This window comes from Bradyrhizobium sp. USDA 376 (assembly GCF_054063675.1).
In genome coordinates this window covers 6837644-6894016 of the sequence record NZ_JBSSGN010000001.1, presented here as the reverse complement: position 1 = coordinate 6894016, position 56373 = coordinate 6837644, and the positions used below count along the sequence as shown (strand labels likewise).

General features: G+C 64.6%; 53 protein-coding genes and 1 pseudogene (2 of these 54 only partly in view). 42 read left to right on the top strand and 12 right to left on the bottom strand.

The window, feature by feature from the left end:
* The 24 genes from ACVJ19_RS32075 to mtnK form a co-directional block, all read left to right on the top strand.
* A protein-coding gene (locus ACVJ19_RS32075; protein ID WP_453953135.1) for a MarR family winged helix-turn-helix transcriptional regulator crosses the window boundary here: on the top strand, positions 1–335 show its 3' portion. Its footprint begins 178 nt before the window's first position; only the last 335 of its 513 coding nucleotides appear in the window; its start codon lies off the left edge, out of view; its stop codon occupies positions 333–335.
* A 177-nt stretch (positions 336–512) separates the two neighbouring features.
* Positions 513–2765, top strand: coding sequence for a TonB-dependent siderophore receptor (locus ACVJ19_RS32070; protein WP_453953134.1), 2253 nt, complete (start codon positions 513–515; stop codon positions 2763–2765).
* Positions 2766–3428: 663 nt separating this feature from the next.
* Positions 3429–3794, top strand: coding sequence for an NADH-quinone oxidoreductase subunit A (locus tag ACVJ19_RS32065; protein WP_018320139.1), 366 nt, complete (start codon positions 3429–3431; stop codon positions 3792–3794).
* A complete protein-coding gene (locus ACVJ19_RS32060) occupies positions 3785–4372 on the top strand; it encodes a NuoB/complex I 20 kDa subunit family protein (RefSeq protein ID WP_453953133.1) in 588 nt (195 codons plus the stop codon). The genes ACVJ19_RS32065 and ACVJ19_RS32060 overlap by 10 nt, the downstream gene beginning before the upstream one ends.
* A gap of 11 nt (positions 4373–4383) precedes the next feature.
* Entirely contained in the window at positions 4384–4998 is a 615-nt protein-coding gene (locus ACVJ19_RS32055) for an NADH-quinone oxidoreductase subunit C (RefSeq protein ID WP_453953132.1), read from the top strand.
* Between the two features lie 2 nt (positions 4999–5000).
* Positions 5001–6197, top strand: coding sequence for an NADH-quinone oxidoreductase subunit D (locus tag ACVJ19_RS32050; RefSeq protein ID WP_453953131.1), 1197 nt, complete (start codon positions 5001–5003; stop codon positions 6195–6197).
* A gap of 310 nt (positions 6198–6507) precedes the next feature.
* Positions 6508–7485 (top strand): FkbM family methyltransferase, encoded by a 978-nt coding sequence (locus ACVJ19_RS32045; protein WP_453953130.1) that lies wholly within the window; start codon positions 6508–6510, stop codon positions 7483–7485.
* 12 nt (positions 7486–7497) lie between these two features.
* Positions 7498–8109 (top strand): NADH-quinone oxidoreductase subunit NuoE, encoded by a 612-nt coding sequence (gene nuoE, locus ACVJ19_RS32040; RefSeq protein WP_453953129.1) that lies wholly within the window; start codon positions 7498–7500, stop codon positions 8107–8109.
* Positions 8109–8315: a hypothetical protein gene (locus tag ACVJ19_RS32035; protein ID WP_092180911.1), complete on the top strand. Its 207-nt coding sequence runs from the start codon at positions 8109–8111 to the stop codon at positions 8313–8315. The genes nuoE and ACVJ19_RS32035 overlap by 1 nt, the downstream gene beginning before the upstream one ends.
* A gap of 15 nt (positions 8316–8330) precedes the next feature.
* Positions 8331–9656, top strand: coding sequence for an NADH-quinone oxidoreductase subunit NuoF (gene nuoF / locus ACVJ19_RS32030; protein ID WP_453953128.1), 1326 nt, complete (start codon positions 8331–8333; stop codon positions 9654–9656).
* A 5-nt stretch (positions 9657–9661) separates the two neighbouring features.
* A complete protein-coding gene (gene nuoG, locus ACVJ19_RS32025) occupies positions 9662–11737 on the top strand; it encodes an NADH-quinone oxidoreductase subunit NuoG (protein ID WP_453953126.1) in 2076 nt (691 codons plus the stop codon).
* 10 nt (positions 11738–11747) lie between these two features.
* Complete coding sequence (gene nuoH / locus ACVJ19_RS32020; protein ID WP_453953124.1) at positions 11748–12815, top strand: NADH-quinone oxidoreductase subunit NuoH; 1068 nt, start codon at positions 11748–11750, stop codon at positions 12813–12815.
* 14 nt (positions 12816–12829) lie between these two features.
* Positions 12830–13318, top strand: coding sequence for an NADH-quinone oxidoreductase subunit NuoI (nuoI, locus tag ACVJ19_RS32015; protein ID WP_026232873.1), 489 nt, complete (start codon positions 12830–12832; stop codon positions 13316–13318).
* Between the two features lie 137 nt (positions 13319–13455).
* Positions 13456–14094, top strand: a complete 639-nt coding sequence (locus ACVJ19_RS32010) for an NADH-quinone oxidoreductase subunit J (protein WP_453953123.1) — start codon at positions 13456–13458, stop codon at positions 14092–14094.
* Entirely contained in the window at positions 14091–14399 is a 309-nt protein-coding gene (gene nuoK / locus ACVJ19_RS32005) for an NADH-quinone oxidoreductase subunit NuoK (protein WP_008547737.1), read from the top strand. The genes ACVJ19_RS32010 and nuoK overlap by 4 nt, the downstream gene beginning before the upstream one ends.
* A gap of 8 nt (positions 14400–14407) precedes the next feature.
* Positions 14408–16471 carry an NADH-quinone oxidoreductase subunit L gene (gene nuoL, locus ACVJ19_RS32000; protein ID WP_453953122.1) on the top strand — a complete coding sequence of 688 codons (2064 nt, stop codon included), beginning with the start codon at positions 14408–14410 and terminating at the stop codon, positions 16469–16471.
* Positions 16472–17980 (top strand): NADH-quinone oxidoreductase subunit M, encoded by a 1509-nt coding sequence (locus ACVJ19_RS31995; RefSeq protein WP_453953121.1) that lies wholly within the window; start codon positions 16472–16474, stop codon positions 17978–17980.
* 22 nt (positions 17981–18002) lie between these two features.
* Positions 18003–19439 carry an NADH-quinone oxidoreductase subunit NuoN gene (nuoN, locus tag ACVJ19_RS31990; RefSeq protein WP_453953120.1) on the top strand — a complete coding sequence of 479 codons (1437 nt, stop codon included), beginning with the start codon at positions 18003–18005 and terminating at the stop codon, positions 19437–19439.
* A gap of 1 nt (position 19440) precedes the next feature.
* Entirely contained in the window at positions 19441–20247 is an 807-nt protein-coding gene (locus ACVJ19_RS31985) for a biotin--[acetyl-CoA-carboxylase] ligase (RefSeq protein ID WP_453953119.1), read from the top strand.
* The gene (locus ACVJ19_RS31980) at positions 20247–21917 is read left to right on the top strand and encodes a ribonuclease J (protein ID WP_453953118.1); all 1671 of its coding nucleotides are present in this window, start codon (positions 20247–20249) and stop codon (positions 21915–21917) included. The genes ACVJ19_RS31985 and ACVJ19_RS31980 overlap by 1 nt, the downstream gene beginning before the upstream one ends.
* Positions 21918–21986: 69 nt before the next feature.
* Positions 21987–22391, top strand: coding sequence for a methylmalonyl-CoA epimerase (gene mce, locus ACVJ19_RS31975; RefSeq protein ID WP_453953117.1), 405 nt, complete (start codon positions 21987–21989; stop codon positions 22389–22391).
* Between the two features lie 9 nt (positions 22392–22400).
* Positions 22401–22676, top strand: coding sequence for a DUF1467 family protein (locus ACVJ19_RS31970; RefSeq protein WP_453953116.1), 276 nt, complete (start codon positions 22401–22403; stop codon positions 22674–22676).
* Between the two features lie 204 nt (positions 22677–22880).
* Positions 22881–23228, top strand: a complete 348-nt coding sequence (locus tag ACVJ19_RS31965; protein ID WP_453953115.1) for a hypothetical protein — start codon at positions 22881–22883, stop codon at positions 23226–23228.
* A 33-nt stretch (positions 23229–23261) separates the two neighbouring features.
* Complete coding sequence (gene mtnK / locus ACVJ19_RS31960; RefSeq protein WP_453953114.1) at positions 23262–24554, top strand: S-methyl-5-thioribose kinase; 1293 nt, start codon at positions 23262–23264, stop codon at positions 24552–24554.
* A gap of 13 nt (positions 24555–24567) precedes the next feature.
* Here the strand turns inward: mtnK and ACVJ19_RS31955 are convergent, their stop codons facing one another.
* Positions 24568–25443, bottom strand: coding sequence for a hypothetical protein (locus ACVJ19_RS31955; RefSeq protein ID WP_453953113.1), 876 nt, complete (start codon positions 25441–25443; stop codon positions 24568–24570).
* Positions 25444–25678: 235 nt separating this feature from the next.
* Between ACVJ19_RS31955 and ACVJ19_RS31950 the strand changes: the two genes are divergently transcribed.
* From ACVJ19_RS31950 to ACVJ19_RS31925, 6 genes are all read left to right on the top strand, one after another.
* Positions 25679–27268 carry an ABC transporter substrate-binding protein gene (locus ACVJ19_RS31950; protein ID WP_453953112.1) on the top strand — a complete coding sequence of 530 codons (1590 nt, stop codon included), beginning with the start codon at positions 25679–25681 and terminating at the stop codon, positions 27266–27268.
* A 54-nt stretch (positions 27269–27322) separates the two neighbouring features.
* Positions 27323–28246, top strand: coding sequence for an ABC transporter permease (locus tag ACVJ19_RS31945; RefSeq protein WP_453953111.1), 924 nt, complete (start codon positions 27323–27325; stop codon positions 28244–28246).
* Complete coding sequence (locus ACVJ19_RS31940) at positions 28243–29064, top strand: ABC transporter permease (protein WP_453953110.1); 822 nt, start codon at positions 28243–28245, stop codon at positions 29062–29064. Before ACVJ19_RS31945 ends, ACVJ19_RS31940 begins: the two co-directional genes overlap by 4 nt.
* On the top strand, positions 29061–30041 hold the full coding sequence (locus tag ACVJ19_RS31935; RefSeq protein ID WP_453953109.1) for an ABC transporter ATP-binding protein: 981 nt from the start codon (positions 29061–29063) through the stop codon (positions 30039–30041). The genes ACVJ19_RS31940 and ACVJ19_RS31935 overlap by 4 nt, the downstream gene beginning before the upstream one ends.
* The gene (locus ACVJ19_RS31930; RefSeq protein ID WP_453953108.1) at positions 30034–31068 is read left to right on the top strand and encodes an ABC transporter ATP-binding protein; all 1035 of its coding nucleotides are present in this window, start codon (positions 30034–30036) and stop codon (positions 31066–31068) included. Before ACVJ19_RS31935 ends, ACVJ19_RS31930 begins: the two co-directional genes overlap by 8 nt.
* Before the next feature lie 209 nt (positions 31069–31277).
* A complete protein-coding gene (locus ACVJ19_RS31925; RefSeq protein WP_453953107.1) occupies positions 31278–31496 on the top strand; it encodes a hypothetical protein in 219 nt (72 codons plus the stop codon).
* Between the two features lie 155 nt (positions 31497–31651).
* Here the strand turns inward: ACVJ19_RS31925 and ACVJ19_RS31920 are convergent.
* From ACVJ19_RS31920 to ACVJ19_RS31900, 5 genes and pseudogenes are all read right to left on the bottom strand, one after another.
* Positions 31652–31843 (bottom strand): annotated as a pseudogene (locus tag ACVJ19_RS31920) (DUF1214 domain-containing protein); the annotation flags it as partial.
* A gap of 598 nt (positions 31844–32441) precedes the next feature.
* Positions 32442–33470 carry an ABC transporter permease gene (locus ACVJ19_RS31915; RefSeq protein ID WP_453953106.1) on the bottom strand — a complete coding sequence of 343 codons (1029 nt, stop codon included), beginning with the start codon at positions 33468–33470 and terminating at the stop codon, positions 32442–32444.
* A 12-nt stretch (positions 33471–33482) separates the two neighbouring features.
* Complete coding sequence (locus ACVJ19_RS31910; RefSeq protein WP_453953105.1) at positions 33483–34985, bottom strand: sugar ABC transporter ATP-binding protein; 1503 nt, start codon at positions 34983–34985, stop codon at positions 33483–33485.
* Positions 34986–35004: 19 nt separating this feature from the next.
* Positions 35005–36027: a sugar ABC transporter substrate-binding protein gene (locus ACVJ19_RS31905; RefSeq protein ID WP_453953104.1), complete on the bottom strand. Its 1023-nt coding sequence runs from the start codon at positions 36025–36027 to the stop codon at positions 35005–35007.
* 152 nt (positions 36028–36179) lie between these two features.
* On the bottom strand, positions 36180–36584 hold the full coding sequence (locus ACVJ19_RS31900; RefSeq protein ID WP_453953103.1) for a globin: 405 nt from the start codon (positions 36582–36584) through the stop codon (positions 36180–36182).
* A gap of 483 nt (positions 36585–37067) precedes the next feature.
* Between ACVJ19_RS31900 and ACVJ19_RS31895 the strand changes: the two genes are divergently transcribed.
* The 11 genes from ACVJ19_RS31895 to ACVJ19_RS31845 all read left to right on the top strand — a co-directional run bounded on the left by ACVJ19_RS31895 (position 37068) and on the right by ACVJ19_RS31845 (position 48277).
* Complete coding sequence (locus tag ACVJ19_RS31895; RefSeq protein WP_453953102.1) at positions 37068–37442, top strand: DUF2946 domain-containing protein; 375 nt, start codon at positions 37068–37070, stop codon at positions 37440–37442.
* An 85-nt stretch (positions 37443–37527) separates the two neighbouring features.
* Complete coding sequence (locus ACVJ19_RS31890) at positions 37528–39936, top strand: TonB-dependent receptor family protein (RefSeq protein WP_453953101.1); 2409 nt, start codon at positions 37528–37530, stop codon at positions 39934–39936.
* A gap of 26 nt (positions 39937–39962) precedes the next feature.
* Positions 39963–41174, top strand: coding sequence for a sialidase family protein (locus ACVJ19_RS31885; protein ID WP_453953099.1), 1212 nt, complete (start codon positions 39963–39965; stop codon positions 41172–41174).
* Entirely contained in the window at positions 41171–41668 is a 498-nt protein-coding gene (locus ACVJ19_RS31880) for a TlpA family protein disulfide reductase (RefSeq protein WP_453955257.1), read from the top strand. The genes ACVJ19_RS31885 and ACVJ19_RS31880 overlap by 4 nt, the downstream gene beginning before the upstream one ends.
* 27 nt (positions 41669–41695) lie before the next feature.
* Complete coding sequence (locus tag ACVJ19_RS31875; RefSeq protein ID WP_453953098.1) at positions 41696–42217, top strand: copper chaperone PCu(A)C; 522 nt, start codon at positions 41696–41698, stop codon at positions 42215–42217.
* The gene (locus ACVJ19_RS31870; protein ID WP_453953097.1) at positions 42217–42651 is read left to right on the top strand and encodes a hypothetical protein; all 435 of its coding nucleotides are present in this window, start codon (positions 42217–42219) and stop codon (positions 42649–42651) included. Before ACVJ19_RS31875 ends, ACVJ19_RS31870 begins: the two co-directional genes overlap by 1 nt.
* Before the next feature lie 20 nt (positions 42652–42671).
* Positions 42672–43190, top strand: a complete 519-nt coding sequence (locus ACVJ19_RS31865; RefSeq protein ID WP_453953096.1) for a YcnI family protein — start codon at positions 42672–42674, stop codon at positions 43188–43190.
* Positions 43190–44749, top strand: a complete 1560-nt coding sequence (locus ACVJ19_RS31860) for a copper resistance CopC/CopD family protein (protein ID WP_453953095.1) — start codon at positions 43190–43192, stop codon at positions 44747–44749. Before ACVJ19_RS31865 ends, ACVJ19_RS31860 begins: the two co-directional genes overlap by 1 nt.
* A gap of 145 nt (positions 44750–44894) precedes the next feature.
* Positions 44895–46214 carry a proline--tRNA ligase gene (proS, locus tag ACVJ19_RS31855; protein WP_453953094.1) on the top strand — a complete coding sequence of 440 codons (1320 nt, stop codon included), beginning with the start codon at positions 44895–44897 and terminating at the stop codon, positions 46212–46214.
* A gap of 73 nt (positions 46215–46287) precedes the next feature.
* Entirely contained in the window at positions 46288–47568 is a 1281-nt protein-coding gene (locus ACVJ19_RS31850) for a lipoprotein-releasing ABC transporter permease subunit (RefSeq protein ID WP_453953093.1), read from the top strand.
* Between the two features lie 7 nt (positions 47569–47575).
* Positions 47576–48277 carry an ABC transporter ATP-binding protein gene (locus ACVJ19_RS31845; RefSeq protein WP_211402104.1) on the top strand — a complete coding sequence of 234 codons (702 nt, stop codon included), beginning with the start codon at positions 47576–47578 and terminating at the stop codon, positions 48275–48277.
* 325 nt (positions 48278–48602) lie between these two features.
* Here the strand turns inward: ACVJ19_RS31845 and ACVJ19_RS31840 are convergent, their stop codons facing one another.
* A complete protein-coding gene (locus ACVJ19_RS31840) occupies positions 48603–49682 on the bottom strand; it encodes a zinc-binding dehydrogenase (protein WP_453953092.1) in 1080 nt (359 codons plus the stop codon).
* Positions 49683–49791: 109 nt separating this feature from the next.
* Here ACVJ19_RS31840 and ACVJ19_RS31835 point away from each other — a divergent pair, with 109 nt between their 5' ends.
* Positions 49792–50565, top strand: a complete 774-nt coding sequence (locus ACVJ19_RS31835; RefSeq protein WP_453953091.1) for a helix-turn-helix transcriptional regulator — start codon at positions 49792–49794, stop codon at positions 50563–50565.
* Positions 50566–50608: 43 nt separating this feature from the next.
* Here ACVJ19_RS31835 and ACVJ19_RS31830 read toward each other — a convergent pair whose 3' ends face one another.
* The 5 genes from ACVJ19_RS31830 to ACVJ19_RS31810 form a co-directional block, all read right to left on the bottom strand.
* The gene (locus ACVJ19_RS31830; protein WP_453953090.1) at positions 50609–50857 is read right to left on the bottom strand and encodes a DUF6894 family protein; all 249 of its coding nucleotides are present in this window, start codon (positions 50855–50857) and stop codon (positions 50609–50611) included.
* A 368-nt stretch (positions 50858–51225) separates the two neighbouring features.
* Positions 51226–51975: a Crp/Fnr family transcriptional regulator gene (locus ACVJ19_RS31825; protein WP_453953089.1), complete on the bottom strand. Its 750-nt coding sequence runs from the start codon at positions 51973–51975 to the stop codon at positions 51226–51228.
* A complete protein-coding gene (locus ACVJ19_RS31820) occupies positions 51972–55142 on the bottom strand; it encodes a CheR family methyltransferase (protein ID WP_453953088.1) in 3171 nt (1056 codons plus the stop codon). Before ACVJ19_RS31820 ends, ACVJ19_RS31825 begins: the two co-directional genes overlap by 4 nt.
* A gap of 169 nt (positions 55143–55311) precedes the next feature.
* Positions 55312–55593: a hypothetical protein gene (locus ACVJ19_RS31815; RefSeq protein WP_453953087.1), complete on the bottom strand. Its 282-nt coding sequence runs from the start codon at positions 55591–55593 to the stop codon at positions 55312–55314.
* An 11-nt stretch (positions 55594–55604) separates the two neighbouring features.
* On the bottom strand, positions 55605–56373 hold the 3' portion of the coding sequence (locus ACVJ19_RS31810; RefSeq protein WP_453953086.1) for a chemotaxis protein CheB. The gene runs 236 nt beyond the window's last position; the window shows 769 of its 1005 coding nt (coding positions 237–1005); the start codon falls outside the window, past its right edge; its stop codon occupies positions 55605–55607.

Genomic DNA, 56373 nt, shown 5'->3' with positions numbered 1-56373 from the left:
TCGCCTCGCTCGGCCGGCGCCCGCCGATGAGCGTGGCGCGGCTCGCCGAAGCCGTCGGCCAGGACAAGGGGCAGATCAGCCGCGCGCTGGCCAATCTGGTGTCGCGCAAGCTGATCGCGAAATCGGCAAATCCGAAGGATAGCCGCGAGGTGCTGATCTCGCTCACCCCGGCCGGCCTCGCCGCCCATGATGCGATCGTCGAAGGCGCGCAGGAGCGCAACCGCCGCCTCCTGGAGCATCTGAGCGCCGCCGAATTCGACATGCTGCTGCAAAAGATCGATCAGCTCACGGCGATTGCCGCCGAGATGCTGGAGAGCGAGAAGAATTCGCGCTGACGTCCGATCGTGTCCGGGAACAATGGATCAATTCTAAGAGCCGCTCTAAGAAGCTTTCAATTAGGGAAATCGCGCGCCCTCACATAAGCGTCACCATCAGGCGCATGCCGTGTGGGGACACGGCGGCATGACGCATCAAACATGCAGCTTTGGGGTGGCGCGTTGAACAGTCTTGGAATGCTGCGGTCGGCCGTATTGGCGACCGCATCCGCTTGGGTCTTGGTGCCGCAGGCATCGTTTGCACAATCATCCGCGCAGAGCGGGGCGCAGAACCTGCCGTCGGTGACCGTCACCGCTCCGGAAGCGCGCCGCCGCGCACCCGCCTCCGCCGCGCGGAGTGCGCCGCGGCGTTCGGTGCAGACCGCGAACAGAAGCAAGCCTCAGCCGCAGCGCAATGCCGGTTTCGTCGAAACGCCGCGCGGCCCGGTGCGCGGCTACGTCGCCGGCCGCAGCTCGTCCGGCACCAAGACCGACACGCCGATCATGGAGACGCCGCAATCGGTGTCCGTCATCGGCGCGGAGCAGATCCGCGACCAGAAGCCGAACAAGCTCGACGAGGTCCTGCGCTATACCGCCGGCGTGCGGGCAGGGACCTTTGGTGCGGATACGCGCAACGACTGGTGGCTGATCCGCGGCTTCAAGTCCGACGACGTCGGATTGTTCCTCGACGGCATGCAGCTGTTCTACACGTCCTATGCGAGCTGGAAGCTCCAGCCGTTCAACATGGAGCGCGTCGAGGTGCTGCGCGGACCTTCGGCGGTGCTCTATGGCGGATCGAGCCCGAGCGGCATCGTCAACGTCATCAGCAAGATGCCGCCCGCCGAGCCGATCCGCTACGTCGAGACCGGCGTCAACAATTTCGGCAACGCCTATGTCGGGTTTGATTTCGGCGGGCCGGTCGCGACACAGCCCCAGGATGGCAAGCTGTTCTACCGCGTCGTCGGCCAGGCCCAGAACGGCCCGACGCAGGTCAACTTCACGCCCGACAACAACTACTTCATCGCGCCGTCGTTCACCTGGAAGCCGGATGCCGACACCACCTTCACGGTGCTGGCCTCGGCCTCCAGGCTGGACACGCGCGGCATCAACTTCTTGCCCTATCAGGGCACGGTGACCAGCGCGCCGTTCGGCAAGATCCCGACCAGCTTCTTCGTCGGCGATCCCAGCGTCGACAAGTTCACGCGCGAGCAGGAGATGCTGGGTTACCAGTTCGAGCGCAATCTGACTGACGATCTCACGTTCCGCCAGAATGCCCGCTTTGCACATGTCGATGTGACCTATCGCGGCTATGTCGGCAACGGCTGGGACAACATCAACACGGCCACGCTCAATCGCTACAATTGGTATGCGAAGGACACCGCCAATCAGGGCAACCTCGACAACCAGCTAGAATACCGCTTCGGCACAGGTCCGGTGAAGCACACGATGCTGTTCGGGGTCGACCTGCGGGGCTATCAGATCGACGACTATCAGGCCTTCAACTTCACCGGGGTGCCGTCGATCAACGTGTTCAATCCGGCTTATGGCGTGAACGTTCCGATTACCGGGGCGCCGTTCCGCAACTTCCTGATCACGCAGAAGCAGGCCGGTACCTACGTCCAGGACCAGATGAAGCTCGGCAACTTCACGCTGGTGCTGAGCGGGCGCAATGATTGGGTCGAGACGACGCAAGACGCACGCGACACGGGCGCAAACGTCGCGAGCCGCAATGACAGCCGGTTCAGCGGACGCGCCGGGCTGATCTACAATTTCGACAACGGCATCGCGCCCTACGTCTCGTACTCGACGAGCTACAATCCGATCATCGGCCTCAACGCGCAAAATCAGCTGTTCCTGCCTGAGACCGGCCAGCAGACTGAAATCGGCGTGAAGGTCGCACCGAAGGGATTTGACGGCTACTTCACCGCGTCGGTCTTCGACCTGAAGCGCCAGAATGTTGCGACCACAGACCCGGTGATCACGACGTTGCAGAACCAGACCGGCGAGGTGACCTCGCGCGGCATCGAGCTCGAAGCAGTGGCCAATGCCACGAAGGAGCTGAAGTTCATCGGCGCCTTCACGGCATACCACCTCTTCACCAGCAAGGATCTCAATCCGGCGCTGGTCGGCAAGACGCCGACCAATACGCCTGAGCTTCTGGTCTCGGGCTGGGCCGACTACACTTTCAAGGACGGACCGCTGGCCGGGTTCGGCTTCGGCGGCGGTGTACGCTATATCGGCTCGTCCTGGGCCGACCAGGCCAACACCCTCGAGGTTCCCGCGGTGGTGCTTGGCGATCTCGCGCTCCACTACGAATGGCAGAACTGGCGCACGGCGCTGAACGTGATCAACCTGACCGACAAGATCTACGTTGCGAGCTGTGCGGCGACCACGTCCTGCTTCTACGGCGACCGCCGGCGCATCACCGCCAGCGTCTCCTACAAATGGTGAGGCAAGGGACGAGGAGAGGCGAGGGCAGCTTCCCCTGATTTCGACCATCCCGAGACTCTACCGACCGGACAACCGCTGATCGCCCATCGGGAGATCGATGAGCTCCCGGGCCATGCCCCCCGGCCCGAAGCTCATGCGAGCGCGGCGCGTGCGACGCCCCAGCAAGTTGCCGACGCCGCGCTCGCGATCGACCCCGGGGCGGGCCTGACGCATTCGCCGGACGAGGTCCGGACCCGTCGGGATGCATGGCTCGTCTGACCAGCAGTGCCTGTGGACAGGCGCTATGGCTGTCCTAATCTGCCGTCGCGGCGATTGGGGCCGCGCTCGGACATAATGAGCAGCATGTCGCCGGCATGACAGGGGGCACCACCCTCGTTGTAATTTGGATTTTGCCGCGCCGCGGCCTAAATTAAGTGAGCTTCGCCCGCAGCGGACCTACCGGCCAAGCGCGCCGGACTGATCGGGATCGCCCTTGCTGGGGCGGTCGATCTGCTCCATACCAGCCGCGGGGTGATTCCGGGATTTCCACCGTTCTGGGGGCGGCAAAGGGCCTGAAAAGAGCGTGTCTTGCGCCCATTGGTGCACTGCGCTAAGGCTCAGAATAATTCCAAATCGGGACGAATCCGCGGCTCCCCCGACGTCGCGGGAAACAAGGGCTCGCCAATGAGCGGCATTCTACAGAACTATCTTCCACTCGTCGTCTTCATAGGGGTGGCGGGCCTCATCGGCCTCGTGCTGCTGATCGCGCCGTTCGTCGTGGCGTTCCAGCAGCCGGACCCCGAAAAACTGTCGGCGTATGAGTGCGGTTTCAACGCCTTCGACGACGCGCGAATGAAGTTCGACGTCCGCTTCTATCTGGTCGCCATCCTCTTCATCATCTTCGACCTCGAGGTGGCGTTCCTGTTTCCCTGGGCGGTGGCGTTCGGCAAGCTTGGCGCGACCGGCTTCTGGTCCATGGTGGTGTTCCTCGCCGTGCTGACGGTCGGGTTCGCCTATGAATGGAAGAAAGGGGCACTGGAATGGGACTGAACCCTGCATCGTCCACAGGTCCGGTTATCGCGCCGGCCTCCAAGGGCATTCTGGATCCGTCGACCGGCAAGCCGGTCGGGGCCAATGATCCGTTCTTTCTCGAGGTCAATTCCGAGCTGTCCGACAAGGGCTTCTTCGTGGCCGCGACCGACGATCTCATCACCTGGGCGCGCACCGGCTCCTTGATGTGGATGACCTTCGGTCTCGCCTGCTGCGCGGTCGAGATGATGCAGGTGTCGATGCCGCGCTACGACGTCGAGCGCTTCGGCTTCGCCCCGCGTGCCTCGCCGCGCCAGTCCGACGTGATGATCGTCGCGGGTACGCTGACCAACAAGATGGCGCCTGCGCTGCGCAAGGTCTACGACCAGATGCCCGAGCCGCGCTACGTCATCTCGATGGGCTCCTGCGCCAATGGCGGGGGCTACTATCACTATTCCTACTCGGTCGTGCGCGGCTGCGACCGCATCGTGCCGATCGACATCTACGTGCCGGGCTGCCCGCCCACGGCGGAAGCGCTGCTCTACGGCGTGCTGCTGCTGCAGAAGAAGATCCGGCGCACCGGCACCATCGAACGCTAAGGTTTTACGTCATGGACGACGGCAAGCTCGACGCCCTTGGGCAAACGATCGTTAGCGCGCTTCCGGGCGCCGCCACCGGTCACGCGGTGGCCTTCAACCAGCTCACGGTTGATGTCGAGGCCGGCAAGATCGTCGAGGTGGTCAAATACCTCCGCGACGATCCGAATTGCCGTTTCGTCAACATCACCGACGTGACCGCGGTCGATTATCCGTCGCGCGAAAAGCGCTTCGACGTGATCTATCACTTCCTGTCACCGACCCTGAACACGCGGATCCGGCTGCGCGTCGCCGCCGACGAGACCACGCAGATTCCGTCGCTGATCGACGTGTTCCCCGGCGCCGACTGGTTCGAGCGCGAGGCCTACGATCTCTACGGCGTGTTCTTCGTCGGTCATCCCGACATGCGCCGCATCCTCACCGATTACGGTTTCGAGGGCCATCCGCTGCGCAAGGATTTTCCGCTCACCGGCTTCGTCGAGGTCCGCTACGACGACCAGGAGAAGCGGGTGGTGTACGAGCCTGTCCGGCTCAACCAGGAATTCCGCAAGTTCGACTTTTTGTCTCCGTGGGAAGGGGCCGACTATCCGGTCCTTCCGGGGGATGAAAAAGCGGGACCGAAGGTCTGATCATGAACGAGCAACCCGAACAGCTTCGCAACTTTACGATCAACTTTGGACCGCAGCATCCGGCGGCCCACGGCGTGTTGCGACTTGTCCTCGAATTGGACGGCGAGATCGTCGCGCGCGTCGATCCGCACATCGGTCTCTTGCACCGCGGCACCGAAAAACTGATCGAGCAGAAGACCTATCTTCAGGCGATCCCGTACTTCGATCGCCTCGACTACGTCGCGCCGATGAACCAGGAGCACGCCTTCTGCCTGGCTGCCGAAAAGCTGCTGGGCATCGAAGTGCCGCGCCGCGGTCAGTTGATCCGCATTCTCTATTGCGAGATCGGCCGCATCCTGTCGCACCTCCTCAACGTCACCACGCAGGCGATGGACGTCGGCGCGCTCACCCCGCCGCTGTGGGGCTTCGAAGAGCGCGAGAAGCTGATGGTGTTCTACGAGCGCGCCTCGGGCAGCCGCATGCACGCGGCGTTCTTCCGCGTCGGCGGCGTGCATCAGGACCTGCCGCAAAAGCTCGTCGACGATATCGAAGCCTGGTGCGATCCGTTCCTCAAGGTCGTGGACGACCTCGATCGGCTGCTCACCGCCAACCGCATCTTCAAGCAGCGCAACGTCGATATCGGTGTGGTGCCGCTGAAGGAGGCCTGGGAGTGGGGCTTCTCGGGCGTGATGGTGCGCGGTTCGGGCGCGGCCTGGGACCTGCGCAAGTCGCAGCCCTATGAGTGCTACGCCGAGATGGATTTCGACATTCCGATCGGCAAGAACGGCGACTGCTACGACCGCTACCTGATCCGCATGGAAGAGATGCGCCAGTCCATACGCATCATGAAGCAGTGCATCCAGAAGCTGAATGCGCCTGACGGCAAGGGCCCTGTCGTCGTCGAGGACAACAAGGTTGCGCCGCCGCGCCGTGGCGAGATGAAGCGTTCGATGGAAGCGCTGATCCATCACTTCAAGCTCTACACCGAAGGCGTCCACGTGCCGGCCGGCGAGGTCTACGCCGCGGTCGAGGCGCCGAAGGGCGAGTTCGGCGTCTATCTCGTCTCCGACGGCACCAACAAGCCCTACAAGTGCAAGATCCGCGCGCCGGGCTTCGCCCATCTGCAGGCGATGGACCACATCTGCCGCGGCCATCTGCTCGCCGACGTCTCGGCGATCCTCGGCTCGCTCGACATCGTGTTCGGAGAGGTCGATCGGTGAGAGCTAGCACGCCTATCGCGATACTCGCTGGCGCGGGATGCTGGGCAGGAAGCGCACAGGCGCAGCTTCCGACCGCATTCTCGTCGCCGTGCGCGGGGGCAAGAACAGTCGCGAATTGGTGTCCTGATCAGTTGTCGAAAGAAGGCTGGAAGCTGAAGTACGAAAGCGTGAGTCCGCGCGACCTGATGGATGTGTCCTGGCGCTACGAAGTATGGATTCGCGAACGGTCGGCGGTTCTTTGCTCGCTGACCGGCGGCCGGGGCCGCTCCACGACGAACTCTTGTACGGAACTGAACGAGGTAAATCGGTGATGGCGCAGGCGCCAATCCAGTTTGACCGCGCCTCGGGGGCCCTTGAAGGGGCCAACCTGTGGGAGCGGACGGCTGCCTTGGCGCTGGTGACGGGATCGAAGATCTCCTCGCACTTCTCGCACATGGGCTACATCGCCTGCGCCAATCTGCTGGCGAAGACGCTGCCCAAGCGCAACATCGCGATCAAGCTCAACCCCGACGCCGTGTTCGAATTCCCTTACGGCGACGGCTATTGGAGCAAGCTGCTCAACCGCTCGTACAACTATGAGGACGAGCTCGAGCTGCTGTTCGCCGACTCCATCGACGTCGACTACACGCTGCTCGATTGCGGCGCCAATTACGGCTACTGGTCGGTGCTGGTGTCGAGCAAGCCGTTCGGCGCGCACAAGGCGATCGCGATCGAGCCGTCGGGCCAGAACTATCCGAAGCTCGCCAACAACGCCCGCGTGAACGATGGTCGCTTCGAGACCATGAAGTGTGCGATCGGCGCGGAGCGCGGCACGGCGCGGCTCTCCGGCACCAAGCACGAGGCCTTCAGCATCGCCGGCGATCCGTCGGCGGGGGGCGAGGAGGTGCCGGTCGTTGCGCTCGATAATCTGATCGACGACGGCAAGATCGCCGCCAGCGGCAAGTACCTGATCAAGCTCGACGTCGAGGGCGTCGAGATCGAGGCGATCAAGGGCGGCGCCCGGCTGCTCCAGGCCGACAGCGTCATCATGTGCGAGGAGCACGGCAGCGACCGCTCGCATGCGGTATCGCGCTACATCCTCGAGCAGACCCCGCTGAAGCTGATCGTGTTCGATCCGCGCAGCAACCGGATGGAGACCGTGACCGAGCTGTCGATCCTCGACCGCATCAAGGTCTCGACCCATGTCGGCTACAACGTTTTCGGCACCGCAAGCGCGTTCTGGCAGGACAGGATCGATGCCCTGAATGCCAAGACCTTGAACGCCAAGACCGCGCGCCGCATGCAGTGAGAGATTGAAGAGATGTCCGTTCGCCGATTAGCACCGAAGGAAGTTCAGCCCGCGAGCTTCGCGTTCACGGAGGAGAACCTCGCGTTCGCCAGGCAGCAGATCGCGAAGTATCCGGCCGGCCGGCAGGCTTCCGCCGTCATCGCCATCCTGTGGCGCGCGCAGGAGCAGCACGACGGCTGGGTCTCGGAAGCCGCGATCCGCGTCATCGCCGACATGCTCGACATGCCCTACATCCGCGTGCTGGAAGTCGCGACCTTCTACACGATGTTCCAGCTCGCTCCCGTCGGCAAGAAGGCCCACGTCCAGGTCTGCGGCACCACGCCGTGCCGTCTGCGCGGCGCCGAGGATCTGATCCACGTCTGCGAGCACCGCATCCATCACGAGCCCTTCCACCTCTCCAAGGACGGTAATTTCAGCTGGGAAGAGGTCGAGTGCCTGGGCGCCTGCGTGAACGCGCCGATGGTGCTGATCGGCAAGGACACCTATGAGGACCTGACCAAGGAAAGCTTCGGCAAGGTGCTCGACGGCTTTGCTTCGGGCAATCCGCCCAAGCCCGGCCCGCAGAACGGCCGCCAGTTCTCGGCGCCGACGGGCGGACCGACCACGCTGAAGGAGAGCACCTGATGCGTGATCTCTCGTCGCCGGCAGTGCAGGGGAGCGGTGCCATGAAGAAGTGGGGCTTCATCGCGATGCATGCCGCCGTGGCGGCCACGTTCATTTTCCTGCTTCAGCGTTTCAGCCTGAACGCGTCGCTGGAATCCAGTCTGCTCTGGGCGCTGACTTTCGCCGTCTGCGCCGCCGGACTTGCCTACAAGCAGTCCAATCGTTGATCGGAAAGCACTGATATGCTCGAGGACAAGGACCGCATCTTCAAGAACCTCTACGGCCTCCACGACTGGGGGCTCGAGGGTTCGCGGCGCCGCGGCGCCTGGGATGGTACGAAGAATATCATCGACAAGGGTCGCGACTGGATCATCAACGAGATGAAGGCGTCGGGCCTGCGCGGCCGCGGCGGCGCCGGCTTCCCGACCGGCCTCAAATGGTCCTTCATGCCGAAGGAATCGACCGACGGCCGGCCGAGCTATCTCGTCGTCAACGCCGACGAGTCCGAGCCCGGCACCTGCAAGGATCGCGAGATCATGCGGCACGATCCGCATCTCCTCGTCGAGGGCTGCCTGATCGCGAGCTTCGCGATGAACGCGCATGCCTGCTACATCTATGTCCGCGGCGAGTTCATTCGCGAGCGCGAGCGCCTCCAGGCCGCGATCGATCAGGCCTATGAGGCCAAGCTGGTCGGCAAGGACAACGTCAACGGCTGGCCGTTCGACATCTACGTCGCGCACGGCGCCGGCGCCTATATCTGCGGCGAGGAGACCGCGCTGCTCGAAAGCCTCGAAGGCAAGAAGGGCCAGCCGCGTCTGAAGCCGCCGTTCCCGGCGAATGTCGGCCTGTTCGGCTGCCCGACCACCGTCAACAACGTCGAGTCGATCGCGGTTGCGCCCGACATCCTGCGCCGCGGTGCGGCGTGGTTCGCCGGCATCGGCCGTCCGAACAATGTCGGCACCAAACTCTTCTGCATCTCCGGCCATGTCGAGCGGCCCTGCAACGTCGAAGAGGCCATGGGCATTCCGTTCCGTGAGCTGATCGACAAGCATTGCGGCGGCATTCGCGGCGGCTGGGACAACCTCAAGGCCGTGATCCCCGGCGGCTCGTCGGTGCGCATGGTGCCGGCCGAGCAGATCATCGACACGCCGATGGATTTCGACAGCCTCAGCAAGCTGCGCTCGGGCCTCGGCACCGCGGCCGTGATCGTGATGGACAAGTCCACCGACCTGATCCGCGCCATCGCCCGCATTTCGTACTTCTACAAGCACGAGAGCTGCGGCCAGTGCACCCCGTGCCGCGAGGGCACCGGCTGGATGTGGCGCGTGCTCACCCGCATGGCCGAAGGCCGCGCCCACAAGCGCGAGATCGACATGCTGCTCGAGGTCACCAAGCAGGTCGAAGGCCACACCATCTGCGCGCTTGGCGACGCGGCGGCCTGGCCGATCCAGGGCCTGATCGCGCACTTCCGTCACGAGATCGAAGCGCGCATCGACCAGTATTCGCATAAGGCCGATGTCGACGATATCGGCGTCCGCGATCCCGTGAACATGGTCGCGGCGGAGTAAGAGACATGACCAAGCTCATCATCGACGGCAAAGAGATCGATGTCCCCGCCGAGTACACGCTGCTTCAGGCGTGCGAGGCGGCCGGCGCCGAGATTCCGCGCTTCTGCTATCACGAGCGGCTGTCGATCGCCGGCAATTGCCGGATGTGCCTCGTCGAGGTGAAGGGCGGCCCGAAGCCGGTCGCGAGCTGCGCCTGGGGCGTGCGCGACTGCCGTCCGGGCCCCAAGGGCGAGCCGCCGGAGATCTCCACGCGTTCGCCGATGGTGAAGAAGGCGCGCGAAGGCGTGATGGAATTCCTTCTCATCAACCATCCGCTGGATTGCCCGATCTGCGACCAGGGCGGCGAGTGCGACCTGCAGGACCAGGCGATGGGCTATGGTGTCGACACCAGCCGCTTCGCCGAGAACAAGCGCGCGGTCGAGGACAAGTATCTCGGCGCGCTGGTCAAGACCTCGATGAACCGCTGCATCCAGTGCACGCGCTGCGTCCGCTTCTCGGCGGAAGTCGCCGGCGCCCCCGAGATGGGCGCTACCGGCCGCGGCGAGGACATGGAGATCACGACCTATCTCCAGCACGCGCTGACGTCGGAGCTGCAGGGCAATCTCGTCGACATCTGCCCGGTCGGCGCGCTGACCTCGAAGCCCTATGCTTTCGCCGCGCGTCCCTGGGAACTCGGCAAGACCCAGTCGATCGACGTCATGGACGGCGTCGGCTCGGCGATCCGCGTCGACACCCGCGGCCGTGAGGTGATGCGCGTGCTGCCGCGCATCAACGAGGCCGTGAACGAGGAGTGGATCTCCGACAAGACCCGCCACATCGTCGACGGCCTGCGCACCCAGCGCCTCGACCGGCCCTATATCCGCGAGGCCGGCAAGCTGCGCGCGGCGACCTGGCCCGAGGCCTTTGCCGTGATCGCTGCCAAGGCGGCGCGCACCGACGGCAAGCGCATCGGTGCGATCGCCGGCGACCTCGCCGGCGTCGAGGAGATGTTCGCGCTGAAGGACCTGCTCGCCAAGTACGGCTCGAGCAATCTGGCGGTGCAGGGCGGCGACGCCTTCGACCCCGCGCTCGGCCGCGGCTCCTACATCTTCAATCCGACCCTGGTGGGTGTCGAGCAGGCCGATGCGCTGCTCATCATCGGCGCCAATCCGCGGAAAGAAGCGGCCGTATTCAACGCCCGCATCCGCAAGCGCTGGCGCGGCGGCGGCTTCAAGGTCGGCGTGATCGGCGCCAAGGCCGACCTGACCTATGATTACGACCATCTCGGCGCGGGCACGGAGACGCTCAGTGAGCTCGCGGCCGGCAAGCACTCCTTCATGGACGTGCTGAAGAACGCCAAGCATCCGATCATCCTGGTCGGTTCGGGCGCGGCCGCCCGTCACGACGGCGCCGCCATCCTCGCTGCCGCCGCCAAGCTCGCGCTCGACGTCGGCGCGGTCAAGGACGGCTGGAACGGCTTCGGCGTGCTGCACGAGACCGCCTCGCGCGTCGGCGCGCTCGATATCGGCTTCGCCGCCACGGCGGGCGGGCTGAACGCGGCGCAGATGACGACGTTCGGCACGCTGGACCTGCTGTTCCTGCTCGGGGCCGACGAGATCAAGGCGCCGGACGGCACCTTCGTCGTCTATATCGGCACCCATGGCGACCGCGGCGCGCACCGCGCCGACGTGATCCTGCCGGCCGCCGCCTACACCGAGAAGTCCGCGATCTACGTCAACACCGAAGGCCGCGTGCAGATGACGGGACGTGCCGCGTTCCCGCCGGGCGAAGCCCGCGAGGACTGGGCGATCATCCGTGCGCTGTCGGAAGCGCTCGGCAAGAAGCTCGGCTATGACTCGCTTCCCGCGCTGCGTCAGGCGATCTTCAAGGCCGTCCCGCATCTGATCCGTCTCGACCAGATCGAGGCCGGCTCCGCCGACCAGGTCAAGAAGCTGGCGGGGAAGGGCGGCTCGCCCGAGAAGGCGCCGTTCAAGCCGCTGGTCGAGGACTTCTATTTGACCAACCCAATCGCGCGTGCGTCCGCCGTGATGGCGGAATGCTCGCGGCTTGCCTCCGGGCAGATGCTGACCGCAGCGGAGTGAGCGTGACCTGATGGAATTCTTCGAAAGCGCATTCTGGACCGGGTTCCTCTGGCCGCTGATCATCATGGTCGCGCAGAGCGTCCTGGTGCTCGTCGTCCTGCTCGTGGCGATCGCCTACATCCTGCTCGCCGACCGCAAGATCTGGGCGGCGGTGCAGATCCGCCGCGGCCCGAACGTGGTCGGCCCGTGGGGCCTGCTGCAGTCCTTCGCGGACCTGCTCAAGTTCGTGCTGAAGGAGCCGATCATCCCGGCCGGCGCCAACAAGGGCGTCTTCCTGCTGGCGCCGCTGGTCTCCTGCGTGCTCGCGCTCGCGGCCTGGGCGGTGATCCCGACCAATCTCGGCTGGGTGATCTCCGACATCAATGTCGGCGTCCTCTTCATCTTCGCGATCTCGTCGCTGTCGATCTACGGCATCATCATGGCCGGCTGGTCGTCGAACTCGAAGTATCCGTTCCTGGCCGCGCTGCGTTCGGCGGCGCAGATGGTGTCGTATGAAGTCTCGATCGGCTTCGTCATCATCACGGTGCTGCTCTGCGCCGGCACGCTGAACCTCTCGGCCGTGGTCGAGGCCCAGCACGCACGCGGTCTCGCCAGCCTGATCGGGCTGCCGCAGCTCACCATCCTGAACTGGTACGTCTGGCCGCTGTTCCCGATGTTCGTGGTGTTCTACGTCTCGGCGCTGGCGGAAACCAACCGTCCGCCCTTCGACCTCGTCGAAGCGGAATCCGAGCTCGTCGCCGGCTTCATGGTCGAATACGGCTCGACGCCGTATCTGCTGTTCATGCTCGGCGAATACGTTGCGATCGTCACGATGTGCGCGCTGGCGACGATCCTGTTCCTCGGAGGCTGGCTGCCGCCGGTGGATCTGCCGCCCTTCAACTGGGTGCCGGGGATCATCTGGTTCGCGCTGAAACTGTTCTTCATGTTCTTCCTGTTCGCGATGGCAAAGGCGATCGTGCCGCGCTACCGCTACGATCAACTGATGCGCCTCGGCTGGAAGGTGTTCCTGCCGCTGTCGCTGGCGATGGTGATCGTGGTGGCCGGCGTGCTGCACTTCGCCGGCATCGCGCCGAAGTGAGGGCCGTCATGGGTATCAACATCAACGCCACCGCACGCTCGCTTCTGCTGTCGGAATTCGTCTCGGCGTTCTTCCTCGCCATGCGCTATTTCTTCCAGCCGAAGCCGACGCTGAACTATCCGTTCGAGAAGGGGCCGATCTCGCCGCGCTTCCGCGGCGAGCATGCGCTGCGCCGCTATCCGAACGGTGAAGAGCGCTGCATCGCCTGCAAGCTGTGCGAAGCGGTCTGCCCCGCGCAGGCCATCACCATCGAGGCCGGCCCGCGCCGCAACGACGGCACCCGCCGCACCGTGCGCTACGACATCGACATGGTGAAGTGCATCTATTGCGGCCTCTGCCAGGAGGCCTGTCCGGTCGACGCCATCGTCGAAGGTCCGAACTTCGAGTTCGCGACCGAGACCCGCGAGGAACTGTTCTATGACAAGGCCAAGCTGCTCGCCAACGGCGACCGCTGGGAACGCGAGATCGCGAAAGCGATCGAGCTCGACGCGCCGTACCGGTGAGGTGAGGGCATGATCCTTCCCGCCACCTCCTCGTCATTCCGGGGCGCGCAAAGCGCGAACCCGGAATCTCGCGCCACAACCTCCAGATTCCGGGTTCGCGGGCTCTGCCCGCTCCCCGGAATGACGGGAGTTTCTCGATGATCCTTCCCGCGCTGTTCTTCTATCTCTTCGCCGGCATCTGCGTCGCCTCGGCGGTGATGGTGATTGTCTCGCGCAATCCCGTGCACTCCGTGCTGTACCTGATCCTGGCCTTCGTCAACGCCTCCGGCCTGTTCGTGCTGATGGGCGCCGAGTTCCTCGGCATGATGCTGATCGTCGTCTATGTCGGCGCGGTCGCGGTGCTGTTCCTGTTCGTGATCATGATGCTCGACGTCGACTTCCTCGAGCTGCGCGAGGGCTTCATCGAGTACCTGCCGGTCGGCCTCGTGATCGGCGGCATCTTCCTGTTCGAGCTGCTGCTCACCGTCGGCTTCTGGGTCATCAACCCCGGCGTCGCCAAGACGATCACGGCGGCGATTCCGGCCAACGTCTCCAACACCGAGGCGCTCGGGCTCGTGCTCTATACGAAGTACATCCACTACTTCCAGCTCGCGGGCATGGTGCTCCTGGTCGCCATGATCGGCGCCATCGTGCTCACGCTGCGCCACAAGGCGAGCGTGAAGCGGCAGGACATCAACGTTCAGAACGCGCGCACGCCCGAGATGGCGATGGCGATGCGCAAGGTGGCTCCGGGGCAGGGGCTCTCGGATGCCGATGCTGCGGAGTGGGTGAAATGACGATCGGGCTCGGACATTATCTGGCGGTCGGCGCGATCCTGTTCACGCTCGGGATCCTCGGCATCTTCCTGAACCGCAAGAACATCATCGTCATCCTGATGTCGATCGAGCTGATCCTGCTCTCGGTCAACATCAACCTCGTGGCGTTCTCGACCTTCCTCGGCGACATCGTCGGCCAGGTCTTCGCGCTCTTGGTGCTGACGGTTGCGGCTGCGGAAGCCGCGATCGGTCTCGCCATCCTGGTGGTCTATTTCCGCAACCGCGGCTCGATCGCGGTTGAGGACGTCAATCTGATGAAGGGCTGAGCTCTCAAATGGTTCAGGCAATCGTTTTCCTGCCTCTGCTGGGCGCCATTCTGGCCGGCCTCATCTCCCTGGTCGGCGCGCATGCCCGCAACCCCTCGGGCGACGAGGTCGAGCATCACGGCGACCACGGTCATGGTGATGCGCACGCGTCGGCCGCGCATGATGACCATGGCCATGACGATCACGGCCACGGCCCGGTCGAGCCGGCTGCTGCGGGCTCGCGTGCGGCGGAGCTGATCACCACGGGGCTGCTGTTCGTCGCGGCGGCGCTGTCCTGGATCACGCTGGTCGATGTCGGCTTCATGCACCACGACGCCCGCATCCAGCTGCTGCCTTTCATCTTCTCCGGCGACCTCCAGGTCTGGTGGACGCTGCGCGTCGACACGCTCACCGCCGTGATGCTGGTGGTGGTGACGACCGTGTCCTCGCTCGTACACCTCTATTCCATCGGCTACATGGACGAGGATCCGTACCGGCCGCGCTTCTTCGGCTATCTCTCACTGTTCACCTTCGCCATGCTGATGCTGGTGACGGCGGACAATTTGGTCCAGCTGTTCTTCGGCTGGGAAGGCGTGGGTCTCGCCAGCTACCTGCTGATCGGCTTCTGGTACCAGAAGCCGTCGGCTAACGCGGCCGCCATCAAGGCCTTCGTAGTCAACCGCGTCGGCGACTTCGGCTTCGCACTCGGCATCTTCGCGATCTTCATGCTCGCCGGCTCGACCGATTTCGAGACGATCTTCCATGCCGCACCTGGCCTGACCGGCAAGACCATCAATTTCCTCGGCTGGCACGCCGACGCACTGACCCTGACCTGCCTGCTGCTGTTCATGGGCGCGATGGGCAAGTCGGCGCAGTTCCTGCTGCACACCTGGTTGCCGGACGCGATGGAAGGCCCGACCCCGGTCTCGGCGCTGATCCACGCCGCGACCATGGTCACCGCGGGCGTCTTCATGGTGGCGCGCCTGTCGCCGCTGTTCGAGCTCGCCCCGACCGCCCAGGCCGTCGTGATGTTCTTCGGCGCGACCACGGCGTTCTTCGCGGCCACCATCGGCCTCGTCCAGAACGACATCAAGCGCATCGTCGCCTACTCGACCTGTTCGCAGCTCGGCTACATGTTCGTCGCGATGGGAGCAGGGGCCTATTCGGTCGGCATGTTCCACCTGTTCACGCACGCCTTCTTCAAGGCGCTGCTGTTCTTGGGCTCCGGCTCGGTGATCTATGCGATGCACCACGAGCAGGACATCCGCAACATGGGCGGCCTCTGGCGCAAGATCCCCTACACCTATGCGGTGATGGTGGTCGGCACGCTGGCGCTGACCGGCTTCCCGCTCACCGCCGGCTACTTCTCCAAGGACGCGATCATCGAGTCCGCCTACGCCTCGCACAATCCGTTCGGGGTCTACGGCTTCCTGATGACGGTCGTCGCCGCCGGCCTGACCTCGTTCTACTCCTGGCGCCTGATCTTCAAGACTTTCCACGGCGAGCCGCATGACGAGCATCATTACGAGGCTGCGCATGAAGCCCCGCTCTGGATCCTGATCCCGATCGGCGTGCTCGCGGTCGGCTCGTTCGTCGCGGGTCTGCCGTTCAAGGAGCTGTTCGCCGGCCACGGCGTCGAGGAGTTCTTCCGCGAGTCCGTGAAGATGAACCCGCACATCATCGAGGAGATGCACCACATCCCCGAGACCATCGCCTTCCTGCCGACGGTGATGATGGTGCTGGGCTTCCTCGTCTCGTACCTGTTCTACATCCGCCGGCCTTACATCCCCGTTCGGCTCGCCGCAGAGCATCCGATGCTGTACCAGTTCCTGCTCAACAAATGGTACTTCGACGAGCTCTACGAGATCATCTTCGTCCGTCCGGCGAAGTGGATCGGCTATCAGCTTTGGAAGAAGGGCGACGGCTTCATCATCGACGGCTTCGGTCCCGACGGCGTCTCCGCCCGCGTGCTGGACGTCACCCGCAACGTCGTGAAGATCCAGACCGGCTATCTCTACCATTATGCATTCGCCATGCTGATCGGTGCCGCCGGCCTGATCACCTGGTTCATGTTCGGCTTTGGAGGCCAGTAAATGACAACCTGGCCCATTCTTTCGGTCACGACGTTCCTGCCGGTGGTCGGCGCGCTGATCGTCTATCTCAGCCGCGGCGATGACGAAGCGGCCAAGCGCAATTCGCGCTGGATCGCGCTCTGGACCACCCTGATCACCTTCGCGGTGTCGGTGATCCTGGTCATGCGCTTCGACCCGTCGAACCCCGACTTCCAGTTCGTCGAGAAGGCGAACTGGCTCGCCACCGGCATCACCTACCACATGGGCGTCGACGGCATTTCGCTGCCGCTCGTGATCCTCACCACCGCCGTGATGCCGTTCTGTATCATCGCGAGCTGGAAGGCGATCACCAACCGCGTCCGCGAGTACATGATGGCGTTCCTGATCCTGGAAACGCTGATGGTCGGCACCTTCTCGGCGCTCGATCTCGTGCTGTTCTACCTGTTCTTCGAGGGGGGCCTGATCCCGATGTTCCTGATCATCGGTGTCTGGGGTGGTCCGCGCCGGGTCTACGCCTCGTTCAAGTTCTTCCTCTACACGCTGCTCGGCTCCGTCTTGATGCTGCTCGCCATCATGGCGCTGTACTGGAACGGCGGCACCACCGACATTCCGACCCTGATGCACACCGCCGTGCCGCGGTCCTTGCAGACCTGGGCCTGGCTTGCCTTCTTCGCCTCCTTCGCGGTGAAGATGCCGATGTGGCCGGTGCACACCTGGCTCCCCGACGCGCACGTCGAGGCGCCGACGGCCGGCTCCGTGGTCCTTGCCGCGATCCTGCTGAAGATGGGCGGCTACGGCTTCCTGCGCTTCTCGCTGCCGATGTTCCCGCTGGCCTCGCACGACTTCGCGCCGCTGATCTTCACGCTCTCGGCCATCGCCATCATCTACACCTCGCTGGTGGCGTTGATGCAGGAGGACATGAAGAAGCTGATCGCCTACTCGTCAGTGGCGCATATGGGCTTCGTCACCATGGGCATCTTCGCCGGCACCATGCAGGGCGTCGCCGGCGGCATGTTCCAGATGATCTCGCACGGCATCGTCTCCGGCGCGCTGTTCCTCTGCGTCGGCATCGTCTACGACCGCCTGCACACCCGCGAGATCGCTGCCTATGGCGGCCTCGTCAACCGGATGCCGCTCTACGCGATGACCTTCATGGTCTTCACCATGGCCAATGTCGGTCTGCCCGGGACGAGCGGCTTCGTCGGCGAGTTCATGACGCTGCTCGGCACCTTCAAGGTCTCGATCCCGACCGCGTTCTTCGCCACCTTCGGCGTGATCCTCTCGGCGGGCTACGCGCTGTGGCTCTACCGCAAGGTCGTGTTCGGGGCGATGGTCAAGCCGTCGCTGATGAGCATGAAGGATCTCACCTTGCGCGAATGCGTGATTCTGTTCCCGATGATCGCGCTGACGATCCTGTTCGGCGTCTATCCGAAGCCGGTGCTCGACATGTCGGCCGCTTCGGTCCAGCAACTCGTCAACAACTACAACACCGCTGTGACGGCCGTGAAGGCCGCCGCACTGCTCCAGTGATCGGGCAGGTCAGGATATCGCCATGAGCTTTTCGACTGCAGGTTATCAACTGGCGCCGGTGCTGCCCGAGCTCGTGCTCGCGGTCGGCGCCATGGCGCTTCTGATGCTCGGGGCCTATCGCGGGCAGGAGACGACCAGGACGGTGACGTCGCTGGCGGTCCTGCTGCTGGTCGTGGTCGGCGTGCTCGTCTACGCCCAGCCCGCGGGCAAGCAGGTGACCTTCGGCGGCAGCTTCATCGTCGACGACTTCGCCCGCTTCATGAAGATCCTGGCCCTGATCGGCTCGGCGGTGACGCTGGTGCTGTCGACCGAGTTCCTGTCCGATCCCTCGCGCCGCATCTTCGAATACGCCATCCTGGTGCTGCTCTCGACGCTCGGCATGATGGTGCTGATCTCGGCCGGCGACCTGATCTCGCTCTATCTCGGCCTCGAATTGATGTCGCTGGCGCTCTATGTCGTGGCCTCCTCGAACCGCGACAACGCCAAGTCGACCGAAGCCGGCCTGAAGTATTTCGTGCTCGGCGCGCTGTCCTCGGGCATGCTGCTCTACGGCTCTTCGCTGGTTTACGGCTTCACCGGCACGGTCAGCTTCACCGGCATCGCCGCGGCCGTGACGGTCTCGAATATCGGCCTGATCTTCGGCCTGGTCTTCCTGCTCGCCGGCCTCTGCTTCAAGGTATCAGCCGTGCCGTTCCACATGTGGACGCCGGACGTGTATGAAGGCGCCCCGACCCCGGTCACCGCCTTCTTCGCTTCGGCACCGAAGGTGGCTGCGCTCGCCGTCTTCACCCGCGTCACGCTGACCGCATTCCCGGGCATCGTCTCGCAGTGGCAGCAGATCCTTGTGTTCGTGGCGATCGCCTCGATGGCGCTCGGCTCCTTCGCCGCGATCGGCCAGAGCAACATCAAACGCCTGATGGCGTACTCCTCGATCGGCCACATGGGCTTCGCCCTGGTCGGCCTTGCCTCGGGTACCGTCGAGGGCGCGCAGGGCGTCCTGATGTACATCGTGATCTATGTCGCGATGACGCTCGGCTCGTTCTCGATCATCCTCGCCATGAAGCGCAATGGCCAGGCCGTCGAGCAGATCAGCGATTTCGCCGGCCTGTCGCGCACCAACCCGTTGCTCGCCTTCATGTTCGCGATGCTGCTGTTCTCGCTCGCCGGCATCCCGCCGCTCGCCGGCTTCTTCGCGAAGTGGTACGTCTTCGTCGCCGCCATCAAGGCGAACCTGTTCACGCTCGCCGTGATCGGGGTGCTGACCAGCGTCGTGGGCGCCTACTACTATCTCGCCATCGTCAAGACGATGTATTTCGACGAGCCGGCCGGCCAGGTCGACCCGGTGCGCATCGAGGTGCGGACGGTGCTGGCGGTTGCGGGCCTGTTCAACATCCTGTTCGCGCTGTTCGCGGGGCCCGTGGTGAGCGTCGCCTCCGCCGCGGCAAAGTCGCTGTTCTAGGATGGGGTTCGCGCTCGGTCCTCGCGCACTCTCGGCGGGCTACAGGCTCGCCGCTTTCGAACGGACCGGCTCGACCAACACCGACGCGATCGAGCATGCGCGGGCCGGCGAACGCGGCCCGATGTGGTTCGTCACATCCGAGCAGACCGCCGGCCGCGGCCGGCGCCAGCGCGCCTGGATCGCCCCGAAGGGCAATCTCGCCGCCAGCGTCCTCGAGGTCCTGGACATTGCACCAGCGGTTGCCGCCACCATCGGGTTTGCGGCGGGACTGGCGGAGGAGGCCGCCCTGGAGAAGGTCAGCGTTGAGGCTGCGCTGCGGCTCGGGGAGGGCCGTCCCCGCTACGCCCTGAAATGGCCGAATGACGTCCTTGCCAATGGCAAGAAGCTCGTCGGCATCGGCCTGGAGGCGGAGGCCGTCGGTGACCGCCTCGCCATCGTCGTCGGCATCGGCACCAACGTCGTCGCCGCGCCCGAGGGCACGCCGACGCCCGCCGTGTCGCTCGCAGACCTTGGCGTCCAGATCAGTGCGGAGGAGCTGTTCTCGGCCCTGTCGGACGCCTGGGTCGAGTTCCGTGGCATATGGGACAATGGCCGCGGCTTTGCAGATATCCGTAAACTGTGGCTTGAGCGCGCCGCCGGCCTCGGCGAGAAGGTCGCGATCCATACGGGGACGACGACGCTGGAAGGCATATTCGACACCATCGACGACACCGGCTGCCTGATCGTCCGCACCGCGGAGGGCCGCCGCGTGCCCGTCGCCGCGGGTGAAGTGTTCTTCGGCCCTGTCGCCTCCGTGGGAGCTGCGTGATGGCGAGGCCCGACGAACTGGTGTTTGCGCCGCTCGGCGGCGTCGGCGAGATCGGCATGAACCTGTCGATCTACGGCCTCGGCAACCGTCACCAGCGTGCCTGGCTCGCGGTCGATCTCGGCGTCTCCTTCGGCGACGAGGAGCATCTGCCGGGCATCGACCTGATCATGCCCGACATCAGCTTCCTGGAGAAGGAACGCAAGAACCTGATGGGCCTCGTGCTGACGCACGCCCATGAGGATCATTTCGGCGCCATCATCGACCTCTGGCCGAAGCTGAAATGCCCGATCTACGCGACCAAGTTCAGCGCCGCGCTGTTCGAGGCCAAATGCGCCGCCGAGCGCAATGCGCCCGAGATTCCGGTCACCGTGGTCCCATCAGGCGGCCGCGTCGATATCGGCCCGTTCAACGTCGAGTTCATTCCCGTCGCGCATTCGATTCCCGAAGCGCATGCGCTGGCGATCCACACCGAAGCCGGCATCGTGTTGCACACCGGCGACTGGAAGATCGACCCGACCCCGACGCTGGGGGCGCCGACCGACGAGAAGCGGCTGCGCGAGCTCGGCGAGGAGGGGGTGCTCGCCCTGATCGGCGATTCCACCAACGCCGTGCGCGACGGCCGCTCGCCCTCGGAGGCCGAGGTCGCCAAGACCATCATCGACCTCGTCAAATCGGCCAAGGGTCGCGTCGCGGTGACGACCTTTGCCTCCAACGTCGCCCGCGTCAAAGCGGTGGCCGACGCCGCCAGGGCGGCGGACCGCGAGGTCGTCGTGGTCGGCCGCGCCATGGAGCGCGTGGTGCAGGTCGCGCGCGAGACCGGCTATCTCGAGGGCGTGCAGAATTTCCGCTCGCCCGAGGTCTACGGCCACCTGCCGCAGGACAAGGTGCTGGCGCTCTGCACCGGCAGCCAGGGCGAGCCGCGCGCCGCGCTGGCGCGCATCGCCAATGACGACCATCCCGAGATCACCTTGAACCGCGGCGACAGCGTCATCTTCTCCTCGCGCACCATCCCGGGCAACGAGAAGGCGGTCGGCTCGATCATCAACAACCTGGTGCTCCAGGGCGTCGAAATCATCACCGACCGCGATGCTCTGGTCCACGTCTCCGGCCATCCGCGCCGCGACGAGCTGCGCGACCTGATCTCCTGGGTGAAGCCGCAGCTCCTGATCCCGGTTCACGGCGAGGCCCTGCATCTGCACGAGCACGCAAAACTCGCGCGCGCCGCCGGCGTGCCGCGGGTGCTGGTCTGCCGCAACGGCGACCTCGTCAAGCTCGGCCCCGGCGATCCCGGCATCGTCGGCGAGGTGCCGTCGGGCCGGCTCTACAAGGACGGCACGATCCTCGAGGATTCCAAGTCCCGCGCCGTGGTCGAGCGCCGCCGCATGGCCTTCTCCGGCTGCGCCTTCGTCGCCATCGCCCTGACCGCGCAGGGCGAGCTCGCCGACGAACCCGAGGTCGACCTCGTCGGCATCCCCGAGAAGAACAGGGCGGGCGAGACTTTTGACGACCTGGTCTTCGATGCCGTCATGTCCACGATCGAGGGGCTGCCGCGGGCGCGCCGGCGGGATCCTGATGCCCTGGCTGAGTCGGTGCGACGCGCTGTCCGGGCCGTCATCAACGAACATTGGGGCAAAAAGCCCCCCTGTCTGGTACATGTCCTGACAGTGTAACCGCGTAAACATGGTCTCGCGGGCGGATCGCTCCGCCTTGCCCGGATCATGCGCTGAGGGAGAAGAAACATGCTGGGTCGCCTCAACCATGTCGCGATCGCGACCAAGGACGCCGTCAAGGCTGCCAAGATTTACGGTGCGGCATTCGGCGCGCAGATCTCGGAGGCCGTGCCGCTGCCCGAGCACGGCGTCACCACCGTCTTCGCAACCCTGCCCAACACCAAGATCGAGTTCATCGAGCCGCTCGGCGAGGCTTCGCCGATCGCAAAGTTCCTCGAACGTAATGCCGACGGCGGCATCCACCATGTCTGCTACGAGGTCGTCGACATCATCGTCTCGCGCGACACGCTGGTGAAGGAGGGCGCGCGCGTCCTCGGCGACGGCGTGCCGAAGATCGGTGCCCATGGCAAGCCGGTGCTGTTCCTGCACCCCAAGGATTTTTCCGGCGCCCTCGTCGAGATCGAGCAGGCATAAGGCCGCCCCATGGCCATCCAGATATCGACCGCGATCGCGATCTACTTCGTCATCTGGTGGGTCGCGCTGTTCCTGACGCTGCCGTTCGGCGTGCGCAGCCAGCACGAGGACGGCGTCGGCGCCCCCGGCACCGACCCCGGTGCGCCGATCCTGACGCGGATGGGCCGCAAGCTGATCTGGACCACGATCATCTCGGCCGTCATCTACGGCCTCGGCATGGCGGCCTACCATGCCGGCTATCTCTCGATCGAGCGCCTGTCCAAAATGATGGGAATGCCGTTCTAGGTTCTTAGTGCGGCACATCCTTCGAGACGCCCGCTTTGGCGGGCTCCTCAGGATGAGGGCAGAGTGCGCGGCAGCAGTTTCAACGGGCACCGATGTCCGTTAGCCTCATCCTGAGGAGACCGCGAAGCGGTCGTCTCGAAGGACGAGGCGTGCGCGCGCTCTCGCTTGAAATTTTGCGCTTGTTCGATTGTTCGGGGGAAATGAATGACTTTTCAGAGGATCGTTGTCGCGCTTCTGGTGCTGATCGTCGCAGGACTCGGCGCCATCGGCTATTTCGAATGGAAGATCGCCGTTCAGGCCCGGACGCTGAAGGCGTTCGTCGAGGGCTATGTCTTCAACGAGGCGGTGATGGCCTGCGAGCAGGCCAAGAGCTCGACGCCGTTCAAGTGGAACGGCGGCAAGAGCACCTCGGTGATCGGGCTGAACTCGGTCAAGCCAGACAAGTACAACGTCTTCGCCAGCTACACGCTGGTGGCGGACGGCGTCTATTGCGATTACGATCCGATCAAAAGAAAGGCCGAGATCGGCTCGAGCTTCCTGGAGCGGGAGTAACGATCCGGCCCATATTCATGGGGTAGGATCGTCATGACCGGGGACCGGGCAGGGGACTATCGGATTCTGCATGAGGCGGCCTTGCGGGATTATCTCGCGGGCCTTCCGGACCTCAAGGCGCTGCTCGGCGGCGATCCCGCGTCCTGGGAGATCACCGAGGTCGGTGACGGCAATCTCAACCTCGTCTTCATCGTCAAGGGCGCGCGCGGCGGCATCGCCGTGAAGCAGGCGCTGCCCTACGTCCGTCTCGTCGGGGAGAGCTGGCCGCTGCCGCTGTCGCGGGCCCATTACGAATTTTTGGCCTTGTCCCGGCAGGCCGAGCTCGCGCCCGGCCTCGTGCCGGCGCTGCTGCACCACAATGAGAAGCTGGCGCTGACGGTGATGGAGCTGCTCGAGCCCCACATCATCATGCGCAAGGGGCTGGTCGCCGGGACGCAGTACCCGCGCTTCACGGATGACATCACCACCTTCATGGCGCGGACGCTGTTCTTCACCTCCGACCTCGCGCTCTCTGCCGCCGAGAAGAAAGAGGGCATCGCCGCCTTCGCCGGCAACCACGCGCTCTGCAAGATCACCGAAGACCTGATCTTCACCGATCCCTACCGCATCGCCGAACAGAACCGCTGGACCGTGCCGTACCTCGATGGCCTCGCCGCCGCTTTGCGCGAGGACATGGAGCTGCATGTCGCCATCTCCCGGCTGAAGCTGAGATTCATGGCGAGCCCCGAGGCGCTGCTGCACGGCGACCTCCATACCGGCTCGATCATGGTCACGGACGGCCAGACGCGGGTGATCGACCCTGAATTCGCATTCTACGGCCCGATGGGTTTCGACGTCGGCGCGGTGCTGGCCAACCTCCTGATGGCCTATTTCGCCTCCGCCGGCCACGAGCGCGCGCCGGGCGAGCGGGCGGCGTTCGAGGGCTGGGTGCTTGAGGCGGTCGAGCAGGTCTGGACCGGGTTCGCCGGCAAGTTCCTCGATCTCTGGCGCGCCGGCGCGGCCGGGGACGCCTATCCGCTCTCGCACTTTCCGGGCGAGAAGGGCGCCGCGCGGCTGGAGGCCGAGCGGCAGGCCTACATGCAGCGCCTGTTCGCCGACACTGTCGGCTTCGCCGCGGCAAAAATCATCCGCCGCATCTTCGGTCTCGCCCACAACATCGATTTCGAGCTGATCGAGGACCCGCGGAAACGGGCGGTGAGCGAGGCGCGGGCGGTCCGGCTCGCTCGTGCGATGATGGTGGAGGCGGGGGCATTTCGGACGATCGCTGATGTCACCAGCGCCGCGCGAAAACTGCACGATTGGCGGCCCGAGTTTGCGAACGGTTAGACGCTGATGCGCCTCAATAAAGCCGCATCGGCAGCAGGACGCCGTCCGTGCCGGCCAGCAGACCCCAGGTCTCGTTGGCCGCGACTTCGAACTCCCGGCTCTCTGCCGCACCGCCGTCGACCTTGAGCGTGACCTTGTACCTGCCGGGCGGCAGATCGATCTTCTGGCTGTCCGGTAGTTCGGCTGCGGCACCGTCGGAGTTCGTCAATTCCTCGCCGGCGTGCGCCGCCAGCTTGATGGTCTGGTCGGCGACGGTGATGACCGCCCCCTCGTCCGACTTGTTGCCGAGCATCAGCTTGGCCTGCCTCGGCCTCGGCAGGAGGCCGGCATTCGCGATACCCGGCTTGCGCAGCGAAAGTTCGGCGATTGTCCTGTCGTCCTGACGGGAAAGCCGGAGCAGGATCGGTCCACGGGTTGTCGTGAAGGTGATCACGGCCCGTTCCGGTTCGACCACCGTCTCGATCCAGCCACGCTTGCCGAGCTCGGCGCGATAGAAGCCGAGCACCGCCGCGAGATCGCGCGGGGTCTCGGCGTAGACCGACGTGATGAACGGCGAATTCTTCGCCGTAGCGATGCTCCAGCTCTCTGGCAGTGGCAGACCGGTGCCCTGGGAAACCCTGGCTTCGAAACCCGCACGTGCGCCCCGTGCGACCGCTCCGACGGGGATGCTGAGCAGCCGTTCGACGAAATTATCCGGAGTGTCATGGCCCCGGACCGCCCACCAGGTTTCGTCAAGATAGTCGTTCACGCCGGAGGTGCGGCTCCAGCCGAACCGGATGCTGTCCGCCTCACTGTTCCGGCCGAGGCTGGCCGCGACCGGGCCTGCCAGCACAGCCGTGGCGGCGACCAGACCGCCGGCGAGCAGGGCACCTAGCGTTCGACGATTCATTTTTTCCGCGATCCCTGGGGCTCAGATAACGATCCTGAGCTTGGTCGCGTTGATCACGGAAAATGTTCACTGATCCTGGTCGCTCGATGACGCACCGCGTCAATGACCCCCGCGGTCTCCGTCGACGGACTGCCTCAGGAACCGGCATCGGTTGCCACCAAAACGAAGCTTGCTTTCGACAGGCGACGAATGATCAAATCTCTTGTCGGAACAAACCTGCGTTGTTGGGGGACTCATGATGTTCAGGATGATTGCGATCGTCGCAGGGTTGGGACTGGCGCTCGCCGGATCAGTGGAGGCCCAGACGCCGCGCAAAGGCGGAACCATCCGCATGACGGCGCCCTATGGCTCGAGCTTCACCAGCCTCGACATCCACACCACCCAGCGCGCCCAGGACGAGATCTACGCCAAGGCCCTGCACCGCTCGCTCTACATCTGGAATTCCGCGGAAGGAAAGCCGGTCCTGGAACTCGCCAAGGAGGACGTGGTCTCGGGTGGAGGTCTCGTTCACACCTTCAAGCTGCGCGACGACGCCTATTTCCACAATGGCCGCAAGATGACCGCCGACGACGTCATCTGGTCCTACAACCGCATCATGGACGGCACCAAGGCCTATCCCGGCGCGCGCTTTGTCCGCGTGATCGAGGGGGCGGCCGCGGTGGAGAAGGGCCAGGCCAAGGAGATCTCCGGCCTGAAGAAGATCGACGACTTCACCATCGAGATGAAGCTGACCGAGAAAGTCGATCCCGGCTTCTACTTCTTCACCGCGCTGACCTCGATCTATCCCGCCGACGAGGCCGCCAAGGAGAGCTTTATCCAGAAGCCGATCGGTCTCGGACCCTTCAAGTTCGTCGAGCACGTGCCGGGATCGCGCATCGTGCTGGAGCGGTGGGACCGGTTCTACAAGCCCGGCAAGCCCTACGCCGACAAGGTCATCGTCTCGGTCATGGGCGAGGCAGCGGCACGCGACGTCGCCTTCCGCAACAAGGAGATCGACACCTCGGTGCTGGGACCTGCGCAGTACGTCGCCTATCAGTCCGACGCCGACCTCAAGGGCACCATCGTCGAGGTCGCCGAGGTCTTCACGCGCTACATGGGCATGAACACGGCCTTCAAGCCGTTCGCCGACAAGCGTGTCCGGCAGGCGATCAACTACGCGATCGATACCGACCTGATCATCAACAAGCTGGTCAAGGGCAAGGCCTATCGCGCCACCAGCTGGCTGCCCCTGACCTCGCCGCTCTACGACAAGACCATGAAGCCCTACGCCTACGACCCCGCCAAGGCCAAGCAGCTCCTCACGGAGGCGGGCTATCCTAACGGCTTCGAATTCGAATGGACCACCAGCCAGAATGAAAGCTGGGGCCTGCCGATCGTTACGGCCGTCATCCCGATGCTGGACAAGGTCGGCATCAAGGCGAAGGTCAAGCAGGTCGAGACCGCGGTGCTGGCGGAAGTGGTTCGCAGCGGCGACTACCAGGCCTTCATCTATTCCCAGGCGACCGGCCCGGATCCGCAGGCCGCGCTGAAATGCTTCCATTCGGCGACGCCGCAATCGGCCTGCAACTACATGAACTTCAAGAACGCCGACTTCGACAAGCTGGTCGACGAAGCCGGGCAGGCGGATGACCCCGCCAAGCGCGGCCAGCTGCTGCAAAAGGCCAATGCGCTGCTCTACGACGAGGCGCCGGTCTGGTTCTTCAACTACAACAAGGCGGTCATGGCGGTGCAGCCCTGGCTCAAGGGAGTTCAGCTGAACGCGACGGAGCTGACCCATCAGAACGTCGAGGACCTCTGGGTCGACGAGACCTCGCCCGCGAAGTGACACGCGCGCTCCCTCCAGCGCAACGGGCGATGGAGGGAGCCGGGAAAAGTTGAGATGCTCGCGTTCCTGATCCGTCGCCTCCTGCAGACCATTCCGACCGTGCTTGCCGTCGTGCTGCTGGTTTTCGTGCTGTTCAGCGTCGTTCCCGGCAGCATCGTCTCGAGCATGAGCGACGACAGCGATCCGCAGGTCGAGCTGCGCATGAAGAAGCAGCTCGGCCTCGACCAGCCCGTCTACATGCGCTTCGGCGCCTATGTCGCGCGGCTCGCGACCGGCGATCTCGGGGCGTCGTTCCGGACCCGTGAGCCGGTGACGACCATGATCGCCAAGCGCGCATGGCCGACCCTGCAGCTGATCTTCGCATCCATGGCGTTTGCGGTTCTGCTCGGCGTTCCGCTTGGCTTCGTCGCGGCCTTGCGGCCGGGCAGCCTCGTCGACACCGTCTCGATGGTCCTGGCGGTGTCGGGCCTGTCATTGGCCAAATTCTGGCTCGGACTGCTCCTAATGTACCTGTTCGCGCTCAAGCTCGGCTGGCTGCCGAGCTTCGGCTATGGCGATGGCGGCCTCAAATATCTGATCCTGCCGGCCGTGACGCTCGGCGTCTCGCCGATGGCGCTGCTGGCGCGGACGACGCGCGCGGCGGTCCTCGAGATCATGACGGCCGACTTCGTCCGCACCGCGCGCTCGAAGGGCATGAGCGAGACCCGCGTCGTGAAGTGGCACGTGATGCGCAACGCGCTGGTCCTCATCCTCACCACCATGGGCCTGCAGTTCGGCGCGCTGATGGGGCAGGCGGTCGTCGTCGAAAAGCTGTTCTCCTGGCCGGGCATCGGCTCGCTGCTGGTGGACAGCGTCCTGCAGCGCGACATTCCCGCCGTCCAGGGCTCCATTCTCGTGGTGGTGCTGTTCTTTCTCGCGATCAATCTGCTGATCGACGTGCTCTACGGCGTGATCGATCCCAGGATCAGATACGCATGAAGCTCCGCGCCAATCTCGTCATCGGTGGAGTATTGTTCGCGTTTGCGATCCTGGTCGGCCTGCTCGCGCCCTGGCTGGCGCACACCGATCCCGTCCTCGACGCCAACCTCATGAACGCGGAGGAGCCGCCGAGCTGGACCTGGTGGTTCGGCACCGACGCGCAGGGGCGCGACATCTATTCCCGCGTCGTCTACGGCGCCCGCATCTCGCTGACGGTCGGCATCGTCTCGCAGCTCATCAACAGCGTCATCGGCGTGGCGCTGGGCCTGAGCGCCGGCTATTTTGGCGGCTGGTGGGACGACTTCGTCAACGCCTTGACCAACCTGATGCTCGCGATCCCCTCGCTGATCTTCGCGCTCGCCATCATGGCGGTGCTTGGTCCCGGCCTGACCAGCCTGTTGATCGCACTCGGGCTGACCAACTGGTCCTTCACCTGCCGCCTCGCACGGGCCTCGGCGCTGTCGCTGCGGAACCAGGGCTATGTGCAGGCGGCAACCGTGCTCGGCTACGGTGACCTGCGCATCATGATCACGCAGCTCTTGCCGAACATGTTAGGGCCGATCGTCGTCATCGGCACGCTCGGCATGGGCAGCGCGGTCCTCTCCGAAGCCGCCTTGTCGTTCCTCGGCCTCGGCGTCCGTCCGCCCTTTCCGAGCTGGGGCAGCATGCTGTCGGAGGCCCGCGACCAGATCACGACGGCGCCGTGGCTCTCGCTGTTTCCGGGCCTTGCCATCTTCCTGACGGTGCTCGGCCTCAACCTGCTCGGCGATGGCCTGCGCGACATCCTCGATCCCCACTCGCGGAGCCGGCGGACATGACGGGCGTGCCGCTGATCGAGGTCGAGGATCTCCGCATCGATCTCGATGATGGATCGAGGCGTGTTGCGGCGGCCGAGGGCATTTCGTTCCGCATCGATCGGGGCGAGACGTTCGGCCTCGTCGGCGAGTCCGGCTGCGGCAAGAGCATCACGGCGCTCGCTCTGATTGGCCTGTTGCGGTCGCCTTTGTTGGTCGGCGGCGGCGTCATCCGGTTCGACGGGCGGGAAATCCAGCACCTGTCCGCTGCCGGGCAGCGGGAGCTGCGCGGCAACCGCATCGCCATGATCTTCCAGGAGCCGATGACGGCGCTGAATCCGGTCTCGCCGGTTGGCCGGCAGATCGCCGAGATGTTCGTGCTGCACAAGGGCAAGAGCTGGCGGGAAGCCAACCAGCTGGCGGTCGAGGCGCTCGCGAGCGTCCGCGTGCCTGCGCCGGAGCGGCGCGTCAACGATTACCCGCATCAGCTGTCCGGCGGCATGCGCCAGCGCGTCATGATCGCCATCGCGCTGGCCTGCGGTCCGGATCTCCTGATCGCGGACGAACCGACCACCGCGCTCGACGTGACCGTGCAGGCGGAGATCATCGAGCTGATGCGCAATTTGTGCGCTGAGCGCGGAACGGCGATCCTGATGATCAGCCACGATCTCGGCCTCGTCGCCAATGTCTGCCGCCGCGTAGCCGTCATGTATGCCGGCCGCATTGTCGAGGAGCGTGGCTCCGCCGATATTTTTCGCGCGCCCTCGCATCCCTATACGCAGGGCCTCGTCGCCTCGCTGCCGCGGCTGGGCAGTCGTGCCGCGCTCGGCCGCACCAGGCTCAAGGAGATCGCAGGCGTCGTTCCGGCCATCACCGGTTTCCCCAATGGCTGCCGGTTCAATCCGCGCTGTGCGCAGGCAACCGACATCTGCCGGACAGTCGCGCCGCAGACGGATGTCCTCGAGGCCGGCGGTTTCGTCAGGTGTTACCACCATGCATGAGCCAAAGCCGGACGACGATCTCATTCTCAGCGTCGAGGATCTCGCGGTTCATTTTCCGCTGGGAGGCGGCTTGTTCGGCCGAGAGCGTCGGCTGCTCCGTGCCGTCGACGGCGTCGATCTCACGCTGAAGCGGGGGGAGTGCCTCGGCCTCGTCGGCGAGTCCGGGTCGGGCAAGTCGACGGTCGCATTGTCGATCCTGGGGCTGTTGAAGCCGACGCGCGGCCATATCGTGGTGGACGGGCGGGATGTCGCGACGAACAGCCAAGCCGCCGATCGCAAGGCCCTGGCGCGCACCGTGCAGATCGTGTTTCAGGATCCCTACGCCTCGCTCAATCCACGCCAGACCGTTCGCCGCACGCTCGAGGATCCCCTGCGTGTGCACGGGGTGACCGCGAAAAGCGAGATCGAGGACCGCGTCGCGACGATGCTCAAGCATGTGGGCCTGCGCCCCGAGCAGGCCGACCGCTACCCGCATGAATTCTCCGGCGGCCAGCGCCAGCGCATCGGCATCGCCCGCGCCCTGATCCTCAATCCCAGGATCGTCATCTGCGACGAGCCGGTCTCGGCGCTCGACGTCTCGATCCGCGCCCAGATCATCAACCTGCTGCTGGAACTGAAGGACACGCTCGGCCTGTCCTACATCATGATCAGCCACGACCTCGGCGTCGTCGAACACATGAGCGACCGCGTCGCCGTCATGTATCTCGGCCGCATCGTGGAGAATGGCGACTGGCGGGAAATCTTCGAACGGCCGGCGCACCCGTACACGCAGGCCCTGATCGCCGCCATCCCCGATCCCTTGCGCCATGCACCGCTCGCGACGACAGGCGGCGATCTTCCCAATCCGCTCAATCCGCCGAACGGGTGTGCGTTCAGTCCGCGCTGTCGGTATGCAGAAGCAGAGTGTCGGAGCGAGCCGGGGCCGTCGCTTGAAGCGCGTGCCGACGGACACGCGGTCCGGTGCTGGCGAGCTGACGAGATTGCCGATCAGACGCAATTGGCTTCGACCGAGGACCGGCATCCCTAGGGATGGAACGCGCGTCCGTCGTGGATCAAAAGCGTCGCTCTAGCGGCCCGCTAGTCACTTCCGGTCTGCCCCGATAGGCGAACGATTTTGGAACCCGCCCATGGAAAATCGACTGGGCTTGATCCTTGCGGCGGCCTAATCGTGTACCGCCCCATTTTCATATGTGCTACCTAGTTGGGTAGCGAAATGGGTAGCAGGAAAGGCAGATCATGACCGACGATCAGGTCAATCTCGTCGTTCAGCACCTTTGCGAGCAATTGCACTTGGCGCTCCGATTGAAGGGCAGCGAAGCACATCCACCAAACGCCAAGGATATTGGATTCGATCCGGTCTCTGTAAGAACAGTATTGCTGACCGGCTTGCGTTCGGCGGGTGTCACGACCCACCACGAGGCGGTCGGGAAGAGCGAAGAGCCGCCGTGGTCCTAAACACAAAACGCGGGAAAGAAGCCCCGCGCCGATGTCTCAGTTGGGTCAACAGCCGACAAATCCACTACAGCGTCCATAGGTCCGTTTAGGGCCAAAAGCCGACCTCGTTCCCGCACGACGAGGCCGACGCTGCTTCGTAGGTATCCTGCGATACGCTACGCCACCTTCTTGATCACCGGTGGTGTCCACGACTCGTCGATGCCCGCCTTGCCCCAATAGGCGCGGATGTAGAGCGAGAAGTGCCCGTTCGGTGCCGGCAGCCAGTTCGTCTGCTTGTCGCCTCCGGGGGACTTCGCGCCAGCGTACAGCGTGAGCGAACCGTCGGCGTTGCGCTTCAGGTTTTTGTTCGCGGGCGGTGCGAGCCACTGCAATTTCCGCTTCACGCGGCTGCCGTCGGATGAGAAAGCCGAGAGTTGAGCCACGTCCTCATGCTCCGCAATGCACGTGGTCCTGGAATGCTCTCCCGTCGCCACATCGTCATTGCGAGCGTAGCGAAGCAATCCAGAATGTTTCCGCGGCGGCAGCCTGGATTGCTTCGCTGCGCTCGCAATGACGACGCTGAAGCAGCGAGTTCGACTTTCTTCCCGTCACCCTGAGGTGCGCGCTCTGCGGCGCGATAGCGTCGCGGAGCAAGCCTCGAAGGGCGACGGCCCGGCTGTATCTCGGCCGTTCATCCTTCGAGGCTCCCCATGGGACGCGTTGCGTCCCATGCCTCGCACCTCAGGATGACGGGGCACCGTTCGCTGTGAGCGTCAGAGCGTTTGGGGAGAGCTGCTACGGATGCGCCGGCCGCCCATGATGACATCCTGCTCCTGTTTTGCCCGACGAGTCAAACGTCGTCGCGGTCGCACTCACGCAATTGCGGGTTTTGTAAGCGGCTGAATTTCCTTGCAGTTTCTACTGTGCATGGGGTTGTTTTCGCGTTTTTTGTTTTGAGGGGTGTGTCTACTCCGCCGCCTTTTCCCTCAGCCGCTGCGCGTAGACGTTGATGATCAGCGCCGCCAGCAGGATCAGGCCGCGGATCAGGATCTTCAGGAAGCTGTCGATGTTGACGTGGTCGAGGCCGTTATTCAGGACCCCGAGAACGAAGAGCCCGACGATGGTGTTGCCGATGCCGCCGCGGCCGCCGAACAGGCTGGTGCCGCCGACGACGACGGCGGCGATGGAGTCGAGCAGGTAAGTGTCGAACTCGTTCTGCTGCGCGCTGCCGAAATGGGCGACGCCCAGCATGCCGCCGATGCCGGAGCATACCGCCGAGATCACCATGACGGCGCCGAGGATCAGCTTGACGTTGAGGCCGGAATATTCGGCCGCCTCGCGATTTCCCCCGACCATGTAGACGTAGCGGCCGAAGCGCGTGTAGGTCAGCACCAGGTGGCCGCCGAGCAGCATCACCGCTGCGACGATGACGAGCCAGGGGATGCCCGCGATCGACCCGGAGCCGAGCGTCGTGATCAGGCTGGGCACCTTGTAGGCGATCTGGCCGCGCACCAGCAGCGCGGAGATGCCGGCTGCGATCTGCATCATCGCCAGCGTCATGATGAAGGAGGGGATGCCGATCACGGTCAGCCCCAGCGCGTTGACGAGACCGAGCAGGGCGCAGAGCAGGATCGACAGGATGATCGCGACCGCGCCGGGCAGGGGGATGTTGGCGATGTTGACGTAGGATTCCTGGAGCGTGAAGTAGGCGACCGCGATGCCGGTGACGTTGGCGATGCTGGCGATCGACAGGTCGATCTCGGCGCAGAGGATCACGAAGGTGAGGCCGACAGCGATGATGCCTGTCACCGAGACCTGCGTCAGGATGTTGCCGAGATTGTCCAGCGTGGCGAAGGAGGGGCTGGCGAAGGCGAAGAAGGCGGACAGGAAGATCAGCGTCAGGAACGGCGCGATATTGCGCATCTGCGAGCGCAGGAAGGGCCCGAGGCCCCGCGCCCGATGGGCTTCAGCAACGGCCGTCTCACTACTTGCCATTGTGCTTCTCCGTCACGCCGCTTCCAGCAGGCGGTCCTTGCTGACCGGCTCGTTCGAGAATTCCCGTACGACCGCGCCGCGCTTGAGCACGAGGATGCGGTCGGCCAGCGACAGCACCGTTTCCGGCTCGGTCGACAGCACGATGATGGCAAGCCCCCTGGCGCGGAGGTCGCGGACGATGTTGATGACGTCGTTCTTGGCGCCGACATCCATGCCGCGGGTCGGTTCGCACAGCACGAGGAGCTTGGGCGGGTAAGTCAGCCACTTCGCCAGTGCGACCTTCTGCTGGTTGCCGCCGGAGAGCATGCCGAGATCGAGGCCGACCACGGGCGGCCGGATCTGCAGCTGCTCGACCTGCCGTTTGGCGATATCGCGCTCCTGCACCGGCTTGAGCAGCAGCGCGGAGATGCGATCGAGAATGCTGATCGAGATGTTCTTGTAGACCGGCTCCTGATGGAACAGCATGTCGCGCCGGCTCTCCGGCACCAGCGCCACGCCGGCGCGCCGCGCCGCCGCCGTGCTGGCGAAGGTCTTTGGCGTGCCCTCCACCGCGAGCGTGCCGCTGTCCGGCTTCAGCTTGCCGAACAGGATGCGCGACAGCTCCTGCTGGCCGCAGCCCATGAAGCCGTAGATGCCGAGCACCTCGCCGGCACGGGCCTCGAAGGAGACGTCATTCAGGCTGCGTGCCAGCGACAGCTGATCGGCCTTCAGCACCACCGCGCTGTCGCTCGGCTGCGGCAGCATCAGATCGTCGGTATAGCTGTGCTCGAGCGCCTCGCCGCCGCGGCCGATCATGGCCTCGATCAGCGCGCCCTTGCTGGTTGCAGCGCTTGCGGTCTCGGCGACCTTCCGTCCATTGCGGAACACGGTCACCGTATCGGACACCAGCAGGATGTCCTCGATGAAATGCGAGATGAAGACGATCGCCGTGCCTTCCTCGCGCAGCCGCCGGAGCGTTGCGAACAGGCGCTCGACCTCGGGCGGGGAGAGGGCAGAGGTCGGCTCGTCCAGGATGACGATGCGGGCGCCGGAGAACAGCACGCGGGCGATCTCGATCAGCTGCTGCAGCCCGATCGGGAGATCGCCGAGCCTCGTCATCGGATCGACGTCGATGCCGAAGCGGGCGAGTTGCTCGCCGGTCTCGCGCGCCATCCGCCGCCATTGTACGAGGCCAAGACGGTTGGTCGGCTGGTTGCCGAGGAAGACGTTCTCGGCGACCGTGAGATCGGGCGCGACAGAGAGCTCCTGATGCACCATGGCGATGCCGGCGGCGTGCGCATCGCGCGCCGAGCGGAAATGCGTCTCCTTGCCGTCGATGAGGAGGCGGCCGGAGAACTCGGTGTGCACGCCGGCGATGATCTTCATCAGCGTGCTTTTTCCCGCGCCGTTCTCGCCGACGAGACCGTGGATCTCGCCGGGAAGAAGCGCGAAGTCGACACCACGAAGCGCCTCGACGCCGCCGAAGCTCTTCGTGATGCCCTGCAGTTCCAGGATGGGCGAATGACCCGCTGACATGAGTTCAGATCTTGGAGGCTCAGATCAGGAAGTGATCCTGCATCCACTGCATCCCGGCGGCGTTGGCTTTGGTCACCACGGGGCCGTCGGTGACGACGTTCTTGGGAATGCCCTGTCCGCTCTTCTCGCCGCCGACCACCGCGGAGACGCCTGCGATGATCGCACCACCATGGATGCGGCAGGAGGGATTGCGCACGGTCGCGAACATGCGGCCTTCGCTGACCGCCTGGATCGCCGGCGGCATGGCGTCGACGCCGCCGATCAGGATGTTGGTGCGGCCCCGCGCTTTCATGATGTTGGCTGCCGCGAGCGCCATGTCGTCATTGTGGAAGAACGCCGCGTCGATCTGCGGGTACTTCGTCAGGTAGGTTTCCCAGAGGCGGGCGGTCTTCGACACGTCCCAGTCGGCCGGCTGGGTGTCGAGCACCTCGATCCCCGGGAATTGCTTGACGACCGAATTGAAGCCCTTGGCCCGTCCTTGCGCGCCGGTATGTCCGAGCGCGCCCTGCGTCATGATGATCTTGCCCTTGCCGCCCATGGCGTTGCACAGCGCCTGCGTCACCGAGGCGCCCATGAACTCGTTGTCGGGGGCGAGGAAGGAGTGGACGTTGATCTGGTCGAGGGGCGCGATCAGCGTGTCCATGTCGATCACGGGCGTGCCGGCGTCGATCATCTTCTGCACCGGCTGGGTGAGGGTGCCGATGCCGAAAGCCTGGATCGCGACGAAGTCCCATTTCTGCGAGGCCATATTGTCGATCGCGGCGCGCTGCTTCACCGCATCGAGCTGGCCGTCGAACCAGATGACCTCGACGTTGAACAGCTTGCCCCAGAATTCCGCCGCCTGCTTGCCCTGCGCGCACCAGGTCGCCTGAAGGCCCGCGTTGGAGAACGCCGCCTTCAGCGGCTTCTCGCTGCGTCCGACTTCGGCGGCCAGTGCTGGATTTATGCCCATGCTGCCGAACAGGGCAGCCCCGGCGCCGGCGGTCGCTGCCACCTGAAGAAGATCGCGCCTCGTCGTCGAGAAATCTTTCGTCCCGGACATCGCTCGCTCCCATATATTTTTCGTCGGCGCGTCATTGCCTGCGCGACCGATGTCCGAAAGTCTCTCACAAGAGTTGTTGGCACTCAATCTGCAATCAATCGCGACATCGCCGCAGCGTCGCCGCTGCCCGCGCGTTGGTGCAGCGCAAAGCGTCAGGCTGGAATGCTGGCGTATGTGTCGATCTCGACGAGCAATGCGTCCCAGGCCAGCGCAATGTCTGGCGTCCATTCATCGCCGAGCAGGTCGCGCAGCGTATCCCTGATGATGGCGAAGAAGGTGATGAACAGGTCGCGCGGCGTGCCATAGGCATCGTGCGATGCGACCTCGCAGCCGATCAGCCGGAAATGTCCGCGGCGCTCGCCCGCGAAGTCGAGAATCGCCTCGATCGTCAGCGCCAGCATCGATCCCTTCACGAGCTCGCTGCCTTGTGCCCTGAACATCGTCCGCGTTTCCGGATGGGCTTCGAACAGCCTTTGGTAGACGAGCGGCGTGAGATCAGCGCAGCGCTGTGCCGCGAGCTCAAAACTCCGTTCGATCGGATGGAGGGAAGCATTCATCGGCTTTTCAGCCATGCGGGCAAAAAAAGAGCGGGGCCCTGGCCCCGCTCAAAAATTGTGTCGACCCTATTATCCCCGATCTTAAGATTTGATCTTGATTGACGGGGCGACGCTGCATTTTGCGCGCCAGGGGCTCCTCCCGAGACTTGGACCACCAGGCCTCGACCTCGCGGTCAGCGCCTGAGCAAGAGGATGCTAGATCAACTTTTCTCACTTGTCATCATTTTCGGCAACGATTGTTCAAAATAAGAGCAGCTGACGAAATGTTCGGGCTTTTAGCCGTCTAAGCATATGACAAATATAAGAAATCTGTGGATGGGCGAGAATGGTTGGGCTGCCTCAAATGCCGGACCCCGCCTGCCGGCAGGGGGATCCGACCACAGTTTTGGAGAAATTTGCGCTGGGCCAAGCGGGCGGCGGAACTGGCCTCGACTCGGGTGCCGGCGCGGTGTTTAGTTGGCGCACGAACGAATGGTTCGGTGGATGCGCGCACGGCTGCAAAAATTCTTACCTCTGGTCCTGCTCGCCCTGGCGATGCAGGTGCTGGCGCCGATTGCCGCCTGTCTCGCGGCCGGCCAGGCCGTTGCCGATCCGCTGTCCGCCGCTGTCATCTGCCATAGCGCGAGCGACCAGGGCGGCCTCAACGATCGGACCGGCTCGCCGACTGCGCATGGCGCTGCGTGTGCACTCTGTTGTCTGGCGCAGGCAAACGCGTCGCTCGATTCGCCGCCGCAGCTGGCACTCGCCATTCCCTTCCGCCACGCCGAACGCGTGGTGTGGCGCGCGGCGGATGCCTCCATCGTTGCCGTCCATAAGGGCTCGAACACCAGGGCGCGCGCGCCTCCTCAATTTTCCTGACGACCCTCGTGGTCGCCGCGGCTTGTCCGCCGGCGATTGATGCTGTCGAACAGCCGGGAAGAAGGCCGGCGTCAGGAATGCCCCCATGTTACGTTGCCATGCCCGCCGCGGCGTGAGCGTCGTTGCCGTCCAGGCTGCGCTGCTTGCTTCTTCGAGCGGGGTCGTTGCCCAGAGCAGCAATACCGAGATTCCCGCGGTGACCGTCGAGGCGCCGCGGGCTGCCCGTGCCAAACCGATCGCCCGGCCGTCGAAGCCGCGCTCCGCATCGGCGGGGCGTGCGGCGAGACCCGCTGCGCCGACCGCAAGCGCCGGCGCACCGACCCAAAGCAGGATCGCGACTGCAAGCGCAGCACGCGATAGCCTCAATCAGGCGCCGGCCGGCCAGACCGCGACCACCATCGACCGCAGCCAGTTCGACAACCGCCCCGCGTTCTCGGTCAGCGACGTCCTGCGGGACAGCCCGGGCATTTCGATCAAGCAGGGCAACGGCCCGCGCGATTTCGGCATCTCCATTCGAGGCTCCAACGCGCGGAACGGCTTTGGTATCCGCAACCTCGTGATCTTTGACGACGGCTTTCCGGTGACGCAGCCGGACGGCCTGTCGCGGAGCGATCTGATCGATCCCCACGCCTATGGTGCCATCGACGTCGTCCGCGGTCCCTCGTCGGCGCTCTACGGCAATTACGCGACCGGCGGCGCGCTCAATTTTCGGACACGGCCCGGTGGCACGATCGACGGCGTCGAATATGGTGTCGACGGCGGCAGCTATGGCTATCTCAACAACTACCTTGCCGCCGGCAAGAAGGTCGGGAATTTCGAGGGCTCGCTGTTCGCAAGCGACACGCGCGGCGACGGCTATATCGGCAACAGTTGGTTCAATACGCAAACCGTCAACTTTCTCGGCACGCTCAAGGCGACGCCCGATGATCGCTTCACGGTCAAGATCATCAACAATGACCTCAGTGCGCGGCTGCCGATTCGGCAATCGCTGAACCAGTACTATCAAAACCCATTCCAGCAGGGCTGCGCGACCGGCGTCTCGGCCGCGGCCGGATGCGGTACGATCAGGCTGCTCAACAACGGCTTCAACGCCACTGGGGGAACCGATACCGAGACGGCCGTGCAGGCCGGGCTCGGCCGCAACGACCGCCGCACCATCGTCGGCGGCCGATGGGAGCACGATTTCGACAACACCACGACCTGGCGCAACCAGTTCGTCTTCGATGACCGGAACATCAGCCAGCCGACCGGCACGACCAGCACGATCGGCGACTTCCCGTCGTACAACTACATGAGCGACCTGACCAAGCGCGGTGAAATCCTTGGATTGGAGTCGACCGCGTTCTTCGGTGCCTTTTACAACACCCTGACAGCTTCGAGCGATACGCGGAATGTGATGCCGGGAGGGAATGCAACGCTCGGAAGGATCACCAACAACCTCTATAGCGAGACGTCGAACTACGGCGTGCGCGCGCGCGAGGAACTGAGGCTGACGCCGTCGCTGCTCGCAATTGCCGGCATCGGCTGGGAGCAGACCGTCCTGAAGGGTGTCAACACAGCTTACAGCTATTCCGGTCCGACGGGCGTCCTGGATCCCCTGAAGATCACTACCGCGGACAGGCAGTTCCAGAACACCGCCCCCGAACTGGCCTTGCTCTATACGATCAACAGTGAATGGCTGGTCCGGGGACGGGTCGCTACGGGATACGGCACCCCGCAAGTCTCGAACCTGTTCGTTTTGGCGAACGGGCAGTCGGGCAACAATACCCAGCTCCAGGCCCAGAAAAATCTGGGCTACGATCTCGGCTTCGACTGGACACCGAACAGCACGCTCAAGGTCAGCGCGACCGGCTTCTACGAGTTCTTCCGCGACGAACTCGTGTCGCAGGCAACGCCAGCCAATTCACCCAATACAAGCTTCACATTCAACGCGCCGCGCTCGGAGCATCGCGGCATCGAGCTCGCTGCCGACTGGAAGTTCTATCCGGGCTGGCGCTTCATGGCAGCGTACACCTATCTCGACGAGGTCTACACCGAATATGTCGAGAACATCACCAATAGCGCTGTGTTCAGCTTCAACCGGGCCGGCAACAAGATCCCCGGCATCTCGCCCAACGAGCTGACGGCCCGGCTCGGCTACGACGAGTTCTCCGGATCGCTGGCCGGCCTTGGTGGCTTCGTCGAGGTCCAGTGGAAGGACTCCTTTTACATGGACAACGCAAACCTGTTGAAAGCGCCGGGCTATGAGCTGGTCAATGTGAACATCCACTACAAGACCGACCTCGTGTCCGACACGTTCAGATCGCTGAACCTGTTCCTCGAAGTCAGAAACGTGTTCGACCGCACCTACGTTGCGTCGGCCAACAACATCGCCAACACGGTGACAGCGGCGGGCCTTCAAAATCCTGGGAGCTTCCTCGCCAACACGACGGGATCGATCTATGCGGGCTCGCCGCGTGCGTTCGTTGCAGGTATGAAGGTGGTATTCAAATGATCCGGGCCATCGAAGGGAGTAGGGCCATGATCCGCACTGGCTTGCTCGGGATCGTCGCTCTCGTATTCGTGCAAGGTACGGCGCTCGCGCAGATGCATGCTCAGCACGCATCCGAAGCGGCGTGCGAGGAGCCGACATTGCGCTGCGCTTCCAAAGTGACGCCTGCCTTCGGTCCGGACGGAACGTTGTGGTTGGTCTGGATGGCAGGCGGCCAGGTTTCGGTTGCGAACTCGCAGGACGCTGGGCGAAGTTTCTCCGCTCCCGTCCAGGTCACGACGAAGCGGCTGAACCTCGATTGGGGGCCGGACGCGCGGCCGAAGATCGTGGTCGATCGGAAGGGCGGCATCGCGCTCGCGTTCTCGATCTTCAGGGACCAGGCCTTCAACGGCCAGGTGCTCTACACGCGCTCGGTCGATCACGGGAAGAGCTTTGCCGAACTGAAGCCGATCACCGCCAGCAACGAGAGCCAGCGTTTCGAGGCGCTGGCGCTCGATCAGGATGGAACGGTCTTTACGGCGTGGTTGGACAAGCGCAATCGCGTTCTCGCGAAGGAAGCGGGACAGAAGTACGAGGGAGCGGGGCTGTTCTTCGCCTCGTCCAGCGACGGCGGCACCACCTACGCAGAGGCCCGATTGGCGCGCGAAGGCACCTGCGAATGCTGCCGGTTGGGGCTGACATTTGCGGCGCCCAGGCGACCGGCCGTGATCTTCAGGAACATCTTTGACGGCGGCGTGCGCGATCATGCGGTGATGACCTTTTCCGACGTCTCGACGCCGGGCGAGGTCCGCCGGGTCAGCAACGACGACTGGCAGATCAATGCCTGCCCGCATCACGGGCCGAGCCTCACGGTTGCGCCGAACGGGACCTTTCACGTCGCCTGGTACACAAACGGAAAGGCGCGGAAGGGATTGTTCTATGCGCATTCGCGCGACGAGGGCCACACGTTCTCGACGCCGATGGCGTTGGGACAGCCGGGCCGCAATCCGACGCGTCCTTACGTGCTCGCAGGTCCGACCGGAACGGTGATGGTCTGGAAGGAGTTCGATGGCGAGAAAACCTCGGTCCAGGTGACGATCTCCCGGGACGATGGCGAGACGTGGTCGCCGCCGAAGACGATATCGAGCACGACCGACACCTCCGACCATCCCTTGCTGATCTCCAATGGCCGAAAGGTCTATCTGTCATGGATGACGAAGGCGGATGGCTATCGGCTGACAGCAATCGAGGACCAACCATGAGACATCGATTTGCAGTCATTTTGGGTCTGGGCATCCTGATCGCGTCGGCGTCTGCGCTCGGAGCCCCACCGACTCTCAAGCCGTTCGAGCGTGGTACCTGGCAAAGCGTCCTTAAGGGGCATGCCGGCCGCCCAACGCTCGTGCATTTCTGGGGCGTGACTTGCGGGCCGTGCAAGGTCGAGCTGCCTCAGCTCGGGCAGTTTGCAAAGGACCATCCTGGGATCGACGTGGTCACGATCAGCGCCGATCTCGTGCCGAACCTGGCGGCAGCGACACAGTCGATGCTCGACAAGGCGGGGCTATCGTCAACCGAGAATTTCATTTTCAGCGACGGCTTTGTCGAACGTTTGAGGTTCGAGATCGATCCTGCCTGGCAGGGCGACATTCCTCGAACAATGCTTATCTCGCGGGACGGGACCGTCGCGACGATCGAAGGCTCGGCCGAGATAGCCGACCTTGAGAAATGGTCGGGCCAACAGCTCGGCACACATTGAAATTCAATCTGCAAAGGGAATACCGACATGAAGACAATGTTGAAAGATGTGCTGCTCGCAGCGTTCGCTCTCGCGCTCTGCGCCGCCCCCGGGCGCGCCGAGGACATCAAGGCCGGTGATCTCGTCATCTCGCAGGCGTGGAGCCGGGCGACGCCGGGCGGCGCCAAGGTCGCGGGCGGCTATCTCACGATCGAGAACAAGGGGACGGCCGCGGACAGGCTGGTCAGCGTTTCCGCGGATATCGCAGGGAAGGCCGAGGTCCATGAGATGGCGATGGATAACGGCGTGATGAAGATGCGTCACCTCGACCAGGGCCTCGCCATCGAGCCGGGGAAGACCGTGAAGCTTGCTCCGGGCGGCTATCACCTCATGCTCCAGGAGCTGAAGGGGCCGTTCAAGCAGGGCGACAAGGTTCCGGTGACGCTTCAGTTCGAGAAGGCCGGCAAGGTCGCCGTGTCTCTCGATGTGCAGGCCGTCGGCGCGCAGGCGCCGGGCGATGGCGGGCAGATGATGAAGAAGATGCACGATCATTCGGGAATGAAAATGTGATGAAACAGATCAAGTCTCTCATGACCTCGAACAGAACCATCGCGGGCCTCGTGTTCGCAACGGCGGCGCCGCTGTCAGTTGCGGCCACTCCACTTGCCGCAGCGACCGATGACGACAGCTTCTTCACCCATCTGCACACCGAGAAGGCGATGGCCAATGTCACGGTTTCCCCGGGGCGTGCCGGCCCGGTCGAGATCGCGATCCAGTTGGAGACAACGGACGAGACGCCGCTCTCGGCCAAGGCCGCTTCGGTGACGCTGGTGGATACGCAGACCGGCCGGAAACTCGCGCCGGTCGAGGCCTCGCGCGACGGCGAGGATGGCTGGCGCGTGAAGGTGGCGCAGTTGACGCCCGGACGCTGGATGCTGGGGCTCGGGATTTCGATCTCCGAGGCCGATCACGTCAGCGTGGAATCGCCGATCCTGATCAAATGACTCCGCTCGAGAGGCCGAACATGTCGAAGCAATCCTTCTTGTTCCTTGTTGTCGCGCTCGCCGCTTCGCCTGCGGCCGCGCATGTCACGCTCGAGACCAAACAGGCCACCGTCGGCGCATCCTACAAGGCGGTCTTCGCCGTGCCACACGGCTGCGCCGGCTCGCCCACGCTGAAGATCCGCGTGCAGATCCCGGAAGGGGTGATCGCGGTGAAGCCGATGCCGAAGGCGGGCTGGAGTGTCGATGTCGTCGAGGGCCAATATGCCGCCGAATACAACTATCACGGCAACAAGCTCTCCTCCGGCGTCAAGGAGGTCGCATGGTCCGGCGGCGAGCTGTCGGACAAGAACTATGACGAGTTCATCATGCATACCGTGCTGACCGACGCGCTCAAGCCGAACACGACGCTGTACTTTCCCGTTGTCCAGGAATGCGAGACCGGCGTCAGCCGCTGGATCGAGATTCCGACTGAGGGGGCAGGGCATTCGCACGAGGGTAAATCACCAGCACCGGGTGTGAAGCTGTTGCCAAAACCTTGATGCGCCTCTTCGCCGCGCTCGCGACGCTGCTCCTCGTTGCCGGCTTCGCGACCGGCGCGTCGGCGCATGCCGCTCTGGTCTCGGTCGATCCGGCGAGCGGCAGCATCCTGAAGACCGCGCCGAAGGCGGTGGAGCTGCGCTTCAACGAGGCGGTGACGCCGGGCGCGATCCGGCTGATCGATGGCGCGGGCAGGGCACGGGATGATGCGCGCATCAGCGCATCAGGCGAGACCATTTCGGTCGTGATGCCGCCGGACCTGCCGCAGGGAACGGCCGTGGTCAGCTATCGCGTGATCTCGCAGGATGGCCATCCTGTCGCGGGAGCGGTGATCTTCTCGGTCGGTGCTCCGACGGCGACGAAGTCGCCCGTCAGTGCGGACGGCGGATTGAGCGCGCTGATCTGGCTGGCGCGGGTCGGTCTCTATCTCGGGCTGTTTGTCGGCATCGGCGGTGTGTTTTTCGCGCGCTGGATTGCATGGTCGATGACAGGCTTGACCGTGCCGCGCGTTGCGCTCGCGATCGGCCTTCCGAGCGCGGTTGCGTCCCTCGGTGCGCTGGGTCTCGAACTCCTCGGGCTGCCGCCAGCGGCGCTCGTGACGGCTGCTCCGTGGAAGGTCGCATTCGCGACCAGCGCCGGCCCCGCGCTGCTCGTCGCGGTCGCATCGATGCTGCTCGCGATGATGGGGCTGCGCAGCGCGTGGTATGCGCGCGCCTTCGCGATGATCGCATTCATCGGAGTTGGCCTGTCGCTCGCCATGACCGGGCACGCGGCAACGGCACCGCCCGAGATGCTGACACGCCCGGCGATCTTCCTCCATAGCCTCGGCGTCGCCTTCTGGATCGGAGCCCTCGCGCCGCTCGCCGCGCTGGTGTCGAAGCCGGCGACAGCGGCACTGCCGGTCGTGAACCGCTTTTCGCGTATTGCCGTGCTGGCTGTCGGTGTGCTGGCGTTGACCGGTCTTGGCCTCGCCATCGTTCAGCTCGAAAGGCCGTCCGCGCTGGTTGAGACCCGTTACGGGGCCATCCTGTCGATCAAGCTTGGTCTGGCGGTGATACTGCTGGCTCTTGCCGCACTCAATCGGTTCCGGCTGACGTCGGCGCTGGCGCGGGACGAGAAGGCCGCGCCAGCGCTCAAGCGCTCGATCCTGCTCGAATGCGTGATCGCGTTCGCTATCTTCGCCGTCGTGGCTGGCTGGCGCTTCACGCCGCCGCCGCGGACCATTGTTCCCGAGACGCCGCTGGCGATCCACATCCACTCCGATAAGGCAATGTTCCAGGTGTTGGTCTCACCGGGAAAGGTTGGCGTCGACGACTTCGTGCTCCAGCTCATGACCGGCGAGGGGACGCCGCTTGCGGCCAAGGAGGTGACGTTGACCTTGAGCCTGCCGGAGCGTGGCATCGAGCCGATCGAGCGGGCCGCTTCGCTCGGGCAGGACGGCTACTGGCACATGCGCAAGGTCGAGCTGCCCTTTGCCGGCCGCTGGCACGTGCGGATCGATGCGCTGGTGACCGATTTCGAGCAGATCACGCTCGAGGACGAATTTGACGTGGCGCCGTAGGCAAACCGGTTCAAGCTGAACCTGAAGGCAACGGAAAAATGACAGGAATTCCGCCGCCTTAGCGGCTTTTCCTCATTCCCGGCCTTGTGTTTTCGCTCGCAATCCGGTTTCACTGCAACCCCTCACTGATTCCCAGAGTATTGCCATGCGGTTGTCGCGGTTCTTTCTGCCCATTCTGAAGGAAAATCCGAAAGAGGCGGAGATCGTCTCGCATCGGCTGATGCTGCGCGCCGGCATGATCCGGCAGGAGGCCGCCGGTATCTACGCCTGGCTGCCGCTTGGCTTCCGCGTGCTGAAGAAGATCGAGCAGATCGTGCGCGAGGAGCAGGACCGCTCCGGCGCGATCGAGGTGCTGATGCCGACCCTGCAGCTCGCCGACCTCTGGCGCGAGAGCGGCCGCTACGATGCCTACGGCCCGGAGATGCTGCGCATCGCCGACCGCCACAAGCGCGAGCTGCTGTACGGGCCGACCAACGAGGAGATGATCACCGAGATCTTCCGGGCCTACGTCAAGTCCTACAAGAACCTGCCGCTGAATCTCTATCATATCCAATGGAAATTCCGCGACGAGCAGCGTCCGCGTTTCGGCGTGATGCGCGGCCGCGAGTTCCTGATGAAGGACGCCTATTCGTTCGATCTCAACGAGGCGGCGGCGCGCGTGGCCTACAACAAGATGTTCGTGGCCTATTTGCGCACCTTCGCGCGGATGGGGCTGAAGGCGATCCCGATGCGCGCCGAGACCGGCCCGATCGGCGGCGATCTCAGCCATGAGTTCATCGTGCTCGCCGAGACCGGCGAATCCGGCGTGTTCATCAATCGCGACGTGCTGGACCTGCCGGTGCCCGGCGAAGACGTCGACTATGACAGCGACCTGACGCCGATCATCAAGCAATGGACCTCGGTCTATGCCGCGACGGAAGACGTTCACGATGCCGCGCGGTTCGAGCAGGAAGTGCCGGCGGACAAGCGGGTGAACACCCGCGGCATCGAGGTCGGCCAGATCTTCTACTTCGGCACCAAATATTCCGAACCAATGAAGGCGCTGGTGGCGGGCCCGGACGGCGTCGACGTGCCGATCCATGGCGGCTCCTACGGGGTCGGCGTCTCGCGCCTGCTGGGTGCCATCATCGAGGCCTGCCATGACGATGCCGGCATCAAATGGCCCGAGGCGGTTGCGCCGTTCCGCGCGGTGGTGCTCAACCTCAAGCAGGGCGACGCCGCGGTCGATGCGGCCTGCGAGAAGCTCTATGCCGAGCTCCAGACCAAGGGCGTCGACGTGCTCTACGACGACACCGACCAGCGCGCCGGCGCCAAATTCGCCGCCGCCGACCTGATCGGCATCCCCTGGCAGATCATGATCGGGCCGAAGGGGCTCGCCGACGGCAAGGTCGAGATCAAGCGGCGCAGCGACGGCTCCCGCGAGACCATGTCGCCCGCGGACGCGGTCGCCCGGCTGGTCGGCTGAATATTGTTCATCGCCCGATATCGCGGCCGCCAATCCGGCCACAATTGACCCCGAATCATGGGATTATCGAGCGATGGACGAGACCATGACTGAAACCGTGCAAACCGCGCCTTTTGCGCCATTCGAGTGGATGCTGTCGGCGCGCTACCTGCGGGCGCGCCGCAAGGAGGGATTCATCTCGGTCATCGCCGGGTTCTCCTTTCTCGGCATCATGCTGGGCGTGGCGACGCTGATCATCGTCATGGCCGTCATGAACGGCTTCCGCAAGGAGCTGCTCGACAAGATCCTGGGGCTGAACGGCCACATCCTGGTGCAGCCGCTGGAATCGCCGCTGACCGACTGGAAGGACGTCGCCGACCGCCTCAGCCAGGTGAAAGGTATCCGGCTCGCCGCGCCCGTGGTGGACGGCCAGGCGCTGGCGTCCTCGCCCTGGAACGCCTCGGGCGTCCTGGTGCGCGGCATCCGCTCCGACGACCTCAACAACCTCACCTCGATCGCCAAGAACATCAAGCAGGGCTCGCTCGAGGGTTTTGACGAGGGGCAGGGCGTCGCGATCGGCCGGCGCCTCGCCGACCAGCTGTCGCTGCATGCCGGCGACAGCATCACGCTGGTGGCGCCGAAGGGCGCGGTGACGCCCATGGGCACGACGCCGCGCATAAAACCGTACAAGATCGTCGCCGTGTTCGAGATCGGCATGTCCGAATACGATCTCGGCTTCGTGTTCATGCCGCTCGCGGAGGCGCAGGCCTATTTCAACCGCAGCAACGACGTCACCTCGATCGAGGTGTTCACAACCAATCCCGATCAGATCGTGCCCTTCCGCCAGGCCGTGACGGAGGCCGCGGGCCGGCCGGTGTTCCTGGTCGACTGGCGGCAGCGCAATTCGACGTTCTTCAACGCGCTCCAGGTCGAGCGCAACGTGATGTTCCTGATCCTGACCATGATCGTGCTGGTCGCAGCGCTCAACATCGTCTCCGGCCTGATCATGCTGGTGAAGGACAAGGGCAGCGACATCGCGATCCTGCGCACCATGGGCGCCTCGCAGGGCTCGATCATGCGGATCTTCCTGATCACGGGCGCCTCGATCGGCGTGGTCGGCACGCTGGTCGGCTTTATCGTCGGCCTCGTGATCTGCCTCAACATCGAGTCCATCAGGCAATTCCTGTCCTGGCTGACCAGCACCGAGCTGTTCTCGCCGGAGCTCTATTTCCTGTCGAAGCTGCCCGCCGAGATCGACATCGGCGAGACCACGGCGGTCGTCATCATGGCGCTGACGCTGTCGTTCCTGGCGACGCTGTACCCGTCCTGGCGCGCCGCGCGCCTCGACCCCGTCGAAGCGCTCCGGTACGAGTGAGGGGCTGATGGAGCAGCAGGGGGCTGACGATGTACCGGTCATTTATCTCCACGAGATAAAGCGGCAGTACTTGCAGGGTGAGGTGCCGCTGACGATCCTCGACGGCGCCAAGCTCGCGTTGTGGGCCGGGCAATCGGTCGCGCTGGTGGCGCCGTCGGGCTCGGGCAAGTCGACGCTGCTGCACATTGCCGGGCTGCTCGAAGCCCCCGATTCCGGCGAGGTCTATGTCAACGGCGCGCCGACCTCGCAACTGCCCGACATCGAGCGCACCCAGCTGCGCCGCACCGATATCGGCTTCGTCTACCAGTCGCACCGGCTGCTGCCGGAGTTTTCCGCGCTGGAAAACGTGATGATGCCGCAGATGATCCGTGGCCTGAAGAAGTCCGAGAGCGTCAAGCGCGCCAAGGAGATCCTGGGCTATCTCGGCCTCGGCGACCGCATCACCCATCGCCCCGCCGAACTGTCGGGCGGCGAGCAGCAGCGCGTCGCCATCGCGCGTGCGGTGGCCAATGCGCCGCGCGTGCTGTTTGCGGACGAGCCGACGGGCAACCTCGACCCGCACACGGCCGATCACGTCTTCCAGGCCCTGATGCAGCTGGTCAAGGCAACCAAGGTTTCCATGCTGATCGCGACCCACAACATGGAGCTCGCCGGCCGCATGGACCGGCGGGTCTCGCTGTCGAACGGCCAGGTCGTCGAGCTCGAATAACTGAAGCGCGTTTGGCTGATGCAGCCGCGGGCTCGGTTCACCTCTCCCCAGCGGGGAGAGGTCGATTTGCGCCAGCAAATCGGGTGAGGGGGCGCTGCCCAACGTGAGACCGTAAACCCTCACCCGGCGCTACGCGCCGACCTCTCCCAAGGGAGAGGTGAATTCCCGACGCCGCGCCAGTTCGACCTCAAACTAAAAAACTGCGAAAACAACCCCATGCACAGTAGCCGGCCTGTTTCAGCCAGTGCCGGCCCGACGCCTGCCAGGCGTTTGATGTGCCGGGCAAAACGGCGCTGACCGCGCATCGCCGCAGCGGGCACGCCAATTACGGCCTGATCACCGTCAATTTGAATGGCCCGCCATTGGCGGCGGCATGCGCCACGGCTTCGTTGGCATGGTCGAGGTCGAAGGCCGTCGTCTCGTACTCCTCCAGCCGCAGCAGCCCTGAGCGCACCAGCGCGATCAGGCGGGCCGCTGCATCCGGCGGATACATCCAGACGCCGTGGATGCTGATGCAGTTGCGCATGATCCAGGGGTAGGGCAGCTCGAGCCCTGCGCCGCCCGCCATGCCGACACCGCCCATCAGCACGACGCGGCCGTAAGCGCGCACCGTCATGACCGCCGCGCGGACGACAGTCGGGTTCACCGAGGGCGGCATGATGTCGAACACGCAATCGATCGGCCCCGGCGCGGCGCGCTTCATCGCCTCGCGGTCGTCGTCCTCAACGCCGGTGAGCCTGACCGGCTTCACACGGCGGCCGAAGCGGCGGACGAGGTCGGCGAGGATCTTTTCGTTGCGGCCCGGCGTCACCACGCAGGCGGCGCCCATCGCCAGCGCAACGGATACCGCCGCGCTGCCGAAGTTGCCGGTGGCCCCGCTCACCAGCACGGTCTCGCCTGCTTGCAGGTTTGCTGCGAGGAAACCGCCATAGGGCACCAGCAGCGTGCCCAGCGCGCACCATTGCGTCGCTTCCTCCGATGTGATCGCGCCGAGCCGTTTGACGTTCTCGGTCGGCACCCGCATCTGCTCGGCGAACGAGCCGTGACGAAAATGCTGTTGCAGGCGCATGCCGCCGGGACCGGCCGCCGTGAGGCCCTGCAGGGCGATATCGGGCGCCACGGCGTCGTCGCGCGAGCGCACCGTCGGGTCGCAGAACACCCAGTCGCCGACCGCGAGCCTGGTTGCGTCCGGGCCGACCGCGCGCACCCGGCCGATGCCGCCGGGGCCGGGGATGATCGGCAGGTCGAGCGCGTAGTTGCGTTCGCCGCTGAAAACCTCGTTCATGTAGGACAGCACGCGCGTGGCGACGATGTCGATGATGACCTCGCCGGTGCCGAGCACCGGATCGGGGGCAGTCTCGATCGCCAGCGGCGAGCCGAAGGATTTGAGCACGGCAGCTTTCATGATGTTCACCTCAGGGACGGGTGAGGCGGATATGCACCGCCCTTGAAGCGACAAGAAGGCCTGGTATTATCCTAGTATTACCGACGCCCTCCATCGCGGGAGCGACATCATGGCCGATCCACGCCGCGTCGAATTCGGCGACTTCCTCAGGTCCCGCCGCGAAAAGCTGTCGCCGAAGACGGTCGGGCTCCCGGCGGGCCGCCGCCGGCGCACCGCGGGCCTGCGCCGCGAGGAGGTCGCGCAGCTCGCCGGTATCGGCGTCGATTGGTACATCCGCCTCGAGCAGGGGCGCACCGTCAGCCCCTCGGTCACCACCGTCGACGCGCTGGCCCGTGCGCTGCGCCTCTCAAAGACCGAGCACGCGCATCTCAAGGCGCTGGCGCGCGACGGCACGAGGGGCGCCTTCGTGCGGGAGACCGTGCCACCGCCGATCCAGCGGATGATCCAGAGCCTGACGCAGCCGGCCTACATCACCGGGCGGCGCTGGGATGTGCTGGCCTGGAACGAGGCCGCCGAGGAGATCTTCGGTTTCGGGAGGCTGCCCGAGCAGGATCGCAACACGCTGCTGCTGGTGCTGACGAATAAGCAGACACGAAAATTCTATGGTGCAGGCTGGACGGATGTCGCCAAGAGCATGGTCGCGATGTTCCGGGCCACCCACGACGTCTGGGCCGGCGATCCCGCCTTTACCGAGCTGCTCGCGCGGCTGCGTCAGGGCAGTCCGGAATTCGTCAAATGGTGGGAGGCGCATGACATCCGCAGCACCTCGTCGGGCCTCAAGACCATGAACCATCCGACCAGGGGCCTGCTCCGGTTCGAGCACACGAGCTTCCAGGCCAATGACGATCCCGCGCTGAAGCTCGTGATCTACACGCCGGTGTGAGGCGTGAAGACCAGGGAGCGACTGCCGGCCTTCAGCGGCGGCTTCAATGCTTCAGCGTCTCGACCTCGAAAGTGAACTTGACCTGCATCACCGGGCCGCTGGAGTCCCGGACCTCGATCGCCATGCGGTGTCTGCCATTCACGGGAGCGGACGAGCAGGCCGCCTCTCGCGCCATATCGGCCAATGACCTCGCGGCCTCGGTCTGGGCTGCTCGAAGGCCGGCAAGCTCGAGACCTTCCTCGTCGGGGGCCAACTCATCCTCGTCCCGAAGATCGAAATAGTAACGTGGCATCTCAGATCTCCAATGCCAGTCGCTCGCCGGCGCTCCGCGCCACGACTATTCACGTTGCGCGTTGTTGGCCGATCTCTGCCGCTCCGCAGCAAGCCGCGAGCATGCGTCCTTTGCGAGCGGATCGAGCGTTCCACCGCCCATCAGCGGCACTGTTCCGCTTGAAGGCGTTAGCGCCTCGCATCTGCCTCATCCCCCGAAGCTTCCCCGATGCGTCCGCATTAACATAAGCTAATGGCAGCACACTCGTTCCTCTCGGAACGAACGCCATACCGGGCGAAATTCGAGCCAACAGGTCGGGCAGTGCTGCTGTCAGGAACATCGGCGGACGTCTTGAGCCGTTGCATTGAAGGCTTCGTCCGCAGGATCGTTCACTTCGGATGATAGAGCCGGAGATAGCTAGGCGCATACATCGCCGCATTCTTGAGCGCCTCGAGATCGCCGATCGTCAAGGTTCGATCCTTCAGGACGATAAGGCCGGACGCCCTCAACTCCTGGAGTGTGCGGTTGAGGTGAACCACCGACAGGCCGGTCGCGTCGGCCAGATCGGTTTGGGTCACCGGAAGCGCGCAGGAGTTGCCATCGACCAGGCCAACGGGTCGAAGCCGTTCGAAGATTTCGCAGAACAGATGGGCCACGCGCTCGAAGGCCGCCCGCCGGCCGAGGTTGACGATCCATTCACGCTGGATCGCGCTGTTCAGCAGCGTCTCGCACATGAAGGCCTCGGCCAGCGTGCGGTGAGCCGTCATCAGCTGCTCGAAGCGCGTGCGCTTGATCTCGGCATAGGCAACCGGTGTTGCTGTCGTGATCGCATGATCGATGGTGGAAAGGAGATAGGCGTGGGCGTCGCAGGTCTCGCCCGGCAGGATGAAATTGACGATCTGCCGACGCCCGTCCTCCAGCGTCTTGTGGCGGAACAGCCAGCCCGAGAGCACGAGGCGGACGCTGTCGACAGGATCGCCTTCGGCGATCAAGTCCTCGCCCGGCCCGGCACGCAACAAACCTTCGAGAATGGCGTGCTCCAGCGCAGCGGCGTCCTCGTCGGCCAGCGGGCGCAAAGCGTTGAAGCGGCGAAGGACCGCCTGCGCCACACCGCCATCGGTCCCGTGAGAACGCATCATCCCTCCATCGACGGCGTATGGAAGGTGCGCCTGGTCAGGGGGATCGCGATCAGGCACATCAGGCCGGACGCGTTGAACGACATGGTCGTCTGTCCCTTCAGCTCGAACGCAAGGGTGCGCTCCAGAAGCTCGGTGCCAAAACCCTTGCGCGGCGGTGGCGTCACCGCCGGACCGCTCCGCTCACGCCATTCGAACAGCAGTTGCGGGGGCTCGATGGCCCCGTCGATACGCCACGAGATTTCGAGCCGCCCGCCGGGCTGACTCAACGCGCCGTATTTGAGCGCATTGGTCGCAAGCTCGTGGATTGCAAGCGCAAACGTCTCCGCCGCCTTCGGCTGGAAGCGTACCGCGGGTCCGGAGGCGCGCACCTGCTCGCCCTCGTGGGCATTATAGGCCAGCAGCTCCTCGATCACCAGATATTCGAGATCGACGCCGCCCTCCGGATCGCGCGTCACCAGCGCCTGGGTACGCGCGAAGGCATTGAGGCGCCCGTCGAGGTGGGCGGCGTATTCCTCGACCGTGGAGTTCGTCTCCGCGGAGCGGCGCGCGATCGACCGCACCACGCCCAGCGTATTGCGAACCCGGTGCTGAAGCTCGGCGAGGAGAAGGCGCTGCCGCTCCTCTGCGCGCGTGATTGCGGTGACGTCGATGAAGGTGATCACGACGCCGGCGATGAAATTGTCGATGCTGCGATAGGGCAGGATGCGGACGATGTAGCGCGTGCCGCTGTCGGGCGCGGTCAGTTCGCGTTCGGCGCTGGCGAGCGTGCGCAAGACGCGGCGCACGTCGTCGTAGAGCTCCTCGATCGGAATGCGCGCCTTGATGTGGGCGATCGGACGGCCGACATCGGTCTCGACCAGATGCAGGATGTGCGTGATCGCGGGGGTGAAGTTCATGACGCGCAGATCGTTGTCGAGGAAGACGGTCGCGATCTGCGTGCTTTCGAGGAAGTTCTTGAGGTCGCTGGTGGCGCGGGTCAGCTCCTGAACCCGGTGCGCCAGCTCGCCGTTGACGGTGGTCAATTCCTCGTTGACCGATTGCAGCTCCTCGCGCGAGGTCTCCAGCTCCTCGTTGGCGGATTGCAGCTCTTCATTGAGCGATTGATATTCCTCGTTCGAGGATTTCAGCTCTTCGTTGGTGCTTTCGAGCTCTTCGATCGTTGCCTGGAGACGTGCGCGGGTCGCCCGCAATTCGCCTTCGAGACGTTCGACATGCTCGGTCCGCACCAGCACGCCGGGATTGTTCTCGGGAGCATCGGCGGCCCGCGCCGGTCCGTCCTTGAACAGGACGATGAAATTGCGATGGCCACCGGCGCCATCCTGGATCGGCTCGACGGTAATGTCGACGAGAACGCGATGGCCATTGACGCCGAGCTGAACCTGCTCGGCATGGGCGGACTCGTTGGTTTCCGAGGCGCGGGAGAGGGCGGTGCGCAAGTCCAGCCTGAGATCGCGATGCACCAGCTGGAGCAGATCGAGCGAGGCCGCACCGGCGGTCGGCTCGATGTAGCGTCCGGTGCGGCCGGAGAAGTGCAGGATCTGGAAATTGTCGTCCGTAATCACGTAAGCGGGCGCATAGCGCTCGGCGATGCGCTGGGCGCGGCGTTCGAGGCCCACGTCCGGCCCGAACGAGCGGACCGGCGGCACCTCGACCGGCGCACGCCCGGCCGCCGTCGAGATGGGAAACTCCGGCGGCAGCCGCGTGCCGGTATCGAGCTTCCTGAAGATGCGGGCGCGACGATCGACCGGTGCAAACAGCTTCGGGTGCCGCGTCACGTTCTCGGAATTGCCGAGGAACAGGAAGCGCTCGGGCAGCAACGCGAAATGGAATAGCGGGATCACCCGGTTCTGAAGTTCCGCGTTGAGGTAGATCAGCAGGTTGCGGCAGGAGACGAGATCCAGCTTGGAGAACGGGGCATCCTTGATCACGTTGTGCTGGGAGAAGATGCACATCTCCCGCAATTCCTTCACCACGCAATAGGTGTCGCCCTCGCGCACGAACCAGCGCGCCAGGCGCTCGGGAGACATGTCCTGCTCGATATTGGTGCGGTAGCGCCCGACGCGGGCGGCCGCGAGCGCCCGGCCGTCGATGTCGGTTGCGAAGATCTGGACCTGGGGAGCGGAATCGAGCGTGGCCATCTGCTCGCGCAGGAGGATGCCGATCGAATAGGCCTCCTCGCCGGTGGCGCAGCCCAGCACCCAGACGCGAACCTGCTGGCCGCTTCCCTTGCGCTCGAAAATCTTCGGTATGATCTGTGTCTCGAGCACTTCGAACTCGCGCTTGTCGCGGAAGAACTCGGTGACGCCGATCAGAAGGTCATTGAAGAGATTCTGGGCCTCGTCCTTGTCGTTGCGCAGGAAGTCGACATAGGAGGTGATCTCCTCGATCTGCACGACCTGCATGCGCCGCTGCACGCGGCGCAGGAAGGTGTTCTGCTTGTAGCCGTGGAAATCGTTGCCGGTCTTGTTGCGCAGGATATCGGCGATGCGCGACAGCGAGGTCGCCGCCGCAGCCAGGACCTCGTCGAATCCCTGCTTCTCCTCCAGCCGCCGGAGATGGCGGGCATAGACCTGGATGTGCTCCGGGATGTCCTCGGGCGGCAGGACGTAATCTGCGATCGCCGCCGGCCTGCTGCTGTCGACCAGATGATCGGACGATTCGTCGCCGGCCAATCTTTCCGCAATGGCGAGGCCGCCATGGTCCTTCAGCGTGGCCGCGCCAAGCGTGCCGTCGCCGCCGGTCCCGTTCAAGAGAACACCGATGGACTGCTCGGCCCGCTCTTCGGCGAGCGACACCAGGAAGCTGTCGATGGTGGCCCGCTCGCCCGGGCCCTGTTCGGCCTTGCGCACTGCAAAACGCCCGTCCTGGATCGTGGTGATCATGGCCGCGGGGCTGAGATAGATGGCGCCCCCTTCGACCACCATCGCATCGCGGATGTCGGCAAGACGCGCGCCGTCGGCGCGCTCGACGATGCCGCGCAACCGCGCCTCGCCGAGCGCCTCGGCATTCTGGAGGACAAGGACGACGGCCTGGTCGTTGCCCAATGTCAGCTTGGCGAAGAACCGCTCGATGCTGTCGATTGCACCGGCCGACGCCCCCACGCCGATGACCAGCGGGGCCTTGGCCTGAGGCTCCGGCTCCCCCGCCGTCTTGCCGACTTCGTCCATGATTGCCGCTACTCTCGTTGCCCGGGGCCAACGGATTCCGGTTTCTGCAAATAGCAGAAATCGATGTTATCCCAACAGCTAAAAGCGGGAAACGTTCGCCGTTACGACGGGGCGCCGATGGTGCAGACCGAAGGCCCGAGCGGGCCCGGCGGCGCGGGCCATTGCCCGGTCAGCCGGCCGCCGGCGGCACCGGATCGACCTCCTGCTGGAGGTAGTTCACTCTTTCAACGATCAGGGTGCGGTGCCGCTCCCACTCCACAAGGGTCTGCTTGAGCAGCTCCACCAGCCGTTCCGCCTGCCGGCAGTCGTATCCACCGGCTTGCAACTCCCGCACCCGATCCTCCTGTCTGCGGACGCGTTGCCAGCCCTCGTCGATATCGAGATCGGCTTTCACCAGAAGGCGCTGCTCGTCGCGGAGTTGCCTTGTACGCTCGGTAAGGGATACTGCCATGGCGAAGTTTCTCACTTCCCTCGCTGGCCGGGAGGATCAAGCGATTGTAGCACGACGCGCCGGATCATGTCGGCATATTCGCGATACTCGGCCGCGCGCAGCTCGTACATGTCGGCCACTGCCGACCTGCCGCTGCGACGGCCGTCCGCGGCCATGCGCTGCACCAGCTCGGCCCGCTCCTCGATGATCCTGAGCGCGACGCGCAGGGCCTCGTCGACTTGCCCTTCCTGCTCCTTGGCGAGGGCATCCGCGGTATAGGCGTGGCCGACTTGACAGCGAAACCGCATGGGACGCGCTTCTTTCACTTGGGAGAGAACTCCGCCGCAACCGGGGCAGGTCAGCGCCGCCGGATCGGCGATGTCGGCCAGGATCGCGCTGCCAATCCTTTCGCCCGCGGCGATCTCCACCTCCAGGCGGATATCCGGAGCGATCGGACATGCGAGACCCGGCGGTTCCCGGGCGAGATCGGAGAGGACGTCGCCGAGCCGCGCGGCGGGCACGCAAAGGTCGGCCGTGGTCGCTTCCAGGGCGTGCTGCGGCATCTCCGCCGCGATCGCCTCCGACGGGTCCTGCACGATCGTCATTCCGCCGCAGCGCTTGATCGCGTTCAGGCCGGCGGCGCCGTCCGAGAGCAATCCACTCAGCACCACTCCGATCACGCGTGGACCGTGATGCAGCGCGGCCGACCGAAACAGCGCGTCGATCGCGGGCCGCACCATGTTCTCGCGCGGGCCGCGCCCGAGCCGGATACGATCGCCTGACAGCAGCAAATGATGGTCG

Bases quoted from the DNA above. Each gene is read 5' to 3' on its own strand.
- ACVJ19_RS32070 (WP_453953134.1), top strand. From the start codon at position 513: ATGCTGCGGTCGGCCGTATTGGCGACCGCATCCGCTTGGGTCTTGGTG.
- ACVJ19_RS32065 (WP_018320139.1), top strand. From the start codon at position 3,429: ATGAGCGGCATTCTACAGAACTATCTTCCACTCGTCGTCTTCATAGGG.
- ACVJ19_RS32060 (WP_453953133.1), top strand. From the start codon at position 3,785: ATGGGACTGAACCCTGCATCGTCCACAGGTCCGGTTATCGCGCCGGCC.
- ACVJ19_RS32055 (WP_453953132.1), top strand. From the start codon at position 4,384: ATGGACGACGGCAAGCTCGACGCCCTTGGGCAAACGATCGTTAGCGCG.
- ACVJ19_RS32050 (WP_453953131.1), top strand. From the start codon at position 5,001: ATGAACGAGCAACCCGAACAGCTTCGCAACTTTACGATCAACTTTGGA.
- ACVJ19_RS32045 (WP_453953130.1), top strand. From the start codon at position 6,508: ATGGCGCAGGCGCCAATCCAGTTTGACCGCGCCTCGGGGGCCCTTGAA.
- nuoE (WP_453953129.1), top strand. From the start codon at position 7,498: ATGTCCGTTCGCCGATTAGCACCGAAGGAAGTTCAGCCCGCGAGCTTC.
- ACVJ19_RS32035 (WP_092180911.1), top strand. From the start codon at position 8,109: ATGCGTGATCTCTCGTCGCCGGCAGTGCAGGGGAGCGGTGCCATGAAG.
- nuoF (WP_453953128.1), top strand. From the start codon at position 8,331: ATGCTCGAGGACAAGGACCGCATCTTCAAGAACCTCTACGGCCTCCAC.
- nuoG (WP_453953126.1), top strand. From the start codon at position 9,662: ATGACCAAGCTCATCATCGACGGCAAAGAGATCGATGTCCCCGCCGAG.
- nuoH (WP_453953124.1), top strand. From the start codon at position 11,748: ATGGAATTCTTCGAAAGCGCATTCTGGACCGGGTTCCTCTGGCCGCTG.
- ACVJ19_RS32010 (WP_453953123.1), top strand. From the start codon at position 13,456: ATGATCCTTCCCGCGCTGTTCTTCTATCTCTTCGCCGGCATCTGCGTC.
- nuoK (WP_008547737.1), top strand. From the start codon at position 14,091: ATGACGATCGGGCTCGGACATTATCTGGCGGTCGGCGCGATCCTGTTC.
- nuoL (WP_453953122.1), top strand. From the start codon at position 14,408: ATGGTTCAGGCAATCGTTTTCCTGCCTCTGCTGGGCGCCATTCTGGCC.
- ACVJ19_RS31995 (WP_453953121.1), top strand. From the start codon at position 16,472: ATGACAACCTGGCCCATTCTTTCGGTCACGACGTTCCTGCCGGTGGTC.
- nuoN (WP_453953120.1), top strand. From the start codon at position 18,003: ATGAGCTTTTCGACTGCAGGTTATCAACTGGCGCCGGTGCTGCCCGAG.
- ACVJ19_RS31985 (WP_453953119.1), top strand. From the start codon at position 19,441: ATGGGGTTCGCGCTCGGTCCTCGCGCACTCTCGGCGGGCTACAGGCTC.
- ACVJ19_RS31980 (WP_453953118.1), top strand. From the start codon at position 20,247: ATGGCGAGGCCCGACGAACTGGTGTTTGCGCCGCTCGGCGGCGTCGGC.
- mce (WP_453953117.1), top strand. From the start codon at position 21,987: ATGCTGGGTCGCCTCAACCATGTCGCGATCGCGACCAAGGACGCCGTC.
- ACVJ19_RS31970 (WP_453953116.1), top strand. From the start codon at position 22,401: ATGGCCATCCAGATATCGACCGCGATCGCGATCTACTTCGTCATCTGG.
- ACVJ19_RS31965 (WP_453953115.1), top strand. From the start codon at position 22,881: ATGACTTTTCAGAGGATCGTTGTCGCGCTTCTGGTGCTGATCGTCGCA.
- mtnK (WP_453953114.1), top strand. From the start codon at position 23,262: ATGACCGGGGACCGGGCAGGGGACTATCGGATTCTGCATGAGGCGGCC.
- ACVJ19_RS31955 (WP_453953113.1), bottom strand. From the start codon at position 25,443: ATGAATCGTCGAACGCTAGGTGCCCTGCTCGCCGGCGGTCTGGTCGCC.
- ACVJ19_RS31950 (WP_453953112.1), top strand. From the start codon at position 25,679: ATGATGTTCAGGATGATTGCGATCGTCGCAGGGTTGGGACTGGCGCTC.
- ACVJ19_RS31945 (WP_453953111.1), top strand. From the start codon at position 27,323: ATGCTCGCGTTCCTGATCCGTCGCCTCCTGCAGACCATTCCGACCGTG.
- ACVJ19_RS31940 (WP_453953110.1), top strand. From the start codon at position 28,243: ATGAAGCTCCGCGCCAATCTCGTCATCGGTGGAGTATTGTTCGCGTTT.
- ACVJ19_RS31935 (WP_453953109.1), top strand. From the start codon at position 29,061: ATGACGGGCGTGCCGCTGATCGAGGTCGAGGATCTCCGCATCGATCTC.
- ACVJ19_RS31930 (WP_453953108.1), top strand. From the start codon at position 30,034: ATGCATGAGCCAAAGCCGGACGACGATCTCATTCTCAGCGTCGAGGAT.
- ACVJ19_RS31925 (WP_453953107.1), top strand. From the start codon at position 31,278: ATGACCGACGATCAGGTCAATCTCGTCGTTCAGCACCTTTGCGAGCAA.
- ACVJ19_RS31915 (WP_453953106.1), bottom strand. From the start codon at position 33,470: ATGGCAAGTAGTGAGACGGCCGTTGCTGAAGCCCATCGGGCGCGGGGC.
- ACVJ19_RS31910 (WP_453953105.1), bottom strand. From the start codon at position 34,985: ATGTCAGCGGGTCATTCGCCCATCCTGGAACTGCAGGGCATCACGAAG.
- ACVJ19_RS31905 (WP_453953104.1), bottom strand. From the start codon at position 36,027: ATGTCCGGGACGAAAGATTTCTCGACGACGAGGCGCGATCTTCTTCAG.
- ACVJ19_RS31900 (WP_453953103.1), bottom strand. From the start codon at position 36,584: ATGAATGCTTCCCTCCATCCGATCGAACGGAGTTTTGAGCTCGCGGCA.
- ACVJ19_RS31895 (WP_453953102.1), top strand. From the start codon at position 37,068: ATGCGCGCACGGCTGCAAAAATTCTTACCTCTGGTCCTGCTCGCCCTG.
- ACVJ19_RS31890 (WP_453953101.1), top strand. From the start codon at position 37,528: ATGTTACGTTGCCATGCCCGCCGCGGCGTGAGCGTCGTTGCCGTCCAG.
- ACVJ19_RS31885 (WP_453953099.1), top strand. From the start codon at position 39,963: ATGATCCGCACTGGCTTGCTCGGGATCGTCGCTCTCGTATTCGTGCAA.
- ACVJ19_RS31880 (WP_453955257.1), top strand. From the start codon at position 41,171: ATGAGACATCGATTTGCAGTCATTTTGGGTCTGGGCATCCTGATCGCG.
- ACVJ19_RS31875 (WP_453953098.1), top strand. From the start codon at position 41,696: ATGAAGACAATGTTGAAAGATGTGCTGCTCGCAGCGTTCGCTCTCGCG.
- ACVJ19_RS31870 (WP_453953097.1), top strand. From the start codon at position 42,217: ATGAAACAGATCAAGTCTCTCATGACCTCGAACAGAACCATCGCGGGC.
- ACVJ19_RS31865 (WP_453953096.1), top strand. From the start codon at position 42,672: ATGTCGAAGCAATCCTTCTTGTTCCTTGTTGTCGCGCTCGCCGCTTCG.
- ACVJ19_RS31860 (WP_453953095.1), top strand. From the start codon at position 43,190: ATGCGCCTCTTCGCCGCGCTCGCGACGCTGCTCCTCGTTGCCGGCTTC.
- proS (WP_453953094.1), top strand. From the start codon at position 44,895: ATGCGGTTGTCGCGGTTCTTTCTGCCCATTCTGAAGGAAAATCCGAAA.
- ACVJ19_RS31850 (WP_453953093.1), top strand. From the start codon at position 46,288: ATGGACGAGACCATGACTGAAACCGTGCAAACCGCGCCTTTTGCGCCA.
- ACVJ19_RS31845 (WP_211402104.1), top strand. From the start codon at position 47,576: ATGGAGCAGCAGGGGGCTGACGATGTACCGGTCATTTATCTCCACGAG.
- ACVJ19_RS31840 (WP_453953092.1), bottom strand. From the start codon at position 49,682: ATGAAAGCTGCCGTGCTCAAATCCTTCGGCTCGCCGCTGGCGATCGAG.
- ACVJ19_RS31835 (WP_453953091.1), top strand. From the start codon at position 49,792: ATGGCCGATCCACGCCGCGTCGAATTCGGCGACTTCCTCAGGTCCCGC.
- ACVJ19_RS31830 (WP_453953090.1), bottom strand. From the start codon at position 50,857: ATGCCACGTTACTATTTCGATCTTCGGGACGAGGATGAGTTGGCCCCC.
- ACVJ19_RS31825 (WP_453953089.1), bottom strand. From the start codon at position 51,975: ATGATGCGTTCTCACGGGACCGATGGCGGTGTGGCGCAGGCGGTCCTT.
- ACVJ19_RS31820 (WP_453953088.1), bottom strand. From the start codon at position 55,142: ATGGACGAAGTCGGCAAGACGGCGGGGGAGCCGGAGCCTCAGGCCAAG.
- ACVJ19_RS31815 (WP_453953087.1), bottom strand. From the start codon at position 55,593: ATGGCAGTATCCCTTACCGAGCGTACAAGGCAACTCCGCGACGAGCAG.